Source organism: Micromonospora parastrephiae (genome assembly GCF_016802865.1).
GTDB lineage: Bacteria > Actinomycetota > Actinomycetes > Mycobacteriales > Micromonosporaceae > Micromonospora > Micromonospora parastrephiae.
This window is the reverse complement of the sequence record NZ_JAEVHM010000010.1, coordinates 1-57,671: the sequence shown is the minus strand read 5'-3', so window position 1 is coordinate 57,671 and position 57,671 is coordinate 1. Positions and strand designations below refer to the sequence as shown.

Here is a 57,671-nt window from a genome sequence, read left to right as displayed (position 1 = left end):
ACTTCACCAACACCAATCCGGTACGGTCGCTGGCCGGCCACATCGGCATCCAGAACCACGGCACCGGTGACGACGCCTCGTTCCGCAACATCCGGATCAAGGAGTTGGGCACCACCCCGCCGCCGACCGGGAACACCACGATCCAGGCCGAGGCGTTCAGCTCGGCCAACGGCGTCTCGGCGTTCACCAAGCCGGGCGCCAACGGCGGCCAGACCCTCGGCTACATCGAACCGGGCGACTGGGCCGCGTACAACGGCGTGAACCTGACCGGCGTCACCTCGTTCACCTCCCGGGTCGTCTCCGGCGGCGCGGGCGGCACCATCCAGGTGCGTACCGGCTCGGCGACCGGCACGGTGCTCGGCTCGGCCACGGTGCCGAACACTGGCAGCTGGGAGACCTACGCCAACGTCAGCACGACCCTGTCGAACGTCCCGTCCGGCACCCAGAACCTCTACCTCACCTTCACCGGTACCGGCACGGGGCTCTTCGACGTGGACGACTTCACCCTGGTCAAGGGCAGCGGTGGCGGCACCCCCGGGGTCGGCCCGGTCAAGGGCCTGGCCGGCAAGTGCCTGGACGTGCGCAACGGCGCCACCGCCGACGGCACCCAGATCCAGATCTACACCTGCAACGGCAGTACGGCGCAGACCTGGACCGTGACGCCGAACTCGACGGTCAAGGCGCTCGGCAAGTGCCTGGACGTGTCCGGCAGCGGCACCGCCGACGGCACCAAGATCCAGCTCTGGACCTGCAACGGCACCGGCGCGCAGAACTGGGCGGCCCAGGCCGACGGCACCCTGCGCAACACGTCGTCGGGCAAGTGCCTCGACGTCTCCGGCAACAACTCCGCGGACAGCACCATCGTGCACCTCTGGACCTGCCTCGGCGCGGCCAACCAGAAGTGGACCCTGCCCTGACCCGCTGAGCATGGAGGGGCCGCCGGTCACGGCCGACGGCCCCTCCAGGCACCTGCAACGCTGACCATGCCCGGCCCGGTGCGCCCCACGGCCCACCCGGCCGGGCCTGGTCGGTCTGTTGGTCTGCTGGTCTGGTCTGCGGCTTGGGCGCCCGTGTGCCGTCCCGGCGTGGTCGATGCCGGGTGCCGGGCCCGGACGGCAGTGCACCGATGAGCGGTATACCTGTGCGTCATAAAAATGACTCACAGGTATACCGCTCAAACAAAGTGTCGCCGCCCGCCGCCCGCCTCCGTCCCCGCGAGGCCACGGACCGGCTCCCAGCGCGACTGCCGTACCTTGACCAGCATGGGGCGTTTCGCGCGGTGGCGCCGGACGGTGCGGGCGCACGGGCACCAGCTGCTGCACAGGGGCGAGGAGCCCGATCCGTTGACCGGGCCGGCACCCAGCCTGAACCGTCTCGACGCGCTGGTGGAGGGCTTCGCCGCAGGCCAGTCGGTGCGCTGGGCCCTGGCCGGAGCACCCCGCCCGCTCCCCGACGCGGTCGACGTGGCGGCGTACCGGATCATCGAGGAGTCGCTGACCAACGCGCGCCGGCACGCCCCGGGCGCACCGGTCGCCGTCCGCCTGCGCTACGACCCCGAGGGCATCACCATCGAGGTACGCGACGACGGCGCCGATGCCGCGGCGCCGGTCGGGGACACCCGGGGCGCCGGGCGGGGTCTGATCGCGGTGCGTAGGCGCGCCGAACGGATCGGCGGCAGCTTCTCCGCCGGCCCACGACCCGGCGGCGGCTTCGGCGTCCGGGCCGTCCTGCCCGCGCCCGAAGAAGCAGCCGAGTGACGATCCGGGGCTTCCGCGATGGGGTGCGGCGCAAATAGGGTGGGAGCGGCGACCGTGACGGTGGCCGGTGACCCGGTGGGAGGCGCAACCCGCCGGGCCCAGGTGTGTTCCGCACCCACCGGCGACCGCCCCGACGCCACGTACCGGTCTGACCGGTCACCCTCGCCCTGGTCCGCACACGGAATCCCCATCACAACAGGGGAGAAGGACAATGGCGCGACCCATCACGCTCTTCACCGGCCAGTGGGCCGACCTTCCGTTCGAGGAGGTCTGCCGGCTCGCCTCCGAGTGGGGCTACGACGGTCTGGAGATCGCCTGCTGGGGCGACCACTTCGAGGTCGACAAGGCGCTCGCCGACGACTCGTACGTCGATCGCAAGCGGGAGACGCTCGCGAAGCACAACCTTGAGGTCTTCACGATCTCCAACCACCTGGTCGGTCAGGCGGTCTGCGACCACCCGATCGACGAGCGGCACCAGGACATCCTGCCCGCCCGGATCTGGGGCGACGGGGAGCCCGAGGGGGTCCGCCAGCGGGCCGCCGAGGAGATCAAGGACACCGCGCGGGCGGCGGCGAAGCTCGGGGTGAAGACCGTCGTGGGCTTCACCGGCTCGTCGATCTGGCACACCCTGGCGATGTTCCCGCCGGTGCCGCCGTCGATGATCGAGCGCGGCTACCAGGACTTCGCCGACCGGTGGAACCCGATCCTCGACGTGTTCGACGAGGTGGGGGTGCGGTTCGCGCACGAGGTGCACCCCAGCGAGATCGCGTACGACTACTGGACGACCAAGCGGGCGTTGGAAGCGATCGGCAACCGGCCCGCGTTCGGGCTGAACTGGGACCCGTCGCACTTCGTCTGGCAGGAGCTGGACCCGGTGAACTTCATCTTCGACTTCGCCGACCGGATCTACCACGTGGACTGCAAGGACGCGAAGGTGCGCACCGGGGACGGCCGGCGTGGCCGGCTCGCCTCCCACCTGCCCTGGGCGGACCTGCGCCGCGGGTGGGACTTCGTCTCCACCGGGCACGGCGACGTGCCCTGGGAGGACTGTTTCCGCGCGTTGAACGCCATCGGCTACACCGGTCCCATCTCGATCGAGTGGGAGGACGCCGGAATGGACCGCCTGCTCGGCGCTCCGGAGGCGTTGCAGTTCGTCCGTCGGCTCGCCTTCGACGCACCGAGCGCCGCCTTCGACGCGGCGTTCAGCAGCAAGGACTGACCGCACCTGAACAGACCACGGGCCGGTCGCCCTCTCGGCGACGCGTCGACGTGCGATGGGTCAGAGCGTGCTGGCGTTGGTGCCCGAGCCGGACGGCTTGGTGCGGGGGTTGGTGGCCGACGGAGACCCGGAGGTCGTGCCGACCGAACTGCTGCCCGTCTTCGCGCCCATCGTGGCGGGCGTGCCGGCGAACGCGTCGTCGGCGGCGGTCAGTTCCTGCTTGCCGGTGCTGCCGTTGCCGGTGCCCAGCTTCTCGCCCAGCTTGGTCTGGCCGAGCTTGTCCTTGCCCTCGCTGTAGAGCTTGTTGGCCTGGGCCTGCGCGACCCCGGCCGCCTCCTGGACGGTCGGGTGGTCGAGCACCTTGCGGCCCCGGACCACGAGCTCTTCGTACTTCTCCCGGCCGGCACGGGCGCCCAGGACGAATCCCGCAGCCAGCCCGCCAAGAAACATGATCTTTCCGCGCATGGCGGCTCCTTCCGTACCTGACGCGCCGTCGCCCCGCCGGGTCACCCCGCCGGATGGCGACCAATTCGCGCCTGCGTCCTCTGTCCGCAGCTAACTACCCATCCTGCTCTCCGCTCAAGCATGGTTGGGCCGGGATGGCGATTTACCCTAATTGTCGATACATTGCCGCCCTGACCTGCGCCTCTTGATCAACGAAGGTGGGGAGGGAACCCACTGGACCACCACCCGGGGATGTCCTGTACTCTTGTCCCGTCGCACGGCGCCGGCGGGATCCGGTGCCGGGCGGTGCACGATCCCCTGTAGCTCAATTGGCAGAGCAGCCGGCTGTTAACCGGCAGGTTATTGGTTCGAGTCCAATCGGGGGAGCTTCTCACAGCGCCCGTCGGCAGTACGCCGGCGGGCGTTTTCGTGCGCGTGGCCCCGGTTTGGCCCTCCCTCGACCCGCTCGCCCGGCAGGATGGTCGATGTCGACTCAGGCTCATGCTGCGTCGATTGATGCGTCGATTCATTGGGGTGAGTGCGGATGTCCGGACGAGGCGGCAGGGCCACGCTGATCGCGGTGGCGCTCGTGCTGGCCTGGCTGGTCATCGGCGGTGTGGCCGGCCCGTACTCGGGGCGCCTCAGCGAGGTCGCCACCAACGACAACGCCGCCTTCCTGCCCACCAACGCCGAGGCGACCCGCGCCCAGGACCTCGCCGGCCGGTTCGTCGACCGGGAGACCACCCCGGCGCTGGTCGTCTACGAGCGGCGTACGGGAATCACCGACGCGGACCGCCAGCGGGTCGGCGCCGACGTGGCGCGTTTCGCCCAGGTGCCCGGCGTGGTCACCCCGCTGCCCCCACCCATCCCCAGTGCGGACGGCCAGGCTCTCCAGGTCGTCGTGCCGGTGGACGACGCCGAGGGTGAGGAGATCGGCTCGGTCGTCGAACAGCTTCGCGACATCACCGGCGGCGGCCGGGACGGACTCACGGTTGACGTCGCCGGACCGGCCGGCCTGCTCGCCGACCTGATCGAGGTCTTCGCCGCCATCGACGGGCCGCTGCTGCTGGTCACCCTGGTCGTCGTGCTGATCATCCTGCTGATCGTCTACCGCAGCCCGGTGCTCTGGATCTTTCCGCTGCTCGCCGCCGGAATGTCGTACGCGCTGGCCTCGGTGTTCGTCTACCTGCTCGCCGACGCCGACGTGATCAAGCTCAACGGGCAGGCCCAGGGCATCCTCACCGTGCTGGTCTTCGGCGCCGGTACCGACTACGCACTGCTGCTCATCGCCCGCTACCGCGAGGAACTGCACCGGCACGACCGACCGTGGGACGCCATGCGCACCGCCTGGAAGGGCGCCGCGCCGGCCATCATCGCGTCCGGCGGCACCGTCATCGTCAGCCTGCTCTGCCTGCTGCTGTCCAGCCTCAACTCCAACCGGGCGCTCGGCCCGGTCGCCGCCATCGGCATCGCCGCCACCCTGCTGGTGATGCTCACCTTCCTACCCGCGCTGCTGGTGATCGGCGGCCGGTGGGCGTTCTGGCCCCGGCGGCCCCGAGCCGACCAGGCCGACCCGCGGGCCGAGCACGGCATCTGGAGCCGCATCGCCGGCTTCGTGGCCCGGCACGCCCGGCCGATCTGGCTGAGCACCGCCGTCGTGCTGGCCCTCCTCACGCTCGGCCTCACCCAGCTCGGCGCCACCACCCTCGGCCAGTCCGACCTGTTCACCCAGCGCACCGACTCGGTCGACGGCCAGGAGGTGATCGCCCGGCACTACCCGGCCGGCACCGGCAGCCCGGCCACCATCTTCACGACCGAACAGACCGCCCGACAGGTCGCCCAGGTGGCGCAGGGCGTACCCGGCGTCGCCGACGTGCGCCCGCTTCCCGCCGGCCCGCAGACCGGCCCACCGCAGGGAAACGCCACACCGAAGGTCGTCGACGGGCGGGTGCAACTGGAGGCGACCCTGGCCGACCCGCCCGACAGCGACGGCGCCGAACGGACCATCCGCAAGCTACGGGTCGCCGTACACCAGGTGCCCGGCGCGGACGCCGTGGTCGGTGGGTTCACCGCTACCAACGTGGACACGTCCGACGCCGCGAGGCGCGACCAGAACGTCATCATCCCGGTCGTGCTGGTGGTCATCGCCGTCATCCTGGCCCTGCTGCTGCGCGCCCTGCTCGCCCCGCTGCTGCTGATCGCCACCGTGCTGCTCAGCTTCGCGGCAACCCTCGGCCTCTGCGCGCTGCTGTTCCGGCACGTCTTCGACTTCCCCGGCGTGGACACGTCGTTCCCGCTGTTCGCGTTCGTCTTCCTGGTCGCGCTCGGCATCGACTACAACATCTTCCTGATGAGCCGGGTCCGGGAGGAGTCGGTCAAGCGCGGCACCCGCGCCGGTGTGCTCGCCGGCCTCGCCGTCACCGGCGGGGTGATCACCTCCGCGGGCATCGTGCTCGCCGCGACCTTCTCCGCCCTCGCCGTCCTGCCACTGGTGGTCCTGGTCGAGTTGGGTACCGCCGTCGCCATCGGGGTACTGATCGACACGATCATCGTCCGGTCGCTGCTGGTGCCGGCACTCGCGTACGACATCGGGCCGAAGGTCTGGTGGCCGGGCCGGTTGTCCCGGGCGAACGGTGAGCGGGAGGCGCGCGATGCTGGCTGAGACCGACGTGGTCATCGTCGGCGGCGGCCTCGCCGCCGCCCGCCGGCTGCACCGCCCGTGGCCGGCGACCACCGGGACAGCCCGTCGATCCAGGCGCTCTCACCAGCGGCCGGCGCGGTGCTGGAGGAGTTGCGCGCCAGCTGACGGCCATTCCCGGGCGGACGGAAGCGCGCTGTTATATTCCTGTTGCCCATCGTGCTGGCGAAGGCGGGGGCACCGGCCGGCTCGGTGCTGGCTGCTGATCGCCGAGCGGGATAAGATCCGGCGCGGCATCGGGGCGGTAGCTCAGCCGGTTAGAGCAGGGGACTCATAATCCCTCGGTCGCGGGTTCGAGTCCCGCCCGCCCCACCGACCGCACCATTGTGCGAACCGGTGGTACTCCTGAAGTGCCCCCGTCCGTTTCGGGCGGGGGCATCGTCGTGTCTGTGGGGATCTTGAACACGGGTACGACTCCCTGGTCGGTGAGTTGGACTTCGGCGATGAGCGTTTCGACTGCGGCTTTGCGCTCGGTGGCGGTGCCGCTGGTCATGATGGCGCTGAGGTGGTCGCGGATGCGGGCGACGGTGCCGGGCGGCGGGGGCTCGGGCTGCGATGTCAGGCTGGCGTCGAGTTCGGTGTGCCGGGTCCGGAGTTGGGCGAGTCGTTGGCGGAGGTCGCGGATGCGGGGTCCGGCGGTGGCGTCGTCCATGGTGCCGTTCTCGAACGCGGTGTGGTAGCGGTCGATCGCGTTCTCGGTGCTGGTGATCTGGTGGGCGGTGGCGGTGAGTTCGGCGCGCCGGTCGTCGGTGGTGGTGTCGTGTTGGGCGTGGGCGCGTTGGATCATGGCGGCGAGGACGGGTTCGGCGGTGGTGTAGAAGTCGAGTAAGGCTTTGAGGATCATGTGGTCGAGGTCGTCGGCGGGGAGCCGGGGTGCGGTGCAGGTGGCGTGTTTGCCGTAGCGGGTACGGGTGAAGCAGGTGTAGTACCGGTAGCGGCGGGTGCGACCGTTGGCGGACGTGCCGATGTAGCGCTGTCCGCACTGCGGACAGGTGAGTAGGCCGGTGAGGTAGTAGTCCGAGTCGGACATGGCCCGCTGGGTTTGGACGTCGCCGCGGGCGTTGGCGATGTCCTGAGCGCGGCGGAACGTGTCCCGGTCGATGAGCGGCTCGTGGGCGTCGGGGACGTAGACGTCGCGGTAGGCGATGTCCCCGAGGTAGGCGGGGTTGTCCAGGATCCGGTTGATGGTGTGTCCGGACCACTTCTTGCCGGTGCGGTTGGGGACACCGCGCTCGTTGAGGTCGCTGGCGATGGCGCGTGTGCCGAGTCGCTCGCGGGTGTAGAGGCGGAAGATGTCCCGCAGGATCGGTGCCTCCTCCGAGTGGGGGACCAAGCGCTGCGTGTCTTTGTCAACGAGGTAGCCGTAGGGGCGGGTGCCGCCGGCCCATTGGCCTTTGCTGGCTTTCGCGGTCATGCCACTTTTCACCCGGTCGATGATCATGTTGCGTTCGAATTCGGCGAACACGGCGAGGAATTGCAGAATCATGCGGCCGATGGCGCCGCCGGTGTCGACGGGTTCGGTGGCGGAGGTGAATCGGACGTTGGCGGCGTCGAGGGTGGCGGCGAGGTCGACGAATTGGGCGAGGCTGCGACTGAATCGGTCGACTCGGTAGACGAGGAGGACGTCGTACATGCCGGCTTTCGCCGCGTCGAGTGCTTTTTTGAGGCCGGGGCGTTCGGTGGTGGCGCCGGAGGCGTCGTCTTCGAATTCGCAGACGATGACCCAGCCGGGGTGGTTGTCGACGTACTTGTGTAGGGCGGTGCGTTGGGCGAGCAGGCTGAAGGGCTGGTGTTCGTCGTCTGTGGAGCGTCGGATGTAGACGCACACCCGGCACGGGCCGGTCGGCGTGTCGGGCTGGGTGCTCGTGGGGGCGCGTCGGCCGCGTCGTTTCGGTGCGCTGGTGGGGGTGGGCTTGCCTGTCAAGGTGGTTCCTCCGTGCGGGGTTGGGGTGGGTCGGCCGGTGGGCGGCCCACGCGCAGGTGGGCCGCCCCCGGCGTTGGGGCGAGGGAGTTCAGGCGGCGAGGTCGGGATGTTCGCGCCGGAAGTGGTTGAGAAGGACGGCGAGGGCTTCGGCGGCGTTGTCGAGGTCTTCGGCGGTCATGGGAATGGTGTCGACGCGTGCGATACGCATCGGAATCGTCGTTTCCTTTTCGTTCGTGGGGAAGTGTTTCGCACCGCCGTTATTGATGGCGGTACCGGGATACGGTTCGTCAGGATAGCTCCGGACGGCGTTTTCGTCGTCATACGGCGCGGTGGCCACGGTCCTCCGAAAAGCATGTGAATCTGCGGGAGTCGGAGTCCTTCGTTCATGCGATTTCCTTTCCTGCGCGGAATCGCGCGATCTGTCCGATTGATGCAAAAGCAGCGACTCAAGGCGGTCGCTCTGCTTCCGTGAAAGGGCGGGGACGATACCTCTGAGCGCTGTCACCGGGAAGCGATTCGGACTGTCAGCGGCTCACGGGAACTCACGCGGGGCGTCGGAGAGCGGCTGACAGTTGCGAAGCGTTGCTGTCACCGTGGGAGCAGAGGTATGGTCCGCACCCCGGTCGGGCGGGAGTGGCTCAGGCGTCCGCTTGCCGCGCTGCGCCGGCCGCCGCCGCCAACGCCGATCAGGATGTAGCCCTCGCGTCCGCTGGTCCAGGGGTCTGCGGCGTGATGGCCCTGCCGCCGCCTGTGTGGGCGCGTGTCCGGCTCAGCAGGGAGTGGGTCGCCGTTGTTGGGTTAGGTGGCCTGTTCGGTGCGGCTGTCGGCGGCGGGGAGGTCGGCTAGGCGCAGCGGCGCCCCGTGGTGGCGGTGCAGCCACCACCCCGCCTCGGCCGGGTTGATGCCGGTGACCTCGGCGTGCACGGCGGTGGCCACCGGGTAGATGGTCCCGGCGGCGGCGAGTTCCTGGTGCAGGTGCCGCTCGCGTGCCGGGGAGTGCAGCCAGAACAGCACTGGCCAGATCCGGCCGGTGGCGTGCGCGAGTTCCCGGTAGCCGGCGATCTTATCGACCAGGCGGGACAGGGGCCGTTCGGTGCCGAGGTCGTACTCCAGGAAGAATGGCACCGTGCGGTCGCCGTCGACCCAGATGCCGTGCCCGTCCGGCCGTGACCTCGGCTGGTAGATGCGCACGGTGACGTCGTCGTCGGGTTCGGCGAAGGCGCCCATCTGCTGGCAGCGTCCCGCCGGCCACCAGCGCACCAACTCGCTGCCGGGATGGGTGCGGGCGTGCCCGGCCAGGGCGGTGAAGAAGCCGTTGACCCCGAGCAGGTGCGGCAGGTTCGCCCGCCTCGTCAGATGCCACCGCCTCTTGCGGGCTTGGTCCTTGCGGGGCAGGTCGTCGCCGCGTTGCGCGGCGACGACCTCAACGCCGAGCTGCGCCAGAACGTAGTGATAGGGGTAGGAGCCGCCGTCGGGCTTCTGCGGCCGGAACCGGTCCACCACCCCCAACTTCTGTGCCAGGGCCCGCAGGCGTTCCTGGGCGTAGTCGACCGATGGGTAGAGGGCTTCGGCGATCTGGAAGGACGTGAGCACCCCGTGGTCGGCCAGCCAGCCGAGCAGCACGAGGTCTCGATCGGTGAGCTGGGCCTGGACCCGAAGCAACGGATCAGCCATACGTCACCCCCTTCCTATGGGGAGAGACCCAGTCTGAGGGTCTGTCGCAGCACGACAGACGGTGCTGACAGCGGTCCTGACCTGGGCTGTGAGCCGAATCGAAGGGTCCGTTCGGGGGTCCTGTTGAAGCGGGACACCAAGTGGGAGACCCGGCCGGACCCGCAACGGGAGGTCAAGGCCGAATCCGTCAGGTTCGGGGTTCGCGTAAGCGAGGGCTCTTGCGTTTCGCGCGGAAAAGGCGTGATGCGTGGCCAAGGTGTACTCCATGAGCGAGATCAGGGTGGGTGGAACGGAGCCGTAGACTTCGCGGCCGTGGTGGTGGCATAAGGGCAGGCCGGTAATGAGTCGGGGTGTTGTCAGGTGAGGCCGTAAGGTGTCACAACCAACGTCTACTGAACACAGCAGGACGGACACGGCCGGCAGGAGCACGGGCTCACACGATCGGCGGCGACCTGGAATCATGTTCCGATGCCGTTCGGATCGATCGTGGTGACTTGACTAACGAGAAGGTTGACGCTCTACCACCAGTAGTGCGTGCATGCCTGAGGGCTCGTGGAGCGCTGGGCGACGCAGTAGATCTCGTACTGATTCACAATGAACGTCCGGGCGGTGGTGATCAGCCGCGGGGGGTGCTGAACCCGCTGGTGGTGATGCTGGCTGTATCTACATGGGAGCGGCTGGTGTACGAGGTCGGCAGCGCCGTCAGCTTCCCCGTGAGCGAGCGGGAGACTGTCGGCCGGCTGGGCTGGCGGAACAAGCAGTCAAAGGCCGCGCGAATCTTGGCTCAGGCAACGGCGCATTGTCCTGCCCCGCTCCAACTTCCCGGCGCGCTGATCCTCACCTTCTTCGACAGCGCTGCTGGAAAGCGGCTCGGATCCCCTGTTGAGCTGAGCGCCGTCGAGCATTACGACGACATGTCGAAGCGCTTGGACGACTTCATCGAGCTACGCAACGGCGTGGCGCACCGGGTCTTACCAAACAAGATGGCAGCGCCGTCCTACGAAGGCATGGGCAGCGACGCGGGTCCCGGCCGGCGGAGCGGCGAGGTGCGATGGTCGGGCCGGACGTTGAACACAAGCATCGCCCGGAGCGTCCTCGCCACCTACGTCCAATTAGTCGATCAGACGATCGCCTGCCTTCTCACGTCCGAAAGCATCGAGGGGCGCGCGGCCGATCCGTACCGCCTTCCAGCGTGGTGGTTTACAGATGACCATGAGCAGGACGGCATCAGGTCCGCTCAGCCGGGCTGTCTGTGGGGCGGGGCGAAGCTCCCGCGACGGCCCCAGAAGATGGCGACCTGACGGCCGTCGATGTCGGCTGAATTTTTCAGGCAGAGCCGACAATGGCAGCGGGAGCATGAGGGCAACCCGCGATCTTGGTTAGTGCGGCGGACGACCGACTTGGTGGCGCAAGTGCCGCGCCTACTGCCACCCGGATCGCCCTGCTACGACCTCGGGATGCCGTTCTTTGCGCCCGCCAAGAAACTCGCCCATGCGGCGCGCTCGAAGACGAGTACCGGACCCGAGGGGTCCTTGCTATCACGCAGCGCGACAGTGGTGTCGAAGTCGGCGACCTCGACGCACTGACCGTTCCCACTCGATCGGCTGCTCTTTCTCCACTGGGCGCGGGACGCGTCAGCTTGGTTCATCCCGTACCTCCTTGTTGATCGATCACGGCGGCTTGGGCCTTGATCAGTTTGATCGAGTTGGTGGGGTCCAGCGCGGTGGCGCGGAGGTGTTCGAACGTGGTGGCGTAGCGGCGTACGTCTGCCTCGCGCTCCAGGAACAGATCGCCGGCCATGCTGTCGACGTAGACCAAGGCCGGGTCGGCCGGGTCGGGGAAGTCCATGACGACGAACGAGCCCGGCATGCCGGCGTGGGCGCCGGCCGTGAATGGGATGACTTGGAGAGTCACGTGCGGCTGGTCGGCTGCCTCCGCCAGGGCTTCCAGTTGCGCGGCCATGACCTCAGCGCCGCCGGTCTGCCGGTGCAGGACGGCCTCGTCGAGGATTGCCCAGACACGCAGCGGCTCCGTCTTGCGAAGTGAAACCTGTCGCTGTATCCGCGCGTCTACCCGGGCCTGAACGTCAGCGTCCGTGGCTAACGGTAGGACGCCGCGGATCACCGCCCGAGCGTAGTTCTCGGTCTGGAGGAGGCCGGGGACGAAGAGGGACTCGTAGTTGCGGACCGATCGGGCCTCGGCCTCGAAGCTGATGTACGTGGTGTACAGCTCGGGAAGCTCGGACTCGTACGCCTGGAGCCATCCCAGCTGCGCGGCCTGACTCGATAGGGCGATGAGTTCGCTGCGCTTGTCTTCGTCGGTGACGCCGTACTTGTCGAGCATCGCCATCAGGGTGCGCCGCTGTGGGCGGACCTTGGCCGTCTCGATCCGATAGAGCGTGGCGGGGTTGATGCCGGTCTGCTCGCTGACCTCGTCGCGGGTGAGGCCGGACGCGGTGCGCAGTCCACGCAGCTCCGCAGCGAGCCGCCGGAGGCGCACGGTGGGTGGCTGCCGTCGAGCTGACAACTCCATGTCCCTTCGCTCCTGTCGTAGTCAGAGTGTGCCCGCCATGCGGATGCAACCTCTAGGCAGGCCAGGCAAGTGACTTACTTGCGAATGCAATCCTTGCATTCTCACTAGTGCATAGGCACTATGGGCTTGAGCATGTCAGGCCGGTGCGGCCGAAAGCCGCGCGGTGCGACGGTGGGCTCGCGCTCCCAGGGGCCCGCCGCTCGTCCGGCCTCGGACGCCTCTTGACGGGACGCAGCCCGTCACCCGAAGCGGGCTGCGTCCCTTGAGGGGCCGAGTCAGGGAGGCAACGCAGTGGTCCCATCCCTCGCCCTGGTGGCGGTTGCGGTACTTGGCTTCGCCGCTGGGCTGTTCCTGTTCAGGGTCAAATCTCGGTGGTGCCGACGGTGCGGTTCGGTGCTGAACTGCCCCGCCTGCGGAGGCCGCAGATCCCGGCCACATCCGGGCCAAACGGGTTGGATGGGCGGGCTGTGATCCCGACACCCCTCACACCCGAGGTGACGGTCGCGCCCGGCGACGCTGTGCACCTACGTGAGCAGGACTATCAGCACAGCTGCGGTCCGCTCTGGCTGCGAATCATCCACGTCCGCCTTGACCTAAGCACCTGGTACGACGGCCAGTGGGTGTGGCTCGAAGGCATCGAGATCAACGCGCACAGCCAGGCAGGATGCTTCCGGCAAGTGCTCGCCCGCGTGGCTGCCCTCCCGCGACCGGAGGCATGAGATGGCCGCCACCATCTACCTGTCGGCGGCGGCCATCGATCAGCTCACCGCCGCCCAGCGAACGCTCGCAGAGCACGTCACCTCCAGCGCCACCGGCTACTGCCTGCGCTGCCGTCTGGTCGGCCCCTGCCCTACGAACGAGCAGGCCGCCGCCACCTTCACGGGTTACGGCCGCCTACCCCGCAGAACGCCCGGCGCCACCCGCCCCCAACTCATCAACGCCCGCCGACTCACCGCCAGCCCTGATCCCGCGGCCGGCCTCACCCGGAGGTACCAACCATGACCCTGCCCGACATCGCCGCCGCGCTGCGGGACCTGTACGTCTCCATCGGCCAGCAGCAGGACCTTGCCAAGGTCGTCATCCAGGATGCCGAGAACGCCCGAGCCGAGTTCCGCGCTCTCACCGCCGGGGCCAACAACCCACTGGTCAACCGGGCACTGGGCAACTACGCCCAAGGAATCGTCAAGCTCCGCGACGGCTCATGGCTACTCGCCGAAGCAGGCGGCATCCTCGCCGAGTACGCACGAGCAATCGGCATCGACCTCCCTCAGCAGCCCGCCAAGGAAAAGCGGAAGGTCGAGCCGACTCACGATGAGCGAAGCGAAGCCATTTTCGACCATCCCGACGGCCAGCCACCTTCGCAATCCGACGAGTCGGCACCACACGATCCGCAGGCCCACTGACCGTCCGGGCTCGACGACATCTTCCAAGCGGCGGGCGGCTAGCGGCGCTCAGCCACCAGCCGTCGCCACCGCCACCAAGTGCTTACCGACGAGGTCCTGAGCCTGCTTGACCTCGTCTACACCCTCCTCAAGGCGAACAGCCGCCTGCCGGCACGCACGGACCGCGCTGTTCAGCAGGTTGTTTCCGCCGCCCCGGCTGACCTTTTGAAAGTGGGCCTGAGCATTGTTCACCGAGTCGACAACCTCCGCGATGCCCCGACCCACCTGATCGAGCGTCTGCAGCACCATGCTCAACTCCGCCATCACCGAACCGATCGGACCACCACCCCGCCCAGCGGTGATCCGATCCAGCCCGGCGTTCATGGCACGGCCGACCAACCCACCGACCTTCATGCCGGCGTACGCCGCACCCACCGCGACCAAGGGCGAGGGCTGGTGGCCAGCGGCATCGACTGCCGCAGTGGCCGCCACCGCGATCCCAGCGCCAGCCACCTTCCCGACCTTCTCGCTGACCTTGGTGATGCCTTCCCGCGCTGATTCCACCGCTGTATCCACCAGCGCGCGTCCGGCTGACCGTCCTACGTTGCCGAGGCGGGAACCGGAGGTTCCGGCCCGGTTAGTCTGCCGACGCCATCCCATCGCTAGGAAGTCTTGTCGAGAACTGCGCAGCCCGCAGAAACGAGTAGCGGCACGTTGCCGGCGATCGCCTTTGCGGCTTCGTCCGCGGTCAAGGCGTCAAGCTCTTCGCCATCGGCTCTGCCCTGCTCGGCGTCCTCAGCAAGGCCAGAGCATGCGGCCCAGAGCGACTCTTCGATGTTGGAGAACGCCCAGATCCCGTAGACCGTCGCGCTTACCTTCAATAGAGGCTGCCCGTTGTGGCCGATGCGCTCCCAAGCAGGCTCGTCCGGCGTGTTGCCCATGCCTTCGGCGGTGGGAAACAGCTTGAGCTGCCTAAACACTCTCTCGAGCGAGCCGTCCGGGTCGAACTCGATGAGCAATCCCCGCTCCAGGAGTCCTTCGATGATGTGCTCCGGCTTTGTGGGACCGTCGCCAGACGCATCGATATCGTCGCGCAGCGTTCCTCGGTTGATCTCAAGCCGGGAGTGACGCTCAGGGTCAAGGAAAGCTCGTCCCCACACCTTGAACTCGTCGATGGTCAGCTGTGCGAACTCCTGGCCAAGCCTCACCCGGTAGAACTCCGGCTCAGAGTCAGGCGGAGTGGCGTACCGGTACGAGGGGCCAAGGTTGAGGCCGACAGGAACAATGACGGTGGGCATCGAGGGAACCTTCCGGGGATTCGGTGTCAGAGGACGGCGTTGTACTTGTCGGTCTGGGCGGATGCGGCCTGGATCAGGCCGGCGCCTTCGCCGAACTTCTGCTTGGCGGCGCTGAGCTTGCCTATGGCACCCATGACGGCGGGTTGCTGGGTGCCGGCGGCGAGAGCCTGGAGCACGGCGATGGCCTTGTCGACCTGGGCGTTGACGCCGGCGAGCTGGGCGAGTGCCTTTTCGGCCTCGGACTTGCCGTGAGCCAGGCCCGCCTTGATGTCTCCGATGGTGGCCACTGGATGTTCCTCCCCTGATTCGTGGTGTCCAACGCACCGCCGTTGGTGGCAGATGCGTCTGCGGTTCAGCCTCTGGTCGAGGCGATGAAGATGAACCACAAGATTGGCATGCCGACAAAACAGATCACTCCGCCGGCCCGCGCGGACCGGGTGCCACCGCTGCCGATGCGCGGCTGTCCGACGAGGCTGATCGTGAGGTAGCCGGCGAAGAAGGCCAGCGCGGGCAGCCCACACAGGGACCAGGGCACGAGCTGCCAAGGGATCCGGTCGAGATCGGTGTCGGGGCTGACGGCAAACATCAGCAGCGACGCGAAGGTGCCCAGCATCGCCGCAGCGGCATAGACGAGGGCGTTGCGGGCCAGCGGCGTCAGCCCGGGCAACAGCGGTGGCTGAGCCGCCCGCCGGTGGGCGTTCTCCGCGGCGGCGTCAGCCGCGTCAGCGGCTGCTGCGGCCCGGCGCAGGGCCTCGGCGGGGTCAGGTATGGGACCGGGCGCTATTCCGCCGATGTGTGGCTCGGGCAGGCGCATGGAGACGGCGAGTTGTTGAAGGTGTTGTCGCTGAGCCCCCAGCCGGTAGGTGATCTGGTCGACGGCGGCCTGTCCGTTGCGGCTGGTAGCGCCCTGGTGCTCGGCGCGGACGCGTTCGTCGTGCAGCAGGGCGGACAGACGACGGGAGTGATCGGTGTAGGCAGCCCAGCCGCCGTCGCGGGGCATCGGGGTGACGGGCTGGTCTGTCATTCCATATCGTCGATCTGGTCGAGGGTGCCGGGGCGCACGTAGGGGACGATGAGGGCGCGGCGGTTGTCGTGCCGATCAATCAGTAGAGCGCGGTTGGGGCGGGACTGCCATTCGGATGCGTAGTCGCCGAGCAGGGCCCCGAAGTCGTTCCCGGGGAGGTTGAGGGCGACGAGGCAGGCGACCTCGTTGCCACCGGTGGGCCCGAGGTCGTCGGTGAACCGGCTCACGGTGCGCCACCAGCCGAGCAGGTGGACACCTTGAGTGGGCCCATTGGCCAACACATCTCGGAGGTCGTCGTGTCCGGAGCGGTAGGTGGTGGGGTCGCTGGCGGCGAGGAGACTGCTGGCGATGTCCGCGCCGAAGATCACCAGATAGGTCGTCTGCCCCCCACCGGGAGCGGTCGCCTGAGCGAGGTCCGCCAGTCGCGCTCGGAGCTGGGCTGCGCTGACGGTTTCGCATGAGTGGCCGGCTGCGGTGATCGCGCCGACAGTGGCGTCGGCGGCCTCGTCGGCTGCGGCGACCAACGGCGCGACGAGGAACCTGGCGGTGCCGGGGGCGTGCTGGCGGGCCAAGCTGACGGTGGCCGCGAAGAGGACGTCGGCCCCGACCGGCGAGGTGCCGAGCACCGCTACGTGGCTGCCCGGGGTCGCGTCCAGGGTGAACCCGGCAGTGGGCAGGCCGACGTCCACGGCTCGGCCGACCAGGGCTCGCCGTCGGCGTACGTCCGGCGTCAGGCGGACGAAGGTGGGGTCCTGGTCGGGGTGCTGCTCGGCGTAACCGGCGAACACTGCTGGCGGGGCGTCGCCCGGCGGCCGAGCGTCCCACAGCAGGTGCCGCTGCGCGCTCACCGACTCTGCGTCGGCGTTGGGGAAGCGGATGATGCGGTTCGCCCCCGCTATCCCGGCCGCTGAGTTGATGACCGCGCCACCGATGGGCAGGTTGTCCGCGCCGTCGTTGAGCTGGTCGAGGATGCCGCCGCCGCCGGCGAGGGCGACCCGCAGCGGGAATTGGCCGAAGATCGACTCGGTCTTGGTGAACAGCGCCTCCACCCCGGAGATGGTCTGCGAGGCAAGGATCAGGTGGATGCCGTACGAGCGCCCCTTACGCGCCAGCTCTTCTAAAAGGGCCACAGCCTGCCGGGCGACTGCGTCGTTGCCCTCGAACAGCACGTGGAACTCGTCGATCACCGCCAGCAGCCGCGGCATCGCCACGTCCGGCCGGCCGGTGCGTAGGTCGGCGAGTTTGGTCACCCCGGCCCGCTTCAGCTCGGTTGCCCGCCGGGTCATCTCCCGCGACAGCGTCCGCAGCACCGCGAGCCCGTACTCCCGGTCTGACTCGATACCGACGGTGCGGGCGTGCGGAATCCAGGACGGGTCCACCGCCGTCGGGGTGAACTCGGCGAACGACACGCCCTCCTTGAAGTCCAGCAGGTACAGGCCAAGCTCGTCCGGCGAGTAGCGCGATGCCAGGCCGTAGAGCACGTCCAGCAGAAACACCGTCTTGCCCGACCCGGTACGACCACCCACCAACCAGTGCGGTGTCGCGTCATCGAGCGCCAACACGCACTCGTTGCGGCCGTCCCGGCCCACCACAGTCTTCAGCCCGCCGACCGACGACTCCTGCCAAATCTGCGCCGGCATCAGCGCCGCGAAGTCCGTCGACGCCTGCACCCGCGCCGACTTCGCCAACTTGCGGCAGACCGCCTCCACCAGATCGTCTGGAGGCCCAGCGTCCAACCGCATCGGCACCGCCAACCCGGACCCGTCAGAGCTGAACCGGTAAGGCCCCGGCGGGTCGGACACGGCGAACAACCCGCCGCCGACCGCCGTTAGATGCGTGGTGCTCTCCAGGCGGGGTGCCGCGTTGAGCCCCGGATGCTGCGGTGGTGGATAGCCAGCGAGCAGCAGGAACACCCCGGCCGCCGGACCGGCATGGGCGATTGCCGCCAGTCGCGACCATTCAGTACGACCCGCGCCCTCGGGCAGGGCCGCACAGCACACCAGCAGCACTGAGGGGTCCGTCTCGCCGGCTTGGGCGCGCTCGATCCGTTCCTCCGCCTCGGTCAGCACCTGCTGAAGGCCGGGTAGGTCGATCGCGGGCCGCCGCCACGCCTCCGCATCGATCATGGCCCGGAACGGGCCGAACACCGCCCCGAGAGTCGCCCCGTCCACGGCCGCGACGCGAAGCGCGCCATCCGGCAGCGCCGCGAGCACCCGCAGCAGTAAGCCACGCAGCCAGCGGGCCACCGACGGATCACGGGTATCACTGTCAACCGCCAGATGACCGGCGCCCACGAACGGCACCACGACACTGAACGCGCTCCCGGCGACGGGCGACGCATCGCCTAGCCGAACGGGGATCGGGCGTCCCAGTGCGGCGTGGACGCCGGTCGGGAGGTCGACAGCGGCATGAGTCAGTCGGCAGCCGAGCCAGCCCGGCGTCAACCCCTCAGCGAGCCGCTGCATCCCCGCAGCGAACCGCCGCGCCTCCTCGCGGGCCCGCGTCGAGAAGCCATCCTCACCAGCACGGTCGTGCAGACGCACCCGAGCGGCTTCCACATGCGACACAGCCTCCCGATGTGCCGTCACCGCCCGACCAAACGCCGACGCCACCGACTCCATGCCAACGTCTCCCCAGGACCGATGGACCGCGATCTCTGGAGCCGACCTTACCCAACTGCGCAACCCGCAGTCAGCCCTGTGTAGCGCAGGGTGCTGACGAATGCCGAGCGGATGATTTCGGGTCGACTGCAGCGCGTCGAACTCCGGCTAGGCCTATCGGAAGTCAACGGCTAGTGCGCGACAGGACCGCCACCGTCGACTCCACGTCGGTGCGCCCTTGTACACCGACGAAGACAAGCACGGCCCCTCCGGCCAGCCCGTCCTCGCCGCTCTGCACGACCTCGCCACCGCCCACCGGCAGGCTGGGCATCACCAACGCGCGTACCACGCCTACCGGCACCTCGCCGACCAACTCACCGTCACCGCCGGGCCGGGTGCCCACCCCACCCTCGCCACGCAGGCCACCCTCGCTCTTGTCCTGCGCGACCTCGGCCACTGCGGCGCCGCCCGACACCTCCTCGCCGACACGATCACCACGCACCGCCGTGCCCACCCCCACCACCCCGCCACCGCCCGCATGCTTCAACACCTGAACGAGCTGCGGCGGCACTGCGCAGACCGCGGACACAACCACCCCGACATCGAGTTCGATGCCGCGGAAAACCAGCGGCAGCACAGCCAGGCGGGGAACTGAGACCTTTCGGCACCGCCGACGGTCACGTGTCCAGCCGTCGAGCAGTTGGTGCGCGTGCGACCGGACCGACAGGCCGACGGGATCTGTACCGTTGCGTCAATGAGCACCGAGTCCTCACAAGCGGATTCGAGGGCGGTCACTGGCGCCCCGCCATGAACGACTCACAACCGGGGAACCCTTCCGCTATCACTTCCGAGGGCGGTCACAGCGCCGAACCGCCGAGCCTTCACGTCCCCGCCCAACCCTTGGGCCGGCAGACCGGTGTCGGAGCGAACCGGATCCGGGTCCAGGTACTCGGCACACCGACAATCCTCGGCGTCCCCGACGGTCAGCACGTCCGCCCACAGGCGATGGAGTTCCTCGTCTACCTGATCGTGCGCGGAGGATCGGCCTACCAGCACGACATCCTCGGCGACCTCATCCCCGAGCCACCCCACCGCCTGGCCACGCAGCGGCTGCACACCTACACCTACAACCTGCGCCAGACGTTCCGCTCCATCAGCGGAGACAACACCTACCTGCGGCTGCGCCGACACCACTACACCCTCAACACAGACGCCTTCGACATCGACCTGTGGACCATGCGCGACGCCATCACCGCAGCCCAACATGCCACCAGCACCGAAGCCACCACCGCCGCCCTACGCCACGCCGTCGCCGCCTACCGCGGGCCCCTCGCCGCCGACACCGGATATCCATGGCTCGCCCGACACCAGCAAGCGGTATCCCGCGAGTTCCTGACCGCGGCCGTCAACCTCGCCGAGGCACTCGCCCACCGCCCCGCAGAAGCCCACGCCGTCCTCGACACAGCCGCCCACCACCACCCGGACGACGAACTCCTCGCCGCCGCTGCCACCATCCGTGATCGGTTGGGCTGACTGCCGCCCTCGCCTCCGCCGCTGCCACGAACGACCTGAAGGTCTCTGCACTAACTAAAACGGCTTCTGTCAGATTCTACGAACGCCTCAACTTTGTGATCTTGCAGAATTCATCCGATCGACTGACGCTTAGAGCGGGATAAATAACGTCAGAACGGACACAGGCGAGTCACACCACAACCACCGTCGCCAGATGCGGATCGGACCACAATCCACTCCGCGTCACCGAGACGCGTAGCCCAACCATTCGCTGGGCGTACGCCGCCCGATCCTGTCACCGTTGTGAGGCCGGACCTCCCGGAACCCACTCGTTCGCGAACGTCTCCATCTGGCGAATGACCAAGTCGACGGCCGCGCGCTCGTGGTCCGGCGGATAGTCGAAGCGGGCCAGCAGACGGCGGATGTGGCTGCGAAGCTTGGCACGTACCGGTTCGCGCGAGAACCAGTCCACCGTGATCGACGACTGGATCGACTTGACCAACTGCCGGGCGATCTCCGCCAGGGTGCCGACACCCATGAGCTCCGTGGCCGCGCCGTTCTGCGCGACAGCGTCGTAAAAGGCCAGCTCAGCGTGGTTGAGCGGAGGGTCGAACTGCTGGCCGCGCCGGGCGTCCGCGGACACCTGTTTGGCCAGCTCCACCAACTCGACGATCAGCTGCGCGCTGGTCAGCTGCTGACGCATGTAGCGGTTCATCAGGTCTTCGAGCTGGGCGGAGAAGCGTTCCTGACGGACCACGTTGTGCTTGGTGACCTCGCGCATCTTTCGCTCGATCAGTCGCCGCAGCGCCGCGGCGGCCAGATGCGGGGTCTCCGAGTCCTGCAGGCGCTGCAACGCCACCCCATTGAGCTCGGTAATGTCGAGCTTGCCGAGGCCCGCTTCCTCGTAGATGTCGGTGATGTCGGCGGCGTCGACCACCTCGGCGGCGAGCTGGGACAGGTAACGTTCGACCTCGGCCGTGTTGGGCAGGCCTTTGGCCTCCCGGTCGGCGGCCTCCTCCTTGACGATCCAGACCCGCACATCGCGGAAGTAGTGGATGTCGCGGCGCATCTGCTGGATGTCGCCGGCGCGTTCGGCGAAGTCGCGGCTGGTGGCGCAGAGCGTGTAGAACCGTTCCAGCCGGCCCGCTGAGTCACGAAAACGCCGGTGCAGCGGCTTCGTGCCGGGTTCGACGCCGTTGCCGGGGGTTCGCGGGTTGCGCAGGAAGTTGGCGGCCTTCTTCACTGCCCGGCGCCAGCGGGTCGGGTCCTTCTCGTCGGCCAGGATCTCCCGCCACTTGACCGGGGTCAGCATGGCATCGAGGACCGAAATCTCGTTGTGCACCTCACTGATGGCACGCTCGATCTCGCGGCCGAGGGTCTGGTCCTTCTGGTCGCTGGGCGTGTACTCGGTGAGTGCCTTGCGCAGGTTCTCGGTCAGCGGGGCGTAGCCGACCAGCAGGCCGTCCTGCTTCTCCCGGAACCGGCGGTTGACCCGGGCGAGCGCCTGCATCAGGTTGGCGCCCTTCATCGGCCGGTCCATGTAGATGGTGTGGATCGGCGGCGCGTCGTAGCCAGTGAGCAGCATGGAGTGCACGATCAGCAGCTCCAACTCGTCGTCCGGGTCCTTGGCGCGGGCCTGGATGGTCTTCTGCTGCGACGGGCGCAGGTGGTGCGGGCGCAGCACCTCCTTATCGCTGGGCACCCCATGGAAGACGATCTTCATCTTGCCCTTGTCGACGGCAGAGTCCGCCCAGTCGGGCCGCAGCTCCTTGAGGGCGTCGAAGACGCGGACGCAGATCTCCCGGGTCGCGCAGACCAGCATGGCCTTGCCCGGTCCACCGAGCTGCGGCCGCATCAGCTCACGCCGCTTCTCCCAGTGCTCGACGAGGTCCTTCGCAAGGGTCTCGACCCGGTCGGGAGCACCGTAGACGGTGTTCATGGTGGCCGCGTACGCCTCGGCCTTACGCCGTTCCGCGTCGTCCAGGCTGGAGGTGAGCTTCTCCACCTGCTCGTCGATGCTCTCCGGGTCGATGTCCGGCGGCAGCGACACCGGAATGATCCGCGGCTCGTGGTAGACCCGCACGGTCGCCTCGTCGTCGACGGCACGCTTGAGGTCGTACACGTCGATGTGGTTGCCGAAGACGGCCTGAGTGTTCACCTCGGCGGTGGCGATCGGGGTGCCGGTGAAGGCGATGAACGTGGCGTGCGGCAGCGCGTCGCGGAGATGCCGGGCGTAGCCGTCAAGGCTGTCGTAGTGGCTGCGGTGTGCCTCGTCAACGATCACCAGGATGTTGCGCCGGTCGGAAAGAAGGGGATGCGGCCTCCCGGCGTCGCGCTCTTCTTTCGTACGCCCGAACTTCTGCAACGTGGTGAAGATGATGCCGCCGGCGTTCCGGTTCGACAGCTTGTGCCGCAGTTCGGCGCGGGTGTCGGCCTGCTCCGGCTCCTGGCCCAGCAGCGTCTGGCTGTCGAGGAACGTGTCGAAGAGCTGGTCGTCGAGGTCGGTGCGGTCGGTGAGCACCACGGTGGTCGGGTTCTTCAGGGCGGGGTGCCGGGCGGTCAGCGCCGCCGTGCACACCATCTCCTCGGACTTGCCGGAGCCTTGGGTATGCCAGACGACGCCCGCCTTCCCGTCGCTCTGCGATGCCCGAACGATGCACTCGACGGCCCGGATGACCGCGAAGTGTTGGTGCGCCTTCGCGATCCGTTTCGCCTTCGACGTGAAGTTGACGAATCCACCGGTCAACTCCAGGAAGCGCCGCTGGTTGAACAGTCCGTAGAGGGCGACGATGAGGGCTTCCGGGCCGTCGTAGTCTGGCGAGGTGGTGTCGACACGTTCGCCCTCGTCGTCGACGTTCCACGGCGCGAAATGCTCGTACGGGGTGAACGGGGTGCCGTACTTCGCGGTGACCCCGTCGGAGATCAAGCACAGGACGGTGTGCCGGAAGGCAAGCGGGAACTCCGCGAGGTACGCCTGAAGTTGGGCGTGCGCGCCCGTCAGGGTGGCGTTCTCGTCGGCAGCGTTCTTCAGCTCGACGATCGCGACCGGCAGACCGTTGAGGTACAGCACGATGTCGAACCGGCGCCGGAAGTCGCCGTCGACGATCGTCACCTGGTTGACCGCCCGGTAGACGTTGCGGCCGGGTTCGTCCAGGTCGGCCAGGCGCACGGTGGGGTTGTGCTCGGCACCGAACGCGTCGGTGTACGTGATCGATCGGATGCCGTGGACCAGTCGCTCGTGCGCCGCCCGATTCTCCGCGAACGCCTCCCGGGAGGCCACGTCGGTGGCGGCCCGCACCGCGTCGGCGACCGCCGTGGGCGGCAGGTCGGGGTTGAGCCGCTCGATCGCGGCCCGTAGGTCCTCGACGAGCACCAGATCGGCCCAAGCCTGCCGCTGCCCCGACCCCGGCGCGAAGTCCTTCCCGGCACCTGGCTCCCACCCGAGCTCACCGAGCTGCTCCAGCGCGAGCGCCTCCCAGTCCGCCTCGTCCATCCACCCGCCCGCGCCCATCCCCAGCCCCTCCCCGTATACCGTTCGGCTAACTAAACCGCTTCTTCGACAACCTTCTCGGCGTCCCTGACCCTCAACCGCCCCGACATCAGCTCCGGCAGCAGGCTGTCCCGTAGCGCGGCCAGCGTCAGAGACTCCTGCTCGGCTATTAACGCGCGCTGCCACAGGCTGCCTGCCTGCCGGTCGAGACGGGCGATGGCTTCGGGGATCGGCACGACCACCTCTTCGTCTAGGTGGCGTCGCTGAATATGCCCCATGGTGGTCGCCTTGTCCGCGGCGATGGCGCGATAATCAGCTAGCTTTGATTTCACCGCTTCGAAGGTGAGCCACTTCGGATTGTCGCCGCGCGGGATCACCTTGAAAATGTGCTGATTGATAATTGCCTCGGGCCTGAACCATCGTGTGACTGCAAGGGACCCAGACCAGGAGAATAGTATGTCGCCGGGTTGAGCAAGATGCTTCTCATCAACCGCTATGTCGTTGTACACGGTTGACGGTCCGGGACCGGAGTTAATTTCCGCGATTCGCACCACCATGCGGCCGTTCCCGGTCGCATCTTTTGTGAAGGCGCGACCATTGATGAATTCGGCAACCTGCGACAAAGGCTGGGCGACGAAGTCGTCTAGCCTCTGCTCCTGTGCGTCCTGCAGCAGTGATGAACGAAGGGCATCGGCTGTGGAGGCGATGCTGTCGTTGACCGCAATCTTGTCATCGAGTGCTCCGAGGAGGCCGGCGATCGCCTCCTGTACTGCAATCGGGGGAACGGCCAGGGTCAGACGCTTCGCTGAGGCTACATTAAAGTGCTGCTGGACGGCTCCGACCGTGTGTGCGTCGATGAACTGCTGTGCGGTGGCGTTGATTGCGTAACACAGGTACCGGCCAACGGTGTCTGGACCAGGGCGCGCGATGACGATATCGCTACAGTTCGCCGGTCCGAGATCGTCCGGAATCAAGGCGGTAGCACCAGGCTCGCCGGTACGCACAATCGCCAGGTCGCCGGGTTGCAGTTGTGACTTCACTAGCCGCTGATGGAAATCCTCATGGATGTACTTAACTGAGGACAGGTCCAGGTGGCCGCGTTTGATGTTTTGCGACCGTAGGAACGGGATGCCGTTCTCGACATACTCGTTTGCCATGGAGCCAACGTGCCCCACAGTTACCCGGACGCATAACTCTTCAAGGGTTCGGGTCGGCCAGTCAGACATCGAGTCCTCCGAGCTGCATTCGGATGACTGCTTCGAGGCGAGATGATTCATCGAAGTGAGCCTGCAGTTCCTTGCTAAGGCGCTCGATGCGGTCGGCGAGTGGCTCGGCGTCCGGGTCTTCCTCAGCTTCCGCAGCGCCGACGTAACGGCCGGGGGTGAGGACGTGGTCGTGGGCGGCCACTTCCTCCAGCTTGGCGGAGTAGCAGAAGCCCGGAACGTTTTCGTACGTCTGGCCCTTGGTTTTCGCGGACCTGGTGCCGCGCCAGGCGTGGTAGGTGTCGGCGATCTTGGCGATGTCGTCGTCAGTGAGGACGCGCTCGGTGCGGTCAACCATGGTGCCGAGGGCGCGGGCGTCGATGAAGAGGACCTCGCCGCGCCGGTCGGTGAGTGCTTTCGCGCCTTGTGGGGTCTTGTCCCTGGTGAGGAACCACAGGCAGGCGGGGATCGCGGTGGTGCGGAAGAGGTTCGGCGGCAGGGCGACCATGCAGGCCACCAGGTTTGCCTCAATCATTGCGCGGCGGATTTCGCCTTCGCCGGACTGCTTGGATGACATGGAGCCATTGGCGAGAACGACGCCGGCGCTGCCGCGGTCGCCCAGCTTGGAGACCACGTGCTGGAGCCAAGCGTAGTTGGCATTGCTCTGCGGCGGAGCGCCGTACCGCCAGCGCGCGTCACCCACCTTGCGCGCCCAATCGCTCATGTTGAACGGGGGGTTGGCCATGATGAAGTCGGCCCGCCGGTCTGGGTGCTTGTCGTCAGAGAACGTGTCAGCCCAACGGTCGCCGATGCCCACGGGGTCCATGCCGTGGATGGCAAGGTTCATCTTCGCCAGTCGCCAGGTGCGTTCGTTGGCTTCCTGCCCGTAGACGGCGATGTCGTGGGTGTGGTCGCGGCCGGCGCGGGCCTCGACGAACTTTTTGGACTGTACGAACATGCCGCCAGATCCGCAGCACGGGTCGTAGACCCGGCCCTCGTAGGGCTCCAGCACCTCAACGAGGACTCGCACTACGCTGGACGGGGTGTAGAACTCGCCGGCGCGCTTGCCCTCGGCGCGGGCGAACCGCTCCAGGAAGTACTCGTACACCTCGCCGAGGACGTCCTGTGCCTTCCGGTCGCCGTGGCCGGTGAAGCGGGCGTCGCTGATCAGGTCGACGAGTTCCTTCAGCCGTTTCTGGTCGACGTTGTCCCGGTTGAAGATCTTCGGGAGGACGCCGGTCAGCGCCGGGTTCTCCCGCATGATCGCGTCCATCGCGTTGTCGAGCAGCTCGCCGACGCCACTGGGCGCGTTCTCCACCAGGTAGTCCCAGCGGGCGATCTCCGGGACCCAGAAGACGTTGGCGCTTGCGTACTCATCGCGATCGTCGAGGAACTGGGCGCGGCGGTTCTCCGGGATGTCGGCGAGGCTGTCCTTAATCTGGTCGCGGCGTTCGGCGAACGCGTCTGAGACGTACTTGAGGAAGACCAGGCCGAGGACGAACTCCTTGTACTGAGCGGCGTCCATGGAGCCGCGCAGCTTGTCGGCGGCCTTCCACAGGATGTCCTGGATTTGCTTGGTGCTGGACACGCCGAACAGCTCGGCCTGGCCGTTGGCGCGTTTGCGTGGGGGCACTGTGTGTTCCGATCTCTCGTTCAGAAGTTCGTACCGTACAGAGTCGTGAGGGTGCCGTCGGCGAAGCCGGTCACGATGAGTTCGCGCAACGTGGCCAAGAGGTCGGCCTGCCGCTGCAGTAGGTCATTGCGTTCCTCCAGACGGCGCAGCACGTCGTCCAGGCGGGCCGCCTCGTCCCGGGCCAGGTCAGGAATCGTGGCGTCCATCAGTCTCGGGCCCCGCACTGCACCAGGGCTGCGTGTCATGTTGCGGGCGGTACCCAGGAGTGCCGCCAGCACTCGGGGCGTGAGCGGGTCGCCAAATGAGATGCGCAGGCCGCTGGCGGGGAACTCGATCACCGAGAAGCCGTCGTTGTCGAGGAGGACCCCGAACCGGGGGACGCTGGTGACCACGATGTCACCAGGTTCGGTGAGGGCGACCTGCGAATACTGCGCGGCGAGGGTGAGCCGGTCCATCCAGCGCTTGGACGACTGCGCGAGTACCTCCGCCGCGCCGATGACCCGGTGGTGACCTCGCGGTCCGACATGCTCGGAGTTCAGGCGGTGCCCGGTGAGGGGGCGGACCCGGCGAGCCGTTCGAAGCGCCTCGCAAGAGAGCTCCTTCGGCCTGATCCCATCGCGCTGTACCGCTCCGGTGTTCAGGAAGCCGTTCTCCTTCCCGTACCGGACGGCCTCCTGCTCCGCGTCGGTGAGACGACCCTCGACCTCGCCGACGAGTGCGGGGCGGTCGGCGGCCAGGCGGGCACGCAGGGTGACTGACGCTGGACCGGGCGGCCGGAGCGCGGCAGCCCGGCGTAGGTCGAGGCTCTCCAGCGGGACGATTCGGCCGGTGCGCGGTTCGTGGCCGTCGCTGCGGTGACCCTCGGCGCGCCAGAGGAGGATGTCCTCGGCCGCCGACTCGACAGCAGGTTGGTCAAGCGCGTGACCGCTGAGGTCGGCTAGTAGCACGCGGCCCTTGGCGGCGGGGATCGGGTCCCTGGTCAGCAGCCACAGAGCGGCGCGATGACCTGGCCTGGCCGGGTAGACGCCGCCCGGCAGTTGCACAATTGCCTCGACGATGCCGCTGCTCAGCAGCGCCGACCGGCGCAACGCCGCCTGCCCGTCCCGTAGTTGGTCGACGAGGCTGCTGGCGGGACCGACGACGATGGCCGTGCGGCCCGGACCGAGCAGATCGGCGATCGCTTCGACCCGGTTGAGGTCGGCGAGGGCGTGCCGGTTCTCCGCCGGCTGGTAGGGCAGCCGGGTGACGATGAGGTCCGGCTCGGCGAACTCCTCGTTCAGCCCATCGGCGCCCACGTCGAACTGGAACTCGGGCAACTCGGCGAGGAGTAGCTGCCGGCGCACCAGACGGGCGAGTTCCTCGTCGGCGACGACCGCGTTGACTCGCATTTTGTCGCGGTCATGGTCGCTTACCAGCGCTGTCAGTAGGTCGCCTGCGCCCGCGTTGCCGTCGGCGATGGTGACGGCGTGATGGGCGCGCAGCCGGGTCGGCACGTCGGCCACCCGACGGATCAGGGCCACTGTCTCCGGGGTGAGTGCATCCGCTGTCAGCTCAGGCCAGCCGAGGCGGTTGGCGGAGCTGAGTAGGAACTGACAGCTGTGCCAGGGGTCGAAGGCTCCCTCGATCAGTTGCTCGACCAGTTGGGCGAGCCCGGTCGGTTCCGGGGCGTCAGCCAGCTCGTGCAGCAGAAACTCGTCGTCGGGATCGAGGCGTCGAGCCAGCGGCAGAGGATCAACTGGCAGTGCCTCGCTGGAGAGGTGGCGGAGGCAGAGCGCGGCGCCGAGGACGACGATCGTGCGTCGGCCGCCGTGTCGCCGGGCGTACGCCGCCAGTGTGTGCATGGACCGCTCGGCGCGCAGGGTGTCCGGGTCGGCGTGACCGAGCCCGGTCCGGAGTAGCCAAGCCACGACCGCGTCGGCGGGAAACAAGGGCTGTCCATGGTTGCCCGGCACGGGCGCAGGGAAGTCGGGGTGCCGCCGACGCCAAGTCGTGACCGCAGGCTTTCTGACCCGCGCGAGCTGCGCGATCTCGCGCTGCGACATCAACTCCGCCTCCATTGCTCACCTCCTCGCTCTGGCGGTCACGGTACGAGTCCCGGAATCTCGGAGAAGAACGCAAATGTGTTATCCCGGGATAACACTGTGTAGGGCAGTGTAAGCGACCAATCTGCGGTTCCCTCGATGCGCCAACGACATCAGGGGGTCTGATGAACGACACGCTCACGCTCTACCAGGAGCTCACCGACCGCCTTCAGCGGTCTCAGGTGCCCAACCCGGTCAGCGACCTGGTTCTTGCCGCCTTCCAAGGCGAGCAGGTTCTCGATGCAGTACTGCGAGGTGAGGCCCTTCCGCCGTCGCCCGAGCCGGATGAGGCGGGCGGTGCAACGCCGCAGGCATTCCTGGAAGAGGTCCGAGTTGCCGGCTTCCGCGGGATCGGCCAGCAGGTCACGGTCGGGCGCCTGCCCAAGACCGGGCTGACCGTGTTCGTGGGCCGCAACGGCTCCGGGAAGTCCAGCATCGCCGAGGCCGTCGAGTACGCGCTGACCGAGGACTCCCTGCGCTGGGCGCAGCGCCCGCCGGCCTTTCGCGAGGGCTGGCGGAACCTGCACCACGACGGCGCATCGGAGATCCGCCTCAGCCTCCGGCTCGACTCCGGTCAGCAGGTGACGACCCACCGCACCTGGCCGGCTGGGGCCACCGATCTGACCTCCGCGACGGTCACCACGACCACGGATGGCGCCGCGATGCCGCCCGGTCAGGTGCCGCAGTGGGTCGATCAGGCCGCCAGGTACCGGCCGTTCCTGTCCGCCCGCGACCTCGAACGGGTCATCACCGCGAAGCCGGCCGAGCTGTACGACGCGATCGCGCCGATCCTCGGCCTGGGCCCGCTACGCGACACCGACGCCCGGCTGCAGCAGCGGCGCAAGGTCTACGACGACCGAGCCAAGGCGCTCAAGGCGGCCTTCAGCGAGCTGCGCGAACAGCTCGGCAAGATCGACGACGACCGCGCCCACGACGCCATGAGCGCGCTCGGCGCCCGCCCGCTCCGCGCAAACCTGACCCTGCTGGCCGACCTCGCCTGCGGCGACACCACCACGTCGGAGAAACCTGCAGCGGCAGCCGCCCGGCGGCTCGCCGAGCAGGACGTGCCCGACTTCGGTGCGGCGCTGGTTGCCCTCGCCGAGTCTGCGGCGGCGATGCGGGAGTCGACTACGACCGACAGCGGCGCCGCGGATCGGAGCGCTCGGCTGCTGCGAGCCGCGCTCGACGTGCACCATGATCGTGGGAACGGCCCTTGCCCGGTGTGCCGAGTCGGGACCCTGGACGAGGACTGGCGTACGCAGGCCGAGGAGGAACTCGCCAGAACGGCCGCGGTCGCCGCAGCGGCACGCGCGGCCCAGCAGTCTCACGCGCACGCCCGCCGTACGGTCGACGGGCTGCTCCGTGACATCCACCGGTTGCTGGAGCCGGCCGCCGCCGCGCTGGCGCCCCAGATCCCTGGGGAGTGCGCGGCGATGCGCGACGCTCTCGTCGGGCTCGGCCCCGATCGGGCCGCTTGGGACAGTGTCGTCGCGGCGCACACCACCCTCGTGAAGGCGGCGTCCGAATGGCTCGCCCAGCGTCACGACGCCTGGCGCGAGCCCGGTGCCGCGATCCGCCGGTGGGTCGACGCCGCGACCGTAGTCCGTGCCGAGGCACCGGCCCTGGCTCTGCTCACCAAGGCTCGTGCGGCTCTCGACACCGCCGAGAAGGCGATTCGGGCCGACCGGCTGAGCAGCTTCGCCGCGCAGTCGGACCGGGTGTGGCAAAAGCTGCGGCAGGAGAGCAACGTCGACCTGCACCGGCTGCAGATGGAAGGAGTGAACAACACTCGCCGGGTCCTGTTCCCCGTGGCCGCCGACGGCGTCGAGACCAACGCGCTCGCGGTGATGAGCCAGGGCGAGCTGCACGCCCTCGGCCTGGCGGTCTTCCTGCCCCGTGCCTGCGCCGAGACCAGCCCGTACCGCTTCGTGATCATCGACGACCCGGTGCAGAGCATGGACCCCACCAAGATCGACGGCCTGGCCGAGGTGTTGCGGGAAATCGCAATGACCCGGCAGGTCATCGTGTTCACCCACGACGACCGTCTGCCAGAAGCGATCCGCCGTCTCGACGTCGAGGCCGACGTCCGGGAGGTCACTCGCCGCGAGGGCTCGATCGTCGAGGTCCGGAAGGTCTGCGACCCGGCTGACCGCTACCTCGACGATGCCCGCGCCCTGGTCGCCGCGGAGATCTCGGACGACGCAAAATACCTGATGGTCGCCGGTTTCTGCCGGTCCGCGATCGAGTCGGTGAGCATGGATCGCTACCGGGCCGCCGAGCATCGGCGCGGCACGCCCTACCAAGAGATCCTGGATGGGCTCAGTCGGGCGCACACCGTCAAGGACCGGCTCAGCCTCGGGCTCTTCGGCCGCCTCGTACCCCGTCCGGAGCTCTTCGCGCGTCTCGACCGTGACTACGGCCCGCAGGCCACCCGGACGGTCAAAGCGGTGGCGGATGCGGTCCACGGCCACCGGAGCATGCCCGTCCGGGCGATGGTCACCAAGACCGCTGCGCTCGTGGGGCGGTTGCGATGACGACGTCCCTGTACCTCGCCACCGCCGACCTGATGCTCACCAGCGTCATCCGAGGCACCCGCGGAGCCTGGCCCCGGGCGTGCGCCTGGCTGCTTCGCCACGAACTGGAAGCAGCGATGGACCGGTACTGGGCCCGAGTCTGCCCCGAGATCGGACGGACCCGGGTGCAGCGGCCGAAGCTGCTGCTGCTCGCCCACTACGCCGGCCCCGACCTCGGGCGCCGGGCCAGCTACCTGTGGTGGGCGCTGTCCCGCGCCGGTCACCACCACCACTACGAACTCGGCGTCACCGCAGCCGAGCTGACCCGGCTCCGCGCCGAACTCCTCGACATCGTCGCGCTCCTTGACCACTCGGAGGCCCCGACATGCTGAAGCGAGATCAGGCCATGCTGATCCTCGGCGTTGAGGCGCTGGCCATCGTCGGCGTCGTCTACTACCTCGTCACGCTCGATCTCATCAGCCTTGCCTGGTCGGCGTCGATCGCGATCGCCATCCCGGCCTGGCTGCTCGCCGTGAAGGCGCCGACGACGTGCGGCGTGACCACCCAGAACGGCGGCCGGTGCGGACGCAAGGTCAATGGAGTGATCTTCGGCTGCGGCCGGTCAAACCACACCTGGGCCAAGTTCTTCGCCCGCTTCGGCTGGCGTCGTCAGCCCGACCCGAGCAACCGGCGGAACCGGTCCATTGAGGCTGCAGAGGTCACCGAGGTGGTGACGGTGAAGATCGCCGAGGACTGGAAGAGCACCGTGGCGTTCTGGCTCGCCCTCACCGCGACGACGTGCGCCCTGGTCAGTGCCACCGTCGATGCCACCAGCTTTCTTCGCGCATACGAGCCGCCGAAGCCGCCGGCCGCCGTCTCCCGCTGACGCCTGGCTTTCTCCCTCGATGCATCGAGGGCCCAGTCTCGGCGAGGTGGAGGTGGAGGTTACTGAGTGGGGTCGTTCTGATGACGTCGGTGTCGGAAATCTGATGCCCAGTTGAACGTGTCTTGCGCCCTATCCTGGAGGGCTTTGCCTCGGGCCGACGGCCCGGCTGATCAGCGCTGGTGTACGTCGACTGACTTGGAGACGAGATGCTGTTGACCCAACCGGATGTACTCCACCTTGTTCAACAGGCCGCCGGCCGTTGGGCAGACCAACTGATCGACTTCGGCCCGCGCAACACGCTGCTCTACTTCAAGGAGCGGCAGACCACCACTCTCGATCTCGCCGAGGCGGCTCCCGGCGTGGTCGCCGACCTGCTCCGGGGACAAAAGGTTCGCCTGCGGACGCTGTTCCCGAACCAGGACCGTCACAACACCGCCTGCAACACTGCCCGCAGCCTCCGCCGGAAGCTGGTCGAGCTGGAGGAGGAACAGGGCATCCAGGCCGGTTGGGTGACCCGCGGCCTGCTCTGCATGGTCGGTCCCTACACGCGCGGCTCCGTGCCGATGCAACCGCTGCGGGCACCATTGATCCTGCAGCAGCTTGCGCTGGACAGCAGAACGGCGACCGAGAACGACTTCACGCTGGAACTGCCGGAGTCACCCGAGATCAATCCCGTCCTCCTGTACGCGCTGGAGCGGCAGTACGGCGTGGAGGCGGACATCAGCGCCCTCGGCGAGAAGCTGAGCGCGATGCTGTCCGAGATAGCCGACCCGGGCCAGCAGTTGAGTGCCGCCTACGAACTGATCGCCGAGGCAGTCGCTCCCAGCGGCTTGTCTCTCCGGCTCGAGCCCGCGGTGGTTGCCGGCGTCTTCAGCTTCGACAAGCTCGCCATGGTCAAGGATCTGCGCAACTCGGCCGAGCTGCTGGCATCGCACCCAGTGATCGGCGCAATGGCGGGCGACCGCGACGCTCGGCAACAGTTGCGCACTGAGCAAGCTCAGGGGTCCAGCTCCAGTGCCGATCGGATCGATCCGGCCAAGGAGTTTCTGGTCCACGACGCTGACTCGTCTCAGCAGTCGGCGATCGACGCGGTGCTGTCCGGCCGGCATGTGGTCATCGAGGGTCCACCCGGCACGGGCAAGAGTCAGACGATTGCGAACATCATCGCGTACATGGCCGCGATGGGGCGCAGCGTGCTCTTCGTCTCCGAGAAGCGGGCCGCGATTGAAGCGGTGATGAACCGCCTTGACGACGTCGGGCTCGACAACCTGGTGTTCGACCTGCACGACCGCAAGATCAATAAGCGGCAGGTCGCCCGGCGCATCGCCGACGTCCTCACCCAAGCGGGTGCCGAACCCCCGGTCGACACCGACGAACTGCATCGCCGCCTGCACAGCCGGCGGGCCGCAGCAAAACGGCACCCGGCCGAGCTGCACGAGGTTCGGCAGCCCTGGGGGGTAAGCGCTTTTCAGGTCATCGAGCAGCTCCTCGCGCTTCCAACTGGCGACGTTAGCGGCTACAACCTGCGCGCATCGGAGCTGCGGAACCTCGACCGGTCGAGGCTTGAGTCTGCGCGGGAGGACCTTCGGACGTTCGTGGATCGTGGTGGGCTGAGGATCTGGCGCGGGGAGTCGCCGTGGGCGAAGGCCGCAATCCGCACTCCAGATGATGTCGGCAAGGTGCTGGTGCATCTCGACGAACTCGCGGCCGGTGCCCTGCAGGGTGCACAGCGCCAGATCCGGGACTTGGTCGACCGGGCGGGGCTGGACGTGCCGGACGACCTCGCTGCATGGAGGGATCTGTTCGACCTGCTCAGCGAGGTCGAGCGCACCATTGCCAGCTACGGCGAGCAGGTCTTCGGCCCGGATCTGGACGACTTCGTCTACGCGACAGCGCCAGGCCGATCCCGGCCGCGCCGCTCGGAGCCGCTCGGTATATTCCGCCGGTTTCAACTGCGCCGTGAGCTGCGACGGCTTTGTCCGGCCCCGCCCAAGAGCCGATCCGAGATGTATCAGGGCCTGGTAGCCGCGGCGGATCAGCGTGAGCGGTGGCGGAGGCTCAGCCGTCAGGACAGCGCACCCACTGCTCTGGCAGGTGCCGACCTGTGCATGTCGTCCTTCACCCAAGTGCGTAACCACCTCGCTGCGGTGGCGGCATGTGCCCGGATCGACGGCCTTGAGCGTGGGCCCACCACCACCGCGGCCAACACGCTCGCCGAGTTGAACGCCGACCGCGAGACGTTGTTCCTCATGCCCGACCTGAACAAGCAGCAGCAGCTGTTCCGCTCGTTGGGGCTGAGTCACATGCTCGATGACCTGGCCGCCCGGCAGGTCTCGAGCGACGAGGCAGCCGACACCCTGTTGCGCTCCTGGTTGCAGGTGGTCCTCGACGAGATGCGCATGCGGGTTCCGTACCTCGGTCAGTTCGTCGGGCAGCAGCATGACGCGGTGGTCCAGGACTTCCGCGCTGCGGACAGCCGGCATATCGAGATGGCCGCCCGGCATGTGCGCCGCAACGTGGCAGTGAACCTGCGGAAGGCCCGAGACGCCTATCCCGACCAGAACGGCCTTGTCCGGCGGGAGGCGGCCAAGAAGAGCCGGCACCTCCCTCTGCGGAAGCTGCTCAGTAGCGCACCGGAGGTGCTCCTCGCCGCGTTCCCGTGCTGGGCCATGTCACCACTGGTGGTCAGTCGCATCCTGCCGCCCGAGCGGTCGTTCGACGTGGTGATCTTTGACGAGGCGAGCCAGATCGAGCCGCACGACGCGGTTGCCTCGATCATGCGTGGCACCCAGCTCGTCGTGGCCGGCGACCCGAAGCAGCTCCCACCCACGTCGTTCTTCCGGCGCCTCGTTCAGCAGAGCCCGGCTGACGAAGACGATGATCTCGTTGACGACAGCCTTGAGGATTACGAGTCCGTTCTTGACGTCCTCGGTGGCCTGATCTCGGACCGGTACCGCTTGACCTGGCACTACCGCAGCCGAGACGAGCGTCTGATCGCGTTCTCGAACGTCGAGATCTACGACCGGTCCCTCGTCACGTTCCCTGGCGTGCAGGTCGGCAGCCCGCTGCGCTTGGAGACGGTGGACGGCCGTGTCGCCCCCGGGCAGAGCGGCTCATCAACGGAAGAGGTCAACCGGGCGGTTGAGCTGATTCTCGAGCACGCCGAGCAGCGACCTAACGAGAGCCTCGGCGTCATCACCATGGGCCGAAAGCACGCCCTGCGGATCGAGGCGACCCTGCGCAGCCGACGCCGCGAGCACGAGCACCTCGACGACTTCTTCTCCCAGGACCGGGCCGCGAGCCAGCGGTTCTTCATTAAGAGCCTCGAGAACGTCCAGGGCGACGAGCGGGACGCCATCATCCTGAGCATCGGCTACGCCAAGACCAGAGACGGTCGACTTCCGCTGCGCTTCGGACCGCTCAACCAAGAGGGCGGTGAGCGGCGTCTCAACGTCGCAGTCACCCGCGCGCGGAGTCGGATGACCGTGGTGAGCGCATTCTCTCATCACGACATGGACCCGAACCAGACCGCGGCGACGAGGAACCGGGGGCCCGAACTACTCCGCCGTTACCTGGAGTTCGTTGATCTCGGCGGTGACCTGGGCGCGCGACAGCACACCGGGGTCGAGCTCAACGGCCTCGAACGCAGCGTCCTGAAGGCTCTCCAGCAGCAGGGCGTCAACGCCGTGCCGCAGTGGGGCGTGTCCGGCTACCGCATCGACCTGGCTCTCGCCCACCCGGACCAGCCCGGCCGCATGGTCCTCGCCGTGGAGACCGACGGTCACTCGTACCACCAGGCACACAGCGCCCGGGACCGGGACCGGCTGCGCCAGCAACACCTCGAGCGCCTCGGGTGGGAGTTCCACCGCATCTGGTCGACCGACTGGTACGTGGATCCGGCAGGCCAGACAGCCCGACTCATCGCCCGCTGGAAGCAGGCGGTCGACCGCGCCAACCACGCCGCGAGGAGCCACCCCGTACCGCCGGCACGCCGGCCCGCCCAGCCATCGACGCCGCCGGCGACCCGTCGTGGCCCCCGCCCCGACGTGCCGATTGGTCTGCGGATCACCGAATACACGCGGGAACAGTTGGTACAGATCTGCACCTGGCTTGTGAGCGACCAGCTTCAGCGTGATCGGGATGAGCGCCTCCAGGAGGCCATGAGCGAACTTGGCTTCCGCAAGCGCGGCTCAAACATCCTCCAGCGCCTGACCGAAGCACTCGACATCGCGCAGCAGCGCGCCGACCGGGAGGTGTCCCGATGATTGCCCTCGACCCGCTCACTCTGGAACGCGTCGCCCGCCTGATCTGCGACGTCGATGGTCCCTACGAGCGGACCGGTACGCAGGTCGAGCGGTTCCTGCACCGGGTCCGGTGGCCTGGCGATCCGCAGTACGACGGCTTCCCGCGGATCCCCTGGCTGACTGAAGTACTCAATTGCCATGCCGATGACGCCGCTGCCCTCGACCGGCTGCTCTGTCGCATCGGTGATCCGCTGGAGTACGACGGTGGCGTCGAGGCCGCCGAACCGATCGCGCAAGAGCTGAACCGCCTCCTGGCTCCCGAGCAGCTCACCATCACCTACATCGGCGGGCGCCCTGTGCTCGGTCAGATAAGCCAGACTAGCGACGTTCCCCTGTACGGGCCGCCGCCGGACCTCCACGAGCGGGTGCGACGACTATCCCCCAACAGCAAGGCGACCGACATCCTCATGGCCCGTGCCGACGAAGCGTCGATCTGCCAGAACAACGGAGCTTACGCATTGGCGATCATCGGCATCGGCAGCTTCGTAGAAGGCCTGCTGCACGTCGTGGTGACTGACCGCGACGAGACCGTGCGCAGGAGCGGCCTGGTCGACCGGAACGGCCGACGGGTTCGGGCCGAACGAGCGGGCCTTCACCTGCTCCTCGAGTATGCGCACCGACAGAAGTGGGTCCAGACCGACGCTAAGGACTTCATGGAGAAGGTCCGGGACTACCGCAACTTCGTGCACCCTCGTCACCAGATCGACTACGGGCTCGTGCCCGATCTCGACACGGTGCGGATGTGCTGGGCACCTGTACACGCGCTCCTCAATGACCTGGAATCCGCACCATGATTAACAGCTCATCTCGGTGACCAGCAAGCAAGCGGATTGACCTCTCCTTGTCCAGATGCCGACCTCGACACCGCCGCTGCTACTCCAGCTTCCGAACCAAGGCCAGGTGCTGGAGTAGCAGACGGAGGTCAGCGGGGCTGCATCGAGCGAGTGCGGCGACGCGTTCGGCGCAGCCCTCTCGCCTGTAACCCCTCGGGACGGCGCAATGCTCGGTTTCAGGTCTGTGTTTACGACCCACCGCGAACGGAACCACCTGCAGCCACTGGTACGGGAACAACTCGACCGTTGGATCGCGGGCCCCAAGGGCTGGGATCCGTCCGCGCTTCAGGAGAATCGGTGGGCGACCATCGGCGATAACGTCAGGGCCCTCCTACTGCAGCACGAGGGGCAGGATGGATCGACGTCAACGCGCGTACGGATCGCCGAAACGAAGCCGGACGGGCAGTGGATCATCCAACTGACCGTACATACGCCCAACGCGAGAGAGCGGGCGGCTTGGGCCTGGATTGACATCGAATCCCCCGACCCCGACAGCGAGGACCCACGCGGCCGACCCCGCCTCGCAGGCACCCCCCGCTTTCTCGCCCCCATGCTCGAAATCATCGATGCCTGGGACGGTGCCGCACGCCTGACGACGCGACCAATCGTCATCCGGGGCGACGAAGTCGACGAGGTCCACCGAGCCCTCACCGACGCCGAGCGACGAGGTGTCGTCTTCGTCGCAGGCAACGACGACTCGCTGCCGTCAGTCCCATGGACGAACCGGATCGCCAACCTGACCCGGTTCACCATCGGCATGGCCTCGTGCTACGTGCTGGACGGGGAGGCCACACAGTTGCTCAACGACCGGCTCGGCCAGGCCCACGCCGTAGTGCCCGGCCGGCTTCGGACCTTTCGCTCTCAGGTTCAACCGGACTCCGTCGTCGATGGGCTGCGGCACCGGGTCCTGAGCGCCGAACGGATCACCGACGACAGCGAGCAGCCCCGCCTCGCGCGGGTCCTCGCCTCCAACGCCCAACTTCAGGCTCTCGAACAGCCGCTACCCGCAACTGTGGCGCGGGTACACCGGATGCTGGAACGCATCGCCGACGACATGTTGGTGCACCGGCTCGGGGATGTCGGCTCGAAGCGGCGTTCGCTCGTTCCGTCTCAGCCCCGGGCGACGGCAGTCGAGACGCGCGAGAGTGATCGTCCCCAAGATGACGTCAACGCGCAGCAAGGCATGTTGCTTGACTACCTAAAGATCAAGGTCGGCATCGATGATCTGACCGTCGACCGAATCGACGAGATCGTGCGTTTGATCGAGGTCGGCCGGTCGTCGCAGGAGGCACAGGAAGACATCGCCTCCCGACTCGCGCAGCTCCAGGCGGAGCTCGACGAGACACAGAAGGCGTATCACGACGTCAAATGGCAGCTGGATGACGAGCAGATCGAGAACCGCGACGCGGTCGACCTTCTGACTCGGTCCGAGGAGACCGTACGGACGCTGCGCCATCGGCTGGCCTCGATGGGGCAAGCTGAGGTGGCCTGGACGGCGCAGCCGGCGGATGAGGATGTCTCTCGGCCGGGTAGCTTCGGCGAGTTGCTCCGTTGGCTACCGAAGCTCAAGCACGTCGTGTTCACGGGCGATCCTGACCACGCTGAGGACCTCGACAGCAACGACCCTCTGGGGGCCTGGGCTTCGAAGACGTGGGACGCGTTGTTGGTGCTTCGTGACTATGCAGTGGCTAAGGCGAACGGGCGCTGGGGCCGCGACGTGCACGGCTTCCTTGAACACACCCCTGATGGCTGCCACGAATGGCCGACGCGACGGCACGCCCGCGATGAAAGCGAGGAGGTGCGAACCAACCCAACGTTCCGGAGTAGGCGCGTTCTGCCCGTGCCAACCTCCGTCGTTCCGGTTGGACAGGCCTTCATGGGAGCCCATTTCAAGATCGTCCAGTTCGCCATGATCAGCCCGCGGATGCACTACTACGACGACACGGCGCGCAGCGGCCGGGTCTATGTCGGTTACATCGGTCGGCACCTACCGACCGGACAGACGAACTGACGGCACGCGAAGGCTAATTGCTGGACACGACATGGAGGGCTGGAGCATCCACTGCTGGCTCGGGTCGTACACCTGTCAACTGGTGGCGCGGTAGAGCTTCACCCCGCCGCTGGCATCCGGTGGGCTGGCGACTGCGGCGTGTTCGTTGACGAGCCACGGCGTGAGGCCGGGAGCGGTTTCCCGGTCCTCGCCGGTGCTGCCGTCGAGGATGACGGGGCCGTTCGCCGTGCGGCCGTAGACGGCTCCGTGCCAGGCGGTCGTGACGGTGGGGGCGATGCGGTTTGCCTTCTTGTCGGGTAGTTCCCAGAGCCACTTCCCGCTGTCGTCGAAGGCGCCTGCCCAGTCCTGGCGTTGGTTCTGGCAGATGGTGACGCTGCGGCCGTCGTGTAGGCAGGTGATGTTGTAGGCGGTGCTGCTGGTGGCCTTTGACTCGTCGAGGAGGCGGCCGGTGGCGGCGTCGAGAAGGCGGAAGAACTGCTTGCGGCCTTGCAACGCTCCGGTCGCGGTCACGATTTTCGGGCTGCCCGGCTTGATGACGATCGTCTCTGCCGGCTCGGTATGCCAGCGCTCGGCACCGCTGTCGATGGCGAGCGCACGTGCCACTGCACTCTTGGCGTCGGTACCGACCGCCACATCGCTAGCGATGGCACCGAGGTTGAAGTCCGGACGGCGCCAGACCTCGCGTCGATCATCAAGGTTCACGGCGACGGTGTCGGTGCCGACCTGGGCGACGACCACGGGGCCGTGCGCGCCGACGACGACCGGGTGCTTCCGGGTCAACGTGTGATGGTCGTCGTCACTGGGCTCGATCTCGATGCGTTGAGCCTCATGCCCGGTGCCGGCATCAGCGGCGAGGACTTCGATAACCGGGCGCGGCGGTGTCGTGCCTTGACCGGGCGCGGTGGTGGCGAAAGCCGTCACCACACGGCGCTGCGCACCGAGGTCGGCCAGCACCGGCGGTTGGGCGGGGTTGCCGCCGACGAACGGGTTCTGCGTCGACGGCGACAGCGCAGGCTCGTGCGCGGGTCGCAGCGTGCCGGTGACCGTGCCGGAGGTGACGTCAACGATTTCCAACCGGTCCACTGATGAGATCCAGACGCGCTTTCCTTCCAGTAGCACTGGTAGCGGCTCGACGCGTTGTCCCCCCAGGTTGATCTTCGACAGCGAAGCGCTGTCAGGTAGCGAGATGGCATCAGTCGTGTCGAAGGTGCGCGGCGGGTCGAAGGTCGGCCGCTCGCTCGGTGCGCTGGCGGTCGCTTGGGCTGGTGGCTGTTGCGCCTCCGGTGCGGTTCCGCAGCCGATGGTGGCGGCAAGGACGCCCAGACTTACGCCGAACACGCCCAGATTTGCTTTGCGCACCGCGTCACGTCTCCCCGTCGCCGTTGGGTACAGCCGGGAAGTGTAGCGACTTTGGTCCACTCTTCGTGTCCCGACCGTTGCAGCCCGAAGCCGTATTTCGTAAGGCCGGAGAGGGGCGAACCGGAACTTTGGGAGGCCGCTCCAAGGTCATCAGCACGTCAAGGTGGACTCTTTGCCGGCTGTCCGTCCACAAGCTCTTCCGTCACAAGGCGTCGGACATGACGTTCGGACACGCCTGCGGCCAAAGCCAACTCCGCCAGGCTGGCCTGGGGACGCTCGGCACGCAGCCGGGCCACAACGTCTGCCGTCCGCTCAGCGCGTCCCGTCATCCGCTTGCGTCGCCCGGTTCGCCGGAGGGGCACCGACACCTGGCTCGTCGCCGGACCGTCGGCGGCCCCAGCCAGCTGCGCCTCGTTCGCCTCAGTCACGACGTTCATCGGAAGCGACTTCAGTGGTGGAACAGACGCAGCCTCAGAGGCGAGCGGCTGGGTGGTGTCTGAAGCTCGATGGTCTTTGCCCGAGGCCGGTTGCGCTCTGGTCAGCATCTCCACGACCAGCAGCAACGCCACCGCTGGCCACGCCGCCACTATCCGCGCACCGAGGCTCGGCTCGGCGGCGGCGATGTTCGCCGCCACGCTGGCCGCTACCCCGACCGCGAACGCCGTCCGGGCTGACCAGCGCACCCTCCGGCCGGCGCGCTTGTCCTCGACCATGGCCGCCGACGCGACGACCAGCATCCCGTCAACCGACAGCGGAAGTACGTAGGCGACCTCGGGACGCTCACCGAACCTCAACGCCACGGCGACCATGTGACTCCACGACGACCAGGCAGCAATTCCGGCCACCGCCACCGTGCTCACGTCTCGGGCAAGCCGGGTCGGCGTCATCGAACCACCCCCTGCCCGAGCCGTCGCTCGATGGCGTGAACCTCGACGGGGTCCACGGACGGACGTCCGCCGATGTCCAACCCCGTCTGGACATCGACCCATCGCCGCCAACGGTCGACGACTTCGCCCGCGTCGAGACCGGTCGCTTTCGCGGTGTCCGTCAGGTCCACGCCAGCGCACAGCGCGGTGTGGATCATCGAGGGTTGCCAGTGAGTCCAGCAGGACACCATCGCAGCGGACAACGCCAGCTCCGCCAGGACGGCAACGCGTCCGGATTCCGGCGTCCGAGCCGCGGCATTCTCTTGAAGATCGAGAAGGAGTTGGAACGGGTTGATCTTTTCCGCATCGGTGAACCGCATCGGCGGTTTGGACGGGCGGGTCGGGTTCATCGGGCACCGCCCGGTGCCCGTGAGCTGGACGAAGTCAGCGGCAGCGGATTACCGGCGATCGTGGCGATGTGGTTCGCATGGTGGTACCTCCGGCCCACCGGCCGTTTCCCTGGTCAGTCATGCTGTCGACGACCCGGGCGAACCGCGTCGAGGTCCGGGCCGACACCCTCGGTCCGCACTGAGTCCGCAGCAGCACGACTCGCCGCCCGGTCGAGGCGGTCCGCCACCTGGTCCACCGTCTCGATCAGCCACGTTGATCTGACCGAGATGCACCGAGACCGGCACATGTACGAATGGCAAGTCGTCGCTCGGATGCCGCTCGGCTAGCCCTTTGGCGGTGTTGTGATCCGACAGCTGCTGTGCGACGCAGCTCCGCCAGGTGATGCGCGACCGCGCGATGAAGCCTGGAGCACATCAGTGCGTTTCGGGACGTGCGGGTCTGCCGAATTGGTGCGTTCAGTGTGTTCGGGTCTCCCAGGCCGGCTGCTGGGGCTCGTCGTTGTGCACGACGATGTTGGCGTGATGGGTCGGGCGGACCGTAGCGAGATAGAGCTGCTGGGAGGGGATGTAACGCTCGCGCCAGCGCCGTTCGACGTCAGCTCGAGATAACACCCGGCGCTCTCGGATCACGGCACGATCCACGGTCTTCTCGAGTGCCGTCGACACGAAGATGCGCAGGTCCCAGCGATCAATCAGTTCCGGGCGCATCAGGAAGACGCCGTCGAAGATCAGCACGGCGTCGGCGGGGGCAGTCGTGACCGGCGGGGACAGCGCCGTATCCGCGGTGCGGTCGTAGACCGTGTGTTGGAAGCGTCGATCTCCACCCGGGCCGAGCGGATCGAGCAGAACCCGCTTCAGCGCGTCGTAGTTGTGGGTGTCGAAGTAGCAGCCTTCGGCCGAGTACTCGCCGCGCGGATAGCGCTGTGCCCGGGGGAAGAGAAAATCGTCGATCGTCGCCCGGATGACGTCGCGGCCCTGTGTGAGCAGGACGGCGGCCAGTTCGTCGGCGAGGGTGGTCTTGCCGGCGGCGGGCGGTCCGTCGATGGCAACCCGCGTCGGGTGTGCGACTGTGATGGACCCGACTGCCGCAGCCAGGCGGCCGAGCATCTCGTCGCGGGTGCCTTGGTCCATATCCTGCTCCGTCATAGTCTCGCGAAGGTCGCCGTTCGGGCACACCTTATGTGCGCCAGCCCTTCCGTGCCTGCCGATGCCGGAGTGAGCGAGATTGCCGCATGCGGAACTGGCTGCGGTCGTGCCCGCAAACGCACTGCCATGCCGGCGCTGGTTGCTCGGTATTTGCAAGAGGCCGGCCGGCAGCGGGGAAGTGGTGTGAAATGCCGAGAGATGTATGCGCTGCTAGGTCGGCATGTAGCCAGGTCGGCGTGATGGGGCAGTTTGATCTCGTAATCCCTCGGTCGCGGGTTCGAGTCCCGCCCGCCCCATCAAGCGAAACCCGCAGCACGCTGCGCGCGCTCGCCGCAGCCGGGTTCACCGCCGACAAACCGACCGTGATCAGCTCCGCCTACTCTCGCCCCGGAACAGACCTAGTCTCCGTAACCGACCTCTCAGATCGCGAGGGCCCCGCCATCCACGGGGAGGAGTACACCGTGGATGTGTGACGCCTCTTCACTGGCGAGGAAGATCACGGCCGCGGCGGTATCCTGCACGGTGCCCGTACGCCGGTCCGGGTTGCCCTCGGCGAGCGTCTCCAGGAGGGGACGAAGGTCTTCGTTCCCCTCGGTGATGGTCGGTCCGGGAGCGACGGTGTTCACCCGCACACCGTCGGCGGCCAGCTCCGCGGCCCACGACCTCGTCAGGGAGTGCAAGCCAGCCTTGCTGGCGCCGTACAGCGAGGTGAACTTGATTCCGTCTACGCCGCCGATCGAGCCGATGTTGATCACCGAGCCGCCGCCGTGCTCCACCATGCCGGGCACCAGGGCCGCCGTCAGAAGGTACGGAGCCTTGACGTTGACCTCCAGCACCTGGTCGATCTGTTCCTCGGTCGACTCTGTCATGGGGTGAGGCGGCACGAGAAAGGCCGCATTGTTCACCAGGATGTCGATCGGCCGACCCGCCAGGGCCGTCGCCTCCTGCGCGAGGCGGCGGACCTCGGAGCCGCCCGCAGAAAGGTCTGCCTCGACGTAGTGGGCGGTGCCGCCCTCCGCGACGATTCCGTCGACGACCCGAGCACCGAGCTCCGGGCCGAGTCCGGTCACGACGACGACGGCGCCCTCGCGGGCCATCGCCTCCGCCACACCGCGCCCAATTCCGCTCGTCGAGCCTGTGACGAGTGCAGCGCGGCCCTCTAGACGATTCATGTCAGTGCCTCCGGTTGTTGCGGCGATGTCGATGGGCGCGGGACGGCTCCGAAGATTTGACGCACAGTAACCGTACTGGCCCCGGCCGGCCAGGTCCGCGCGTTTGGCCGTCTCCCTCCAGCAGCCGCAGCCAACGGGCGTCGAGTCGACCGCCCACGCGTCGTCGCCCCACAGCGACGTGTCGGTCGCCAGCATCCGGATCATGCCAGTGATCAGTCCGGACGCGGCCCGTAGCTGATTGTTGCAGCCGGACCGCTGGGGCAGATGCGGGAACAGGTGGCGGAAGTCGCGGCTTGCGCGGCGCAGCAACGCCGCTCGGAGGGTGTAGCCGAGCAGCGCCGACATCACGGCCAGGGTGACCGGTTCGGCGTCACTGAGCGTAAGGTTTGATCCCATCCGTCGGGCGCTATGGGGCAAATTCCGCGGAGACCTTGCCTCGCTACGGAGGGGGCGTCAGCGCATCGATGCCTGCTGGTAGCCCATGGCAAGATCTACTGGGTGAAGATCGGGATGCTCGGTCCGTTCGAGGTTCGTACGGACGATGGCGCAGTCGCCGACGTGCCGGGCGCGCGGCTGCGTGGGCTCCTGATCGCCCTCGCGCTCGACCCTGGACGCGTGATTCCCAAGGCGACGCTCGTCGACTGGATCTGGGGTGAACGCCCGCCTGCCGACGCCACGAATGCCTTGCACCGTCTGGTGTCCCGGCTGCGCGGAACCGCTCGGCATCACCGGTGAATCGTTGTGGCCGGTCGCGCCGTTGGTCCTGCCCGCCCAGGACGCGGACCCGGGCGAGATCGAGTCCGCTCCCGCCGTCCGGCTGCTGCGGGACCGGGCCAGCGCGGTGCGCAAGGATCTCGCCGCCGACGCCACCACGTTGGCGACCATGGCGCGTGTCTGCCGAGCGCTGGACGGGATGCCACTGGCGATCGAACTCGCCGCGGCCAGATTGCGCACGATGTCCCTCGATCAGCTCGCCGACCGGCTCGACGACCGGTTCCGCCTGCTGACCGGCGGTAGCCGTACCGCGTTGCCGCGGCACCGGACGCTGCGTGCGGTGATCGACTGGAGCTGGGAGCTGCTCTCCGACGCCGAACGAGTGGTGCTGCACAGGCTCTCGGTGTTCTCCGGTGGCGCGAGCCTGGACGCGGCCGAGCGGGTCTGCGTCGGCGACACCGTCGAGACGGGTCACGTGTTCGATCTGCTGACGGCGCTGACCGAGAAGTCGCTGGTGCTCATCGAGGGCGGCAGGGCGCCGCGCTACCGGATGCTCGGCACGATCAAGGAGTACGCCGGGCAGCGTCTCGCCGAGGCGGGAGAATCGGATCTGGCCCGCCGCGCGCACCTCGCGTACTTCACCGAACTCGTCGAGGCCGCGGAACCGCATCTCTACCGCGCGGAGCAACTAAAGTGGCTTGCCACGCTCGAGGCCGAGCACGACAACATCGGTGCCGCGATGCGCGGCGCGATCGGGGCCGGCGAGGCAGACGAGGCGATGCGGCTCGCCGCCGCCGCCGGCTGGTACTGGTGGCTCGGCGGGCACAAGGCGGAAGGCAACGAGCTGATCATGGCGGTAACCGCCCTGCCGGGCGAGGTGGCCGACGAGAGCCGAGCCGTGGTGTACGCGCGTGCCGTGCACGCCGGCGTACACGCTGGCCGGTCTGTCCGTGACCTCGCGACCTGGGGGCCGGGCGATCAGCACCAGGCCGAGGAGTGGATCCGCAAGGCCTACGAGATCAGCCGGCGCGTCCCGAGGCATCACCGGGCACTGCGGTTCGTCGCCGCACTGGAACGCCTGTTACACGCGCCGGACGCGGCCATGCCCGCGTTCGAACAGCTGCTCACCGACGAGGACCCCTGGCTACGCGCCCTCGCCCGACTGCACCTCGGCAGGTTGCGCATCGTGCTGGGCCATGACGGCCGGGACGCGGACGCGTACCTCGAGACGGCGCTCGCCGAGTTCCGCGCGCTCGGCGACCGGTGGGGGACGTCGTTCGCCCTGACCGAGCTGGCGAATCGGATCGCGATGCGCGGTGAGTTCGCCGGCGCCTGTGAGTACTACGCACAGGCCATCGCGGTCGTCACGGAGGTCGGCGCCAACGAGGATGTCGTGTCGATGCGGTCGCGGCAGGCCCAGTTGTACTGGCTGCTGGGCGACGCGGAATCGAGCGCGGCCGCCATGGCGGAGGCGCAGCGGTACGCGGAACGCGTCTCCTGGCCGCACGCGTTGGCGGAGTTGGCGCTGGCGAAGGCCGATCTCGCTCGCTGGCGTGGCGACGCCGAGCAGGCACACCGGCAACTCGACGTCGCGTTGGCGATGCTGGGTGCGGACGCCGAACGGGCGTACGTCCGCGCGGTGGTACATGACCTGCTCGGCTACGTTGCCGAGGACCTCGACGAGGCCCACGCACACCGCGTCGCGGCCTTCCGGACGGCCACCGAGACGGGGCATGCGCCCCTGATCGCGCAGGTGCTCGTCGGGGTGGCCGACCTGGCGTTGCGTCGTGACCAGCCCGAGCAGGAGGCGGCTCGGGAGGGCGCGGAGACGAGCTGGAGTCGGTTGGTGGAGGTCACGCTCGTTCCCTGAACGTGCCGCCGGTGCGGACGCGATCGTGACGGACATGAGCGACCTGGCCGGCGTCCTCGCTCGTACGCGCAAGCCGGCGAGTCAGCTGTCCTGGGCTGAATCGGGTGGCGGGCCGCATCGTCGTGCGGAGGGCCGCGAGGGTGTCGGGCTGCCTTTGGAGCTGGTGTCGCAAACGATTCAGCTTCAAAGGCACCGACCAACACCTCCTCCCGCGCGGTCAGCTCGCGGGCCCGCCCTCGCGACGCCCGGGATCCCGAGGGTGGTACTCGGGGCGCAGCCTGGCGCCGGCGAACGCCGCCTTCACCGCCGCCGAGAGTGCGGCGATGTCGTATGCGCCGTGGTGGCGCCGGCCATTGATGAAGAATGTCGGGGTGCCGGTGACGCCGCTGAGGTCGGCGGAGTCGACGTCCTCGGCGATCCGGTCGACGCCCATCCGCTGCGCCATGTGCTCCCGGAACCCGTCGAGGTTCAGGCCGAGCTGCGCGGCATAGCCGAGCACGTCGGTGGGACTCAGCGCGTTCTGGTGTGCGAGAAGCAGATCGTGCATCTGCCAGAACGCGCCCTGCTCGCCCGCGGCCTCCGCCGCTTCGGCGGCGAGTTGGGCATGCGGGTGGACGTCGGTGAGCGGCAGGTGTCGCCAGACGTAGCGGACGTTGGCGAAGTCGGCCAGCAGTTCCCGGACCACCGGCTCGGCCTGCCCACAGTAGGGACACTCGAAGTCGCCGTACTCCACGACCGTCACCGGCGCCTCACGCGGACCGCGCACGTGGTCGCGCTGTGGATCGACCGGCAGCGTCAGGTCGACGATCCCCTCGGCGACGCCCAGCAGCGCGCGCGCACGCCGTCCCGGCGAGAGTCGCCCGGCCGAGCGGAACACCAGCCAGGTGACGAGGGACGCACCAAGCGTCGCGATGATGATGCCGAGCTTCGCTTCGTCCAGGGCGGGGCCGCTGAGGGCATGGGTGGCGATGAGGAGCGCGACGGTGAACCCGATACCGGAGACCGTGCCGACCCCGGCGACGGCAAGCCAGCCGACGGGGGGCCGGAACCGGTTGCCGCTCAGCCGGGCCACCAGCCACGAGGTGGCCACGATTCCCGCCGGCTTGCCGACGACGTACGCGACCACGACGCCGAGCGTCACCGGGGAGGTCACGGCCCTGGACAGAAGCTCGCCGTCGATCACGATCCCGGCGTTCGCCAGTGCGAAGAGCGGCACGATCACGTAGCTCGCCCACGGGTGGTAGAGGTTCTGCAGCCGTTCGTTCGGCGACAGCGCCGAAATGAGTCCGGCCCGGGCCATGACAGCGAGCTGCGGGGTGGGCTGTTCCCGGAAGAGGCGGAACTGATCGCTCGCCCGCTGCAGGTCGCTGCGGCCGGGTGCGTACGCGTACGTCAGCAACCCCATCACCAGGCCCACGGCGACCGGATCGACGCCGGACTCCGAGACGGCGAGCCAGGCCGCCACCCCCAGCAGCGCGTAGAACGGTCCGAACCGCACGCCGCAGCCGCGGAGCAGCAGGACAGCGCCGAAGATCGCCGCCGCGACGACCAACGCCGTCGGCGAGGGATGTTCCGGATAGGCGATCGCCAGCACCGCGATCGCGACAACGTCGTCGACGACGGCGACGGTCAGCAGGAAACCCCGCAGCCGATCCGAGAACCGCGGCCCGAACACGGCCAACGCGCCGAGCGCGAGCGCCGTGTCCGTGGACATCACCGCACCCCAGCCCGCAGCTGTGGGATGCCCGGCGTTGATCGCGAGATAGATTGCGATCGGCAGGAGCATGCCGCCGAACCCGGCCAGCATCGGCAATGCCAGTCGACGCCGCTCCCGCAGCTCGCCGATGTCGAACTCCCGGCGTAACTCCAGCCCCGCGACCAGGAAGAAGAACGTCATGAGGCCGCTGTTGACCCAGTAACGCAGGTCGTGTGACACGGGCCAGTCACCAAGCTGGACCGAAAACGAGGTGCTCCAGACCGACTCGTACGACGACACGTCCAGGTTGGCCCACACGAGAGCCACCACCGCGGCGACCAGAACCACCCTCGCGCCACCGGTCTCGGTGCGCAGGAACGCGCGCAGCGGAGCGTTGAACCGGCCCTCCCAGGCCGTTCTGGTGGACCATCCCCGGTGCGCGTTGTTGCTCGTCACGGGGACAATCTTCGTCGACTTGATCGTCATCTGGCTCGGATTCGGGCACGAGGCGAATGTCTCTCTTGGGCGGGCCCGGCGGTCGGGGCAGGCGCACAGCGCCACGAGCCCGCCCGACCGCTGCGTCGATGTCGGTGCTGGGGTAGCGCAGGCTGTACCGCAGGAGGGCAGCAGAGGGGATCGCCCCGGTATCGGGCTTCTTGAACCATTGATGGGGTCAAGCGTTTCCGATACCGAGGAGTCACCATGCCCAGGAGATCGAGCGATCCGGTCCGCCGCCGTCGAAGCATGCGGGTGGCAGCCGGCGCGTTGGCCGCCGTCGCCGTCGGCGCCGCCCTGACCGGCCCCTCGGCGTTCGCCGACGCCGAGACCAGTCGACCCGCCGGCCCGCGCGACGCCGTGCAGCAGCGACTGGATCGCCTGGTCAGCGAGGACGGCTTTCCCGGCGTGCTCGCCTCCGTGCGGGGGACCGGCGGGCGGGTCCGTGACTACACCGCGGGGGTGGGCGACCTCCAGACGCACCGCCCGGTTCCCCGCGACGGCCAGGTCCGCATCGGCAGCAACACCAAGACCTTCACCGCGGTGGTCGTCCTGCACCTGGTGGGTGAGGGCCGTATCGACCTGGACGCGACCGTCGAGCACTACCTGCCCGGCGTCGTGCGCGGCAACGGCAACGACGGCAGCAAGATCACCGTACGTCAGCTGCTGGGGCAGACGAGCGGCCTGGCCGACTACGACGACGTGCTGTTCACCAGGTCGCAGGACCTGATCGACAAGAGCCACTCGTACTACGAGCCACGCCGGCTGGTGGACGCCGCGCTCACCAGCGCACCGCACTTCGCGCCGGGCGAGAGGTGGGAGTACAGCAACACCAACTACGTTCTCGCCGGCCTCATCGTCGAGCAGGTCACCGAACGCCCGATCGGCGAGGAGATCACCAACCGCATCATCAAACCCCTCGGTCTGCGCGACACCTACTGGCCGGGCGTCGGGGAACAGCGGCTTCGCGGCAGTCACCCGCAGGGCTACGTCGCGGTGGCGCCGGGCGCCCCGTGGGTGGACGTCACCGAGATGGACCCGTCCCTGGGCTGGTCCGCCGGCCAACTGGTCTCGACGCCGGACGAGCTGCGGGCCTTCTTCGACGCGCTGGTGGGCGGCAGGCTGCTCAAGCCCGCGCAGCAGGTGGCCATGATGACGACCGTGCCCGCGCCCGGGTTCGAGCCGACCGGCGAGTACGAGTACGGGCTGGGCATCGCCCGGTTCGAGCTTTCCTGCGGCGGCTACGCCTGGGGTCACGGCGGTGACATCCAGGGCTTCGAGACCCGCAACCTGGCCACCCGGGACGGCCGGAGCGCAGTCGTCGCGGTGACCGGCCTGCCGACCAGCGAGCAGATGCTCGCCGAGGTGAACAAGACCGTCGACGCGGCACTGTGCGGCTCCGACCGCTGAGGCCGCAAGCTGCGTGGTCACGACATCGTCGCGACGGTCTCCGTCCGGGGCGCGACGATGCGGCGGCGGCGCACCGGGTACAGCACCGGGTGGGAGACGCCCCAGGCGGCGCCCTTGCAGACGAACTCCTTGTACCGGGCCGCCAGCTTCCCGGTGATGAGGGACGGCTTGGCCCGGTCGTCGGCGGTGACGTACTGGATGATGCCGTCGCGGCGGCCGAGGCTGATGCACTGGTTGAAGTAGCGCAGCGGGGCCTTCGGGATCTTCTTTTGACCGGTCAGGCGCGCGGCGATGGCGTCGGCGGCCTGCCACGCCATCGGGACGCCCGAGGCGCAGGACATCCGCAGCGGCTTGCCGCCCGGCCCGTCGGCGAGTCCGGCGTCGCCGACGACGTACACCTCCGGGTGTGAGACCGAGCGCATCGTGGAATCGACGATGATCTGCCCGGTCGCCGCGACCGTCAGGGTCGTGGCGGCGGCGATGGGGTGGACGGCGAAGCCGGCCGTCCACACGGTCACCTGGGCCGGGATCATCCGGCCGTCGCCGGTGACCGCGCCGGTCGCGTCGACCCGTGCGATGTCGGTGTGCTCGTGGACGGTGATGCCGAGCCGCTCGACGACGCCGCGCAGGTGCCGCTGAGCCTTCTCGTTGAGCCAGTCACCGAGGCCGCCCCGGGTGGCGAGCGCGACGTCGAGGTCGGGCCGGGCCTCGGCGATCTCGGTGACCGCTTCGAGGCCGGTGAGACCGCCGCCGACGACGAGCACCGTCCCACCGGCGGCGAGCTGGGCGAGGCGGTCGCGCAGCCGCAGCGCCGACGGCCGGCCGGCGATGTCGTACGCGTGCTCGGCGACGCCCGCCACGCCGTGGTCGGCGGCGGCGCTGCCGAGGGCGTAGACCAGGGTGTCGTACGCCAGCTCGTCGGCGCCGTTCCCGTCGACGAGCGCGACGGTCCGGCGGTCGACGTCGACGGCGGTGACCCGCGCCAGGCGGACCCGCACGCCGGTGCCCGCGTACACCTGGCTCAGCTCGTGGCGCTTGAGACCCTGCCCGGCGGCGAGCTGGTGCATGCGGACCCGCTCGACGAAGTCGGCGTCGGCGTTGACGACGGTGATCTCGGTGTCGTCCGGGTGCAGCCGCCGGGCGAGGCGACCGGCGGCGGTGGCTCCGGCGTATCCGGCCCCGAGGACGACGATGCGGTGCTTCATGGTGGCACTCCTGTCTCGGTCGTGGTCGCTTCCTGAACCGGACAGCGGCGCGATTGCTGACAGGAGTCGGCTGAGACCTGGGTCACCAGACCTGGATGAGGGGTTCCCCGTGCTCGGAGGTGGACCAGTGGCGGGTGAACCGTTCGAGTTTGTCGGGGTTGACCTGGCTGCGGATGTCCGCGACGCCCTCCGGCGTCACCTTCAGGGTCATGACGCCGACGACCCGGTCGTCGACCACGACCACCACCGCCGGGCCGCCGTTGACGGTCGCGGCGTGGAGGGCGGGGCTGCCGCCCACCAGGTCCCGCTTGACGTCGCTGGGCTTGAACAGGCCACGCAGGAACTTCGCCACCGCCAGCGCGCCGACGACCGGCGCGGTCCGGGCCGGGATCTTGCCCCCGCCGTCGCCGATGCTCGTCACGTCGTCGGTCAGCAGCTCGACCAGCCGCTGGGTCTCGCCGGTGGTAGCGGCGGCGAGAAACTCCTCGACGATCTTCCGCGCGGCGGCTCCGTCGACCTCGGCGCGGGCACGGCCGGCGGCGACGTGCTGCTTGGCGCGCCGGTAGATCTGCTGGCAGTTCGACTCGGTGACGCCCAGGATGTCGGCGATCTCGTTGTGCGGGTAACCGAAGGCCTCGCGCAGCACGTACACCGCGCGCTCGTTGGGCGACAACCGCTCCATCAGGGTGAGCACCGCCATCGACACCGATTCGCGCTGCTCGACGGTGTCGACCGGGCCGAGCATCCGGTCCCCGGCGAGGACCGGCTCGGGCAGCCACGTGCCCACATAGGTCTCCCGCCTGGCGCGCGCCGAGGTGAGCTGGTTGAGGCACAGGTTGGTGAGCACCTTCGTCAGCCACGCCTGGGGCGTCTCGACGTGCTTTCGGTCGGCGGCCTGCCAGCGCAGGAATGTGTCCTGGACCGCGTCCTCCGCGTCGCTCGCCGAGCCCAGCAGACGGTAGGCGATCGCCTCCAGGCGGGCCCTGGAGCGCTCGAACAACTCGACCTCGTCCGTACTGAGCGGCATGGGTCGACTGTATCCACGCTCGTCGCGTCGTTTGGCGCCAAGTGGATGTGGCGGCACGTGGCAGGCCCCTGGGCGCGGCAAGCCGCGTCGACGTGCCCTGCGACGGCGGTCGCGCGTGGCCGGTGTTTCCGGGTTCTGCCGGGACAGCGGGCGGTACGACGTGGCGGCCACGGCCGTCAGGCAGATCACCACGGCGGCGATGAGCGGTGGGCGGGCGCCGAGGTGGACGGCCGCGGAGCCGAGGGGGATCGCCACCACGAGAGGCCCGAACATCGCCGTGTTGGCGGTCGCGGAGATCCGACCCAGCAGCGGTGCCGGCGTGTGCGTCTGCACGGCGGTCACCGCGGCGACCAGGGTCCAGGGCAGGCCGACGCCGGCGAGGACGGCGCCGGCGACCGTGACCGGCCACCACGGCAGGCAACGCGCCAGGCAGCCGAGGGCGAACAGCACCGTCCCGGCCATGCCGACGCCGACCGTGCCCCACCGGCTGATGAGCCGCCCGACGACCAGTCCACCGACGATGGAACCGGCGCCCTGAGCGCTGGCCAGCACCCCGAGGAACGTCGTCGGTAGGCGCAGCTCCGAGACGACGATCGTGTAGATCGCCGCGGTCGTGAAGCCGGACATGGCGATCGACGCGGCGGCGAGCGCCACCGGTACGCGCGTCGCCCGCTGCCGGGACAGGATCGAGATGCCGGCCCGCAAACCGTGGTCCGGCCGGGTCAGCTGGTGGGGTGGCGTCCGGCGCAGGCGGACGGCCGCGTACAGGGTGGCGACCAGGACCGGCGCCGCCGCGCTGAGGACGACGACCGCGTGACCGCCGAGCCAGGCGTAGAGGCCCGCGCCGGCCAGCGGAGCGATCAGTTTCATACCTTCCTGCGCGCTTGAGCGCCACCCGTTGACGTCGCCGAGTTGCGACGGCGGCAGCGCGGACGGCAGCAGCGCGCTTTCGCCGGCGTCGATCAGGACGTAGCTGACGCCGTACGCGCACGAGACGGCGAAGATCAGCCAGGTCTGCCCAGGTCCCCGGACCGCGAACAGTGTCAGCAGGACCGCGGCCAGCACGAGGTTGACGGCGATGACCAGCGGGCGCCGGGGCGCCCGGTCCAACACCGCGCCCAGCCACGGGCCGGCGAGGACCGGGGCGTACACGCAGAGGCCGGCGAGTGCCGCGAGGCCGGTGGAGCCGGTCAGGTCCAGGATCCAGATGCCGGCGACCAGGGACATCGCGCTGCTGCCGAAACCGGACAGGAGCGAGATCGCCACGAACAGCCCCGCGTTACGGCGCATGAGCCCTCCAGGTTGAGTCGGGATGACTCATACCCTGAATGTTGAGCCTGATCGGGGCAATACTCGTGCCGGCCTGTCAACGACTGGTTGACAGGACGGCGGTGAGCTTCGCCGCGGCGGACCGGACCGGTGGCGGCAGCTCCTCGCCCGCTTCGGCCAGATCGGCGACGAGGTGCAGGGCCAACGCGTACAGCGAGCCCGGCGCCGCGTCCAGGGCGACGTCCACAGTGCTGCGGACGAGCGCCGCCCGACGAAACCGGCGGTCCCACCGTCGGTCCGCGGCGATCCACCGTTCGAGATCCGCCACGGCGGTCCGCAGTGTCACGATCTGCGGCGGGAGGACAAGGTCGAGGCGCTGCCGACGGGACCGCCGCGCCGCCACCAGGCGGTGACGACGCTGCTCGGCGGCCTGCCGACTGCCGAGACCCAACGCCGTCGCTATCTGCGCCCACGTCGCGCCGTCGTGGCGCGCCCGGTCGATGAGATCCAACTCCTGCTCGTCCAGCCCGGCGCGGGTCGCGCGAACCTCGGCCAACCGAGCCAGCTCAGCCGTCACGTGTCAACGGTACATTGACACTGCGGCGAGGCGTGCAACACGTTCAGCCGGACGAGCGCGCCGGCGCGGTCGCACCGCTCCAGCAGCCCGCGCAGCACTGCCGTGCCGATGCCGCTGCCCTGTAGGTGCGGGGCCAGGTAGAAATGCTCCAGCCAGTGGGCGTCCGCGGCCGGCCGCAGCGCCACGCAGCCCGCGAACGCGCCGTCCACCTCGACAACCCAGGTGTACGCCGGCACGAAACCGTCGCGCAGGCGCTGCCGCACGCGCTCCTCGTCGTACCGCCCCAGTCGTTCCAGATCCGCCCGCAGCACCAGCGCGCGCAGCTCTGCCACCGCCTCGACGTCCGCCATCGAGGCGGGTCGAAGCTCCCAGCCCGCCATGATCACCAAGCTACCGTGCCTCGCTGGGCGCCAGGTGGTCGCGCCGTCGTCACGACAGGCAGTGGGCCACGACGCCGTTCCTCGGTGGACAGGGCGGCGGCGCGTTTACCGGATTGCCCGTTCATGGGCGAGCCGCCAGCACTGTCGCAAACCGGACAAGACGGTAAAGCCCCTGGTAGAGCACTGTTAAGGCAGGAGAAGAGGCGGACGGATGTCGGGCCACATCCCATTCCTCGGGCACGGCGCGGACAGCATCGTCCGCCCCGGCCCAGCCTGCCTCCACCGCTGCGGGCGCCCGTAGCGATGTCACCGCCCACCCGGACAAGGACGTCATCACCCCGGCAGCCAGGCTCCCGCCGCTTCGCGGCCGCGCCGCCGCATTCACGCCTGCCGGCCTCCGCCACCGTGGACTCCGCCCGGGGCCGGCGTCGCGTTTTCGCACGCCCGACCCTGGCGACCAGAGCAGAGAGGGTCCGACATGGCCATTCCCATCGCGACCGCAGCCCTCAGCGCATCCGTGTACGCACCGGGTGACCAGATGCTGCTGACCGTCACCTACTCCGACGCCGACACCAAACCGTTGACCGTCACCATCGTCGTCACCGACGCGCAGGGCAACAGCAGCGCACCGGTCAAGGTCACCGCCGTCATCGACCCACTCACCGTGACCGTCAGCGACGACTCCGGGCGTACCTGGACCCGGGTCTCCGACAACGGCGCGCGGGCCGAATACCGAGCGGTGGCATGATGCCGCGCGTCACCGTCCAGGTCCGTGACTCCGCCGGACACAGCGCGACGGCCGTTGCCGACTACGCCCTGAGCCAGCCGGTGCTCGGTGGCTACTACCTCTCCGGGGGTGCCGATCCGACGGCCGACATGGCCGGTGGCAACTTCCGCTCGCTCACCCAGTACCGCAGCTTCGCCGACGGCTACATCTTTCCCGGCTACAACCGGCCCTGGCTGATCAACCTGGGCAAGGCCGGGGTGCAGATGAACATGGTGCTGGAACTGAAGCACTACGGCGCCGCGAACACCGGGCCGCAGAGCTTCCGGGTGGACGTCACCGATTACACCGTGCCGGCGCCGTCGATGACCATCCAGCAGCGCCCCGGCACCACCTGGCCCAAGGCGTACGGGTACGGCCAGGTGCTCAAGGGCCAGTGTGACGGGTTGCTCCACCGTGCCCTGGCGCAGTACCGGTTGCTCGGCTTCGGGGTGAACATCCAACTCGCCTCGGAGTTGGACACCGATCACGAGTTCGGCACCACCGAGGACGGCAAGGCGTACACCTGGGCCGAGTCGGACGCGCGGGCCGTGCAGGCGATGAACTACATCCTTGTCTGGTTCAAGGCGCGGACGCTGCCTCCCGGCACCACGTTCTCAATCGGGTCGGGCGGCTTCGACCGGGCCTGCTTCCAGCGCACCCACCCGGAGTCGCTGATGTCCCGGCTGGACTTCCTCCAGTGGAACGCCTACGGGACCAGCGCCAGCCACACCGCGCTGTCCCGGTTCCGCCGCACCAAGGACTGGGCGGTCGCGGACCTCGGACCGGTGGCGCTGTCCCGGCCTGTGATCATCGCCGAGTGGGGGGTGCGATCCGCCGAGATCCCGAACCAGCCGGGCTGGATCGCCAGCGTCCCGGCGGCCATCGCGCAGCTCAACGCCGAGCGCGGACCGCGAATCGTGCGGACCAACTACTTCAACTCCGGGTGGGGCACCCTCTCGCCCAAGGCCGCCGGGTTGGCGGCGTTGCGCACCGCGTACGCCACCCGACCCTACGTCTGACCGGTCGCCGGGCCGGCCGGGGCACCGGTCGGCCCGGCTGGCAGCGGCGACGGGCCCGGCTGCCTATGCTCGGATCATGGAACTGCGGATCTTCACCGAACCCCAGCAGGGCGCCAGCTACGACCAGTTGCTCGCCGTGGCCCGCTGCGCCGAGGACGCCGGCTACGGAGCGTTCTTCCGATCCGACCACTACCTGAAGATGGGCGACGTCAGCGGCGAACCCGGCCCCACCGACGCCTGGACCACCCTGGCGGGCCTGGCCCGGGACACCAGCCGGATCCGGCTCGGCACGTTGATGACCGCCGCCACCTTCCGGCTGCCGGGCCCGCTCGCGATCACCGTGGCGCAGGTCGACCAGATGAGCGGCGGCCGGGTTGAGCTGGGCATCGGCACCGGCTGGTACGCCGACGAGCACACCGCGTACGGGATGCCGTTCCCGGCGCTGGGGGAGCGGTTCGACCGCCTGGAGGAGCAGCTCGCGGTCATCACGGGGCTCTGGGCGACGCCGGCGGGGGAGCGGTTCCGGTACGACGGCCGGTACTACCCGATCGTCGACTCACCCGCCCTGCCCAAGCCGGTCCAGCAGCCCCGCCCGCCGATCCTGCTCGGCGGGATGGGGCCGAAGCGCACCCCTCGGCTGGCCGCCCGCTACGCCGACGAGTTCAACCTGCCGTTCGCGTCCGTGGCGGACACGGTGGCGCAGTTCGACCGCGTCCGCGCGGCGTGCGCCGAGATCGGGCGCGACCCGGCCGAGATGACCTGGTCCAACGCGTTGGTGCTCTGCTGCGGGCGCGACGACGCCGAGGTGGCCCGCCGGGCCGCCGCCATCGGCCGCGAACCGGACGAACTGCGCGCCAACGGGGCCGCCGGCACGCCCGCCGAGGTCCTCGACACCATCGGCCGTTACGCGGAGGCCGGCAGCCAGCGCATCTACCTCCAGGTGTTGGACCTCTCCGACCTGGCGCACCTCGAGCTGGTGGCCAGCGAGGTGATGGCGAAGCTCTGAGCCGAACGGCCGGTCAGGCGCCCCGGTGGGCGCCGACCGCGCCCGGGTCACGCAGCACGGTGTCCAGCCGGCCGTCGCCGTCACTGTCCACGTAGGTGATGTCCGGAACCCCGTCGCCGTCCACGTCGATCTGGACGATGTCGGCGACACCGTCGCCGTCGAGGTCGGTGACCACCTCCACCGAACCGTCCAGATGCCGGGTCACGATGGACTGCGACGCGGCGCGGGGGGCGCGCGGCGGCGGCCCGGGCGCCGGCACCGGCGTCG

Annotated in this window: 47 protein-coding genes, 2 tRNA genes and 3 pseudogenes (1 of these 52 running past the window's edge); 25 read left to right on the top strand and 27 right to left on the bottom strand. The window is 68.6% G+C overall.

Annotation, left to right across the window (positions count from 1 at the left end):
- The 3 genes from JNW91_RS04435 to JNW91_RS04425 form a co-directional block, all read left to right on the top strand.
- Nucleotides 1–917 carry the end of a ThuA domain-containing protein gene (locus tag JNW91_RS04435; RefSeq protein WP_203173661.1) on the top strand. 1,201 nt of this gene lie to the left of the window's left edge, so only the last 917 of its 2,118 coding nucleotides appear in the window; the start codon falls outside the window, past its left edge; the stop codon is at nt 915–917.
- 345 nt (nt 918–1,262) lie between these two features.
- Nucleotides 1,263–1,757 (top strand): sensor histidine kinase, encoded by a 495-nt coding sequence (locus tag JNW91_RS04430; protein WP_203173660.1) that lies wholly within the window; start codon nt 1,263–1,265, stop codon nt 1,755–1,757.
- Between the two features lie 211 nt (nt 1,758–1,968).
- On the top strand, nt 1,969–2,976 hold the full coding sequence (locus JNW91_RS04425) for a sugar phosphate isomerase/epimerase family protein (protein WP_151489674.1): 1,008 nt from the start codon (nt 1,969–1,971) through the stop codon (nt 2,974–2,976).
- A gap of 60 nt (nt 2,977–3,036) precedes the next feature.
- Here the strand turns inward: JNW91_RS04425 and JNW91_RS04420 are convergent, their stop codons facing one another.
- Nucleotides 3,037–3,441 carry a hypothetical protein gene (locus JNW91_RS04420; RefSeq protein WP_203173659.1) on the bottom strand — a complete coding sequence of 135 codons (405 nt, stop codon included), beginning with the start codon at nt 3,439–3,441 and terminating at the stop codon, nt 3,037–3,039.
- Between the two features lie 293 nt (nt 3,442–3,734).
- On the opposite strand from JNW91_RS04420, the gene JNW91_RS04415 reads away from it, so the two are divergent.
- The 4 genes from JNW91_RS04415 (at nt 3,735) to JNW91_RS31810 (ending at nt 6,947) form a co-directional block, all read left to right on the top strand.
- A tRNA-Asn gene (locus JNW91_RS04415) sits at nt 3,735–3,807 on the top strand.
- A gap of 157 nt (nt 3,808–3,964) precedes the next feature.
- Nucleotides 3,965–6,082 (top strand): MMPL family transporter, encoded by a 2,118-nt coding sequence (locus JNW91_RS04410; RefSeq protein WP_203173658.1) that lies wholly within the window; start codon nt 3,965–3,967, stop codon nt 6,080–6,082.
- Nucleotides 6,083–6,356: 274 nt separating this feature from the next.
- Nucleotides 6,357–6,430: transfer RNA gene (locus tag JNW91_RS04405), tRNA-Ile, on the top strand.
- Nucleotides 6,431–6,548: 118 nt separating this feature from the next.
- The gene (locus tag JNW91_RS31810; RefSeq protein WP_238424340.1) at nt 6,549–6,947 is read left to right on the top strand and encodes a hypothetical protein; all 399 of its coding nucleotides are present in this window, start codon (nt 6,549–6,551) and stop codon (nt 6,945–6,947) included.
- Between the two features lie 9 nt (nt 6,948–6,956).
- Here JNW91_RS31810 and JNW91_RS31805 read toward each other — a convergent pair.
- From JNW91_RS31805 to JNW91_RS04390, 3 genes and pseudogenes are all read right to left on the bottom strand, one after another.
- Nucleotides 6,957–7,946, bottom strand: a pseudogene (locus tag JNW91_RS31805) (recombinase family protein); the annotation flags it as partial.
- A gap of 184 nt (nt 7,947–8,130) precedes the next feature.
- A complete protein-coding gene (locus JNW91_RS04395) occupies nt 8,131–8,379 on the bottom strand; it encodes a hypothetical protein (protein ID WP_203173657.1) in 249 nt (82 codons plus the stop codon).
- 461 nt (nt 8,380–8,840) lie between these two features.
- Nucleotides 8,841–9,716 carry a replication-relaxation family protein gene (locus tag JNW91_RS04390; RefSeq protein ID WP_203173656.1) on the bottom strand — a complete coding sequence of 292 codons (876 nt, stop codon included), beginning with the start codon at nt 9,714–9,716 and terminating at the stop codon, nt 8,841–8,843.
- 629 nt (nt 9,717–10,345) lie between these two features.
- Here JNW91_RS04390 and JNW91_RS04385 point away from each other — a divergent pair.
- Nucleotides 10,346–11,017 carry a hypothetical protein gene (locus tag JNW91_RS04385; RefSeq protein WP_203173655.1) on the top strand — a complete coding sequence of 224 codons (672 nt, stop codon included), beginning with the start codon at nt 10,346–10,348 and terminating at the stop codon, nt 11,015–11,017.
- Nucleotides 11,018–11,160: 143 nt separating this feature from the next.
- Here JNW91_RS04385 and JNW91_RS04380 read toward each other — a convergent pair whose 3' ends face one another.
- A complete protein-coding gene (locus JNW91_RS04380; RefSeq protein ID WP_203173654.1) occupies nt 11,161–11,364 on the bottom strand; it encodes a DUF397 domain-containing protein in 204 nt (67 codons plus the stop codon).
- Nucleotides 11,361–12,248: a helix-turn-helix domain-containing protein gene (locus tag JNW91_RS04375; RefSeq protein WP_203173653.1), complete on the bottom strand. Its 888-nt coding sequence runs from the start codon at nt 12,246–12,248 to the stop codon at nt 11,361–11,363. Before JNW91_RS04375 ends, JNW91_RS04380 begins: the two co-directional genes overlap by 4 nt.
- A 467-nt stretch (nt 12,249–12,715) precedes the next feature.
- On the opposite strand from JNW91_RS04375, the gene JNW91_RS04370 reads away from it, so the two are divergent.
- The 3 genes from JNW91_RS04370 to JNW91_RS04360 are packed head-to-tail and all read left to right on the top strand — an operon-like array spanning nt 12,716 to nt 13,651.
- On the top strand, nt 12,716–12,967 hold the full coding sequence (locus JNW91_RS04370; RefSeq protein WP_203173652.1) for a hypothetical protein: 252 nt from the start codon (nt 12,716–12,718) through the stop codon (nt 12,965–12,967).
- 1 nt (nt 12,968) lies between these two features.
- Nucleotides 12,969–13,250 (top strand): hypothetical protein, encoded by a 282-nt coding sequence (locus JNW91_RS04365; protein ID WP_203173651.1) that lies wholly within the window; start codon nt 12,969–12,971, stop codon nt 13,248–13,250.
- The gene (locus JNW91_RS04360; RefSeq protein WP_238424339.1) at nt 13,247–13,651 is read left to right on the top strand and encodes a hypothetical protein; all 405 of its coding nucleotides are present in this window, start codon (nt 13,247–13,249) and stop codon (nt 13,649–13,651) included. The genes JNW91_RS04365 and JNW91_RS04360 overlap by 4 nt, the downstream gene beginning before the upstream one ends.
- A gap of 48 nt (nt 13,652–13,699) precedes the next feature.
- Here JNW91_RS04360 and JNW91_RS33430 read toward each other — a convergent pair whose 3' ends face one another.
- The 5 genes from JNW91_RS33430 to JNW91_RS04335 all read right to left on the bottom strand — a co-directional run bounded on the left by JNW91_RS33430 (nt 13,700) and on the right by JNW91_RS04335 (nt 18,573).
- A complete protein-coding gene (locus tag JNW91_RS33430) occupies nt 13,700–14,128 on the bottom strand; it encodes a hypothetical protein (RefSeq protein ID WP_309244221.1) in 429 nt (142 codons plus the stop codon).
- 164 nt (nt 14,129–14,292) lie between these two features.
- On the bottom strand, nt 14,293–14,928 hold the full coding sequence (locus tag JNW91_RS04350) for a hypothetical protein (RefSeq protein ID WP_203173649.1): 636 nt from the start codon (nt 14,926–14,928) through the stop codon (nt 14,293–14,295).
- Nucleotides 14,929–14,954: 26 nt separating this feature from the next.
- Nucleotides 14,955–15,215, bottom strand: coding sequence for a hypothetical protein (locus JNW91_RS04345; RefSeq protein WP_203173648.1), 261 nt, complete (start codon nt 15,213–15,215; stop codon nt 14,955–14,957).
- A 65-nt stretch (nt 15,216–15,280) separates the two neighbouring features.
- Nucleotides 15,281–15,952 (bottom strand): hypothetical protein, encoded by a 672-nt coding sequence (locus JNW91_RS04340; RefSeq protein ID WP_203173647.1) that lies wholly within the window; start codon nt 15,950–15,952, stop codon nt 15,281–15,283.
- Complete coding sequence (locus JNW91_RS04335; protein WP_407664252.1) at nt 15,949–18,573, bottom strand: FtsK/SpoIIIE domain-containing protein; 2,625 nt, start codon at nt 18,571–18,573, stop codon at nt 15,949–15,951. Before JNW91_RS04335 ends, JNW91_RS04340 begins: the two co-directional genes overlap by 4 nt.
- Nucleotides 18,574–18,790: 217 nt before the next feature.
- Between JNW91_RS04335 and JNW91_RS04330 the strand changes: the two genes are divergently transcribed.
- Nucleotides 18,791–19,207, top strand: coding sequence for a tetratricopeptide repeat protein (locus JNW91_RS04330; protein WP_203173645.1), 417 nt, complete (start codon nt 18,791–18,793; stop codon nt 19,205–19,207).
- Between the two features lie 245 nt (nt 19,208–19,452).
- Nucleotides 19,453–20,085: an AfsR/SARP family transcriptional regulator gene (locus JNW91_RS04325; protein ID WP_238424338.1), complete on the top strand. Its 633-nt coding sequence runs from the start codon at nt 19,453–19,455 to the stop codon at nt 20,083–20,085.
- A 274-nt stretch (nt 20,086–20,359) separates the two neighbouring features.
- On the opposite strand, the gene JNW91_RS04320 is transcribed toward JNW91_RS04325, so the two are convergent.
- From JNW91_RS04320 to JNW91_RS04305, 4 genes are all read right to left on the bottom strand, one after another.
- Nucleotides 20,360–23,575 (bottom strand): type I restriction endonuclease subunit R, encoded by a 3,216-nt coding sequence (locus JNW91_RS04320; protein WP_203173644.1) that lies wholly within the window; start codon nt 23,573–23,575, stop codon nt 20,360–20,362.
- Nucleotides 23,576–23,607: 32 nt separating this feature from the next.
- Nucleotides 23,608–24,711, bottom strand: a complete 1,104-nt coding sequence (locus JNW91_RS04315) for a restriction endonuclease subunit S (protein WP_203173643.1) — start codon at nt 24,709–24,711, stop codon at nt 23,608–23,610.
- A 61-nt stretch (nt 24,712–24,772) separates the two neighbouring features.
- A complete protein-coding gene (locus JNW91_RS04310) occupies nt 24,773–26,344 on the bottom strand; it encodes an N-6 DNA methylase (RefSeq protein WP_456085406.1) in 1,572 nt (523 codons plus the stop codon).
- Between the two features lie 65 nt (nt 26,345–26,409).
- Nucleotides 26,410–28,296, bottom strand: a complete 1,887-nt coding sequence (locus JNW91_RS04305; RefSeq protein ID WP_309244219.1) for an SAM-dependent DNA methyltransferase — start codon at nt 28,294–28,296, stop codon at nt 26,410–26,412.
- A gap of 299 nt (nt 28,297–28,595) precedes the next feature.
- Here JNW91_RS04305 and JNW91_RS04300 point away from each other — a divergent pair, with 299 nt between their 5' ends.
- The 6 genes from JNW91_RS04300 to JNW91_RS04275 all read left to right on the top strand — a co-directional run bounded on the left by JNW91_RS04300 (nt 28,596) and on the right by JNW91_RS04275 (nt 39,017).
- Entirely contained in the window at nt 28,596–31,004 is a 2,409-nt protein-coding gene (locus tag JNW91_RS04300) for an AAA family ATPase (protein ID WP_203173640.1), read from the top strand.
- Entirely contained in the window at nt 31,001–31,375 is a 375-nt protein-coding gene (locus JNW91_RS04295; RefSeq protein WP_203173639.1) for a hypothetical protein, read from the top strand. The genes JNW91_RS04300 and JNW91_RS04295 overlap by 4 nt, the downstream gene beginning before the upstream one ends.
- Nucleotides 31,369–31,869 (top strand): hypothetical protein, encoded by a 501-nt coding sequence (locus JNW91_RS04290; protein ID WP_203173638.1) that lies wholly within the window; start codon nt 31,369–31,371, stop codon nt 31,867–31,869. Before JNW91_RS04295 ends, JNW91_RS04290 begins: the two co-directional genes overlap by 7 nt.
- A 206-nt stretch (nt 31,870–32,075) precedes the next feature.
- On the top strand, nt 32,076–36,134 hold the full coding sequence (locus JNW91_RS04285) for an AAA domain-containing protein (protein WP_203173637.1): 4,059 nt from the start codon (nt 32,076–32,078) through the stop codon (nt 36,132–36,134).
- Complete coding sequence (locus tag JNW91_RS04280; RefSeq protein WP_203173636.1) at nt 36,131–36,967, top strand: hypothetical protein; 837 nt, start codon at nt 36,131–36,133, stop codon at nt 36,965–36,967. Before JNW91_RS04285 ends, JNW91_RS04280 begins: the two co-directional genes overlap by 4 nt.
- A 205-nt stretch (nt 36,968–37,172) precedes the next feature.
- A complete protein-coding gene (locus tag JNW91_RS04275) occupies nt 37,173–39,017 on the top strand; it encodes a hypothetical protein (RefSeq protein ID WP_203173635.1) in 1,845 nt (614 codons plus the stop codon).
- A 75-nt stretch (nt 39,018–39,092) separates the two neighbouring features.
- Here JNW91_RS04275 and JNW91_RS04270 read toward each other — a convergent pair whose 3' ends face one another.
- From JNW91_RS04270 to JNW91_RS04250, 5 genes are all read right to left on the bottom strand, one after another.
- Nucleotides 39,093–40,376, bottom strand: coding sequence for a hypothetical protein (locus JNW91_RS04270; protein ID WP_309244218.1), 1,284 nt, complete (start codon nt 40,374–40,376; stop codon nt 39,093–39,095).
- A 158-nt stretch (nt 40,377–40,534) separates the two neighbouring features.
- Nucleotides 40,535–41,263 carry a DUF2637 domain-containing protein gene (locus JNW91_RS04265; protein ID WP_203173634.1) on the bottom strand — a complete coding sequence of 243 codons (729 nt, stop codon included), beginning with the start codon at nt 41,261–41,263 and terminating at the stop codon, nt 40,535–40,537.
- The gene (locus JNW91_RS04260) at nt 41,260–41,652 is read right to left on the bottom strand and encodes a hypothetical protein (protein WP_203173633.1); all 393 of its coding nucleotides are present in this window, start codon (nt 41,650–41,652) and stop codon (nt 41,260–41,262) included. Before JNW91_RS04260 ends, JNW91_RS04265 begins: the two co-directional genes overlap by 4 nt.
- 456 nt (nt 41,653–42,108) lie before the next feature.
- On the bottom strand, nt 42,109–42,783 hold the full coding sequence (locus JNW91_RS04255) for a cytidylate kinase family protein (RefSeq protein WP_203173632.1): 675 nt from the start codon (nt 42,781–42,783) through the stop codon (nt 42,109–42,111).
- A gap of 434 nt (nt 42,784–43,217) precedes the next feature.
- Nucleotides 43,218–44,315 (bottom strand): SDR family oxidoreductase, encoded by a 1,098-nt coding sequence (locus tag JNW91_RS04250; RefSeq protein WP_203173631.1) that lies wholly within the window; start codon nt 44,313–44,315, stop codon nt 43,218–43,220.
- 153 nt (nt 44,316–44,468) lie between these two features.
- Between JNW91_RS04250 and JNW91_RS31800 the strand changes: the two genes are divergently transcribed.
- On the top strand, nt 44,469–44,705 hold the full coding sequence (locus JNW91_RS31800; RefSeq protein WP_309244217.1) for an AfsR/SARP family transcriptional regulator: 237 nt from the start codon (nt 44,469–44,471) through the stop codon (nt 44,703–44,705).
- A 22-nt stretch (nt 44,706–44,727) separates the two neighbouring features.
- Nucleotides 44,728–46,554, top strand: coding sequence for an ATP-binding protein (locus JNW91_RS04245; protein ID WP_238424337.1), 1,827 nt, complete (start codon nt 44,728–44,730; stop codon nt 46,552–46,554).
- A gap of 217 nt (nt 46,555–46,771) precedes the next feature.
- Here the strand turns inward: JNW91_RS04245 and JNW91_RS04240 are convergent, their stop codons facing one another.
- A complete protein-coding gene (locus JNW91_RS04240) occupies nt 46,772–48,706 on the bottom strand; it encodes a Na+/H+ antiporter NhaA (RefSeq protein ID WP_407664251.1) in 1,935 nt (644 codons plus the stop codon).
- A 246-nt stretch (nt 48,707–48,952) separates the two neighbouring features.
- Here JNW91_RS04240 and JNW91_RS04235 point away from each other — a divergent pair, with 246 nt between their 5' ends.
- On the top strand, nt 48,953–50,155 hold the full coding sequence (locus JNW91_RS04235) for a serine hydrolase domain-containing protein (RefSeq protein WP_203173629.1): 1,203 nt from the start codon (nt 48,953–48,955) through the stop codon (nt 50,153–50,155).
- A 17-nt stretch (nt 50,156–50,172) separates the two neighbouring features.
- Here JNW91_RS04235 and JNW91_RS04230 read toward each other — a convergent pair whose 3' ends face one another.
- From JNW91_RS04230 to JNW91_RS04210, 5 genes and pseudogenes are all read right to left on the bottom strand, one after another.
- Nucleotides 50,173–51,360, bottom strand: coding sequence for an NAD(P)/FAD-dependent oxidoreductase (locus JNW91_RS04230; RefSeq protein WP_203173628.1), 1,188 nt, complete (start codon nt 51,358–51,360; stop codon nt 50,173–50,175).
- A gap of 82 nt (nt 51,361–51,442) precedes the next feature.
- Nucleotides 51,443–52,444 (bottom strand): RNA polymerase sigma-70 factor, encoded by a 1,002-nt coding sequence (locus tag JNW91_RS04225; RefSeq protein ID WP_309244220.1) that lies wholly within the window; start codon nt 52,442–52,444, stop codon nt 51,443–51,445.
- Nucleotides 52,421–53,677: pseudogene (locus tag JNW91_RS04220) on the bottom strand (MFS transporter); the annotation flags it as partial. The gene JNW91_RS04225 and the pseudogene JNW91_RS04220, both read right to left, overlap by 24 nt.
- Nucleotides 53,678–53,753: 76 nt before the next feature.
- Nucleotides 53,754–54,233: a hypothetical protein gene (locus JNW91_RS04215; RefSeq protein WP_203173627.1), complete on the bottom strand. Its 480-nt coding sequence runs from the start codon at nt 54,231–54,233 to the stop codon at nt 53,754–53,756.
- Nucleotides 54,230–54,613, bottom strand: a complete 384-nt coding sequence (locus JNW91_RS04210; protein ID WP_203173626.1) for a GNAT family N-acetyltransferase — start codon at nt 54,611–54,613, stop codon at nt 54,230–54,232. Before JNW91_RS04210 ends, JNW91_RS04215 begins: the two co-directional genes overlap by 4 nt.
- 478 nt (nt 54,614–55,091) lie before the next feature.
- Between JNW91_RS04210 and JNW91_RS04205 the strand changes: the two genes are divergently transcribed.
- The 3 genes from JNW91_RS04205 to JNW91_RS04195 all read left to right on the top strand — a co-directional run bounded on the left by JNW91_RS04205 (nt 55,092) and on the right by JNW91_RS04195 (nt 57,404).
- Nucleotides 55,092–55,361 (top strand): hypothetical protein, encoded by a 270-nt coding sequence (locus JNW91_RS04205; protein ID WP_203173625.1) that lies wholly within the window; start codon nt 55,092–55,094, stop codon nt 55,359–55,361.
- A complete protein-coding gene (locus tag JNW91_RS04200) occupies nt 55,361–56,398 on the top strand; it encodes a hypothetical protein (protein WP_203173624.1) in 1,038 nt (345 codons plus the stop codon). Before JNW91_RS04205 ends, JNW91_RS04200 begins: the two co-directional genes overlap by 1 nt.
- A 76-nt stretch (nt 56,399–56,474) precedes the next feature.
- Nucleotides 56,475–57,404: an LLM class F420-dependent oxidoreductase gene (locus JNW91_RS04195; protein WP_203173623.1), complete on the top strand. Its 930-nt coding sequence runs from the start codon at nt 56,475–56,477 to the stop codon at nt 57,402–57,404.
- Between the two features lie 13 nt (nt 57,405–57,417).
- On the opposite strand, the pseudogene JNW91_RS04190 reads toward JNW91_RS04195, so the two are convergent.
- Nucleotides 57,418–57,671: pseudogene (locus JNW91_RS04190) on the bottom strand (hypothetical protein); the annotation flags it as partial.

Coding starts and splice junctions, on each gene's coding strand:
- JNW91_RS04430 (WP_203173660.1), top strand. CDS start 1,263: ATGGGGCGTTTCGCGCGGTGGCGCCGGACGGTGCGGGCGCACGGGCAC.
- JNW91_RS04425 (WP_151489674.1), top strand. CDS start 1,969: ATGGCGCGACCCATCACGCTCTTCACCGGCCAGTGGGCCGACCTTCCG.
- JNW91_RS04420 (WP_203173659.1), bottom strand. CDS start 3,441: ATGCGCGGAAAGATCATGTTTCTTGGCGGGCTGGCTGCGGGATTCGTC.
- JNW91_RS04410 (WP_203173658.1), top strand. CDS start 3,965: ATGTCCGGACGAGGCGGCAGGGCCACGCTGATCGCGGTGGCGCTCGTG.
- JNW91_RS04390 (WP_203173656.1), bottom strand. CDS start 9,716: ATGGCTGATCCGTTGCTTCGGGTCCAGGCCCAGCTCACCGATCGAGAC.
- JNW91_RS04380 (WP_203173654.1), bottom strand. CDS start 11,364: ATGAACCAAGCTGACGCGTCCCGCGCCCAGTGGAGAAAGAGCAGCCGA.
- JNW91_RS04375 (WP_203173653.1), bottom strand. CDS start 12,248: ATGGAGTTGTCAGCTCGACGGCAGCCACCCACCGTGCGCCTCCGGCGG.
- JNW91_RS04365 (WP_203173651.1), top strand. CDS start 12,969: ATGGCCGCCACCATCTACCTGTCGGCGGCGGCCATCGATCAGCTCACC.
- JNW91_RS04360 (WP_238424339.1), top strand. CDS start 13,247: ATGACCCTGCCCGACATCGCCGCCGCGCTGCGGGACCTGTACGTCTCC.
- JNW91_RS04350 (WP_203173649.1), bottom strand. CDS start 14,928: ATGCCCACCGTCATTGTTCCTGTCGGCCTCAACCTTGGCCCCTCGTAC.
- JNW91_RS04340 (WP_203173647.1), bottom strand. CDS start 15,952: ATGACAGACCAGCCCGTCACCCCGATGCCCCGCGACGGCGGCTGGGCT.
- JNW91_RS04335 (WP_407664252.1), bottom strand. CDS start 18,573: ATGGAGTCGGTGGCGTCGGCGTTTGGTCGGGCGGTGACGGCACATCGG.
- JNW91_RS04320 (WP_203173644.1), bottom strand. CDS start 23,575: ATGGGCGCGGGCGGGTGGATGGACGAGGCGGACTGGGAGGCGCTCGCG.
- JNW91_RS04315 (WP_203173643.1), bottom strand. CDS start 24,711: ATGGCAAACGAGTATGTCGAGAACGGCATCCCGTTCCTACGGTCGCAA.
- JNW91_RS04300 (WP_203173640.1), top strand. CDS start 28,596: ATGAACGACACGCTCACGCTCTACCAGGAGCTCACCGACCGCCTTCAG.
- JNW91_RS04295 (WP_203173639.1), top strand. CDS start 31,001: ATGACGACGTCCCTGTACCTCGCCACCGCCGACCTGATGCTCACCAGC.
- JNW91_RS04290 (WP_203173638.1), top strand. CDS start 31,369: ATGCTGAAGCGAGATCAGGCCATGCTGATCCTCGGCGTTGAGGCGCTG.
- JNW91_RS04285 (WP_203173637.1), top strand. CDS start 32,076: ATGCTGTTGACCCAACCGGATGTACTCCACCTTGTTCAACAGGCCGCC.
- JNW91_RS04280 (WP_203173636.1), top strand. CDS start 36,131: ATGATTGCCCTCGACCCGCTCACTCTGGAACGCGTCGCCCGCCTGATC.
- JNW91_RS04275 (WP_203173635.1), top strand. CDS start 37,173: ATGCTCGGTTTCAGGTCTGTGTTTACGACCCACCGCGAACGGAACCAC.
- JNW91_RS04265 (WP_203173634.1), bottom strand. CDS start 41,263: ATGACGCCGACCCGGCTTGCCCGAGACGTGAGCACGGTGGCGGTGGCC.
- JNW91_RS04260 (WP_203173633.1), bottom strand. CDS start 41,652: ATGAACCCGACCCGCCCGTCCAAACCGCCGATGCGGTTCACCGATGCG.
- JNW91_RS04255 (WP_203173632.1), bottom strand. CDS start 42,783: ATGGACCAAGGCACCCGCGACGAGATGCTCGGCCGCCTGGCTGCGGCA.
- JNW91_RS04250 (WP_203173631.1), bottom strand. CDS start 44,315: ATGTCGGCGCTGCTCGGCTACACCCTCCGAGCGGCGTTGCTGCGCCGC.
- JNW91_RS04235 (WP_203173629.1), top strand. CDS start 48,953: ATGCCCAGGAGATCGAGCGATCCGGTCCGCCGCCGTCGAAGCATGCGG.
- JNW91_RS04230 (WP_203173628.1), bottom strand. CDS start 51,360: ATGAAGCACCGCATCGTCGTCCTCGGGGCCGGATACGCCGGAGCCACC.
- JNW91_RS04210 (WP_203173626.1), bottom strand. CDS start 54,613: ATGGCGGGCTGGGAGCTTCGACCCGCCTCGATGGCGGACGTCGAGGCG.
- JNW91_RS04205 (WP_203173625.1), top strand. CDS start 55,092: ATGGCCATTCCCATCGCGACCGCAGCCCTCAGCGCATCCGTGTACGCA.
- JNW91_RS04200 (WP_203173624.1), top strand. CDS start 55,361: ATGCCGCGCGTCACCGTCCAGGTCCGTGACTCCGCCGGACACAGCGCG.
- JNW91_RS04195 (WP_203173623.1), top strand. CDS start 56,475: ATGGAACTGCGGATCTTCACCGAACCCCAGCAGGGCGCCAGCTACGAC.